Genomic DNA, 57,671 nt, shown 5'->3' on the forward strand with positions numbered 1-57,671 from the left:
GGTAGCGAGCCAGCTGCCAGTGGATAAATGGTACGCCATGATAGGTGAAGCAACTTTTGCCGAAGCCATCTTAGACAGGCTGATCCATCGTGCTGTGAGAGTGACGTTAACGGGTGAATCGATGCGAAAACAGGGCACAAACTTGACGCATGCCGATCAAGCAGAGTAAAACAAAGATGTTGTAAATGCGGGAAGAAAAATCGTGATCGGCATGATGTTATTGACTGATCGAAATGATGTTATTAGCCAACAGCAACAGCGCAAAACTAAAACTTATTTAAAAATAGATGGGATCACCTCTATAAAAACAGACTTAAATGGCATCCACAAAACGCCATAAAAAATGCCAGCAAGCTAAGCTTACTGGCACTTAAAACTAACTCAACTCGGCGTAATTAACGCAGTAGCCCCATCACTAAACCTGTATTTTGGTTAGCAGAAGACAGTACCGTTGTACCCGCTTGAACTAATAATTGATTGCGGGTCATATTGGCAGATTCAACCGCGAAATCGGCATCCATAATACGTCCAGCGGCAGCTTTGGTATTTTCAGTCACACTGGCAAGGTTAGCTGCAGTATGTCCAAGACGGTTAATGTTGGCGCCTAGTGTAGAACGTTCTGTACCGACTGCTGCGATGAAAGTATCAACAAGGGCAATTGCCGCATTCGCGCCAGTAGTTAAATCACCAGCCGCCAGCGCAGCATCATCTATGGCTGTTGTTGTAACAACCAATTTTTCACCCGTTCCGGCACCAATTTGGAAGGTAACACCAGCCTCCAACTTGGTGAATAAGTTATTACCGGCATAAGTTGTATTATCGAGAATACGGGTAATTTCGGTGTTTAATTGAGTAAACTCATCATTCAGAGCCGTTAAATCATCAGCAGAGTTAACACCGTTTGCCGCTTGAGTGGCGAGTTCTTTCTGGCGATTAGCAATGGTCGTTAATTCTTCTAACGCACCATCAGCAGTTTGTAGCATAGAGGTCGCATCAGAAATATTACGTGAAGCGGTTTCCATACCTTTAACGTTAGCGCTCATGCGGTTAGCAATTTGCAAACCAGCAGCATCATCAGATGCGCTATTGATACGTAAACCTGTCGATAAACGCTCCATTGCATTAGTCAATAGGTTATTGCTTTTGTTAACAGCACCTTGAGCAACAATTGAAGCGTAATTAGTGTGAACACCTAACATATGTAGTTCTCCATTAAATAACGAGCATTTGGGTTAGACCTGAGTTCAGGCATAACTAACTAAAGCGACTACACAAGCCCACAACTAAAATCGATATTTAAAAAATAGAGTGTATAGCACTGTAAAAACTAGACTGAAATGGCATGCACACCATAAAAAAATGCCAGCAAGCTAAGCTTACTGGCATTAAAACTAACACTGACTAACTGAATAACATTAGCGCAGTAAGCCCATCACTAAACCCGTATTTTGGTTAGCTGAAGACAGTACCGTTGTACCTGCTTGAACTAATAATTGATTGCGGGTCATATTGGCAGATTCAACCGCAAAGTCGGCATCCATAATACGGCCTGCAGCGGCTTTAGTGTTTTCGGTAACGCTCGCTAAGTTAGCGGCAGTATGGCCAAGACGGTTAATGTTGGCACCTAAGGTAGAACGCTCAGTACCCACAGCGGCTAAGAAGGTATCCACAAGGGCAATCGCAGCATTGGCGGTACCACCTGTTAAAGTACCTGCGACAGTTTTAGGAATTGCGCCTAATTTAACATCCATTGTTTCCGTTGTTCCGGCGCCAATTTGAAATTTCACGCCCGTACCAGAGGTCAATACACCAGTATCGAATAATTTATTACCGGCATAAGTGGTATTTTCTACAATACGCGTTATTTCGGCGTTCAATTGCGTGAACTCATCATTTAATGCCGTTAAATCAGCCGCAGAGTTAACGCCGTTAGAGGCTTGAGTAGCCAATTCTTTCTGGCGATTAGCAATGGTCGTTAATTCTTCTAACGCACCATCAGCGGTTTGCAGCATAGAGGTCGCATCAGAAATATTGCGTGAAGCCGTTTCCATACCTTTTACGTTAGCGCTCATGCGGTTAGCAATTTGCAGACCAGCAGCATCATCAGATGCACTATTAATACGTAAACCCGTCGACAAACGCTCCATAGCATTAGTTAAAAGGTTATTGCTTTTATTTACAGCACCCTGCGCAACGATTGAAGCGTAATTAGTATGAACACCTAACATAGTAGTTCTCCAGAAAATAACGATTGTTTTGGTTAGGCCTGAATCCAGGCATAACTAATTAAGGCGACATGAAAAGCTCATCACTGAAGCCAAATAGCTTATTTTCAAAAATTAAATAATCACACTTAGGGTTCGCTTCAAAAATTAGAGCAGCAGAGCGCTAACCTGTTCGCGGTTCGTATTTCCCTGCGCCATCAAAGATGTTACTTGATAGGCAAAAGGATAGGGTTGCATAAATTTATGCAAATGCTGGAGTTCAAATTTGGGCTGACTAGATGCGGTCAATTGCTTAACCTTCACCAGTAGTAAACGGTGGGATGCTTTAATATCATCAATTTGCACTGTGACTTTTTTATCTACCTTTGACACTTTAGCCAATGTCATTTTTAACTTTTCAGTATCCGTAAAATTCCATTCACGGGGATCCTGCCAACTAAATTTCTCTTCTAATGGTATATTCCTCGGCTCACCCGCGGGCAACCTTTGCCCTTCGCCGACCATTAAAATCCCCCCATTGAGCTTCATCCAAGTCTCATGCGGTGCTGTAAACACTGTGTCATTGGTCGATAAGCGGTCGATACTTATCCCAATCGAAGCTAAAACAGGCTCTATGATATCTTGTAGCTCTAAGCGATTTTTATTGGCAGGCAAAAGCAAATGCAATGTTTGCTTCTCTGTAAAAAGCGTAATCCGCTCATCGCGGTTCTTAGGTGATGTGAGATCGACTCGTCGGAACCTAAAAAAATGCAATGCCGCAGGCTGGGATGCTGAAATCAAATTCAAATGATGATCGAGTAAACGCTTTCCTTGGTAATAAGGCCTAATCTCGATTAATTGTCTTCGACACTCTTCCGCTTTATGTAATGCACCTTCAACAACTGTGTTTTTACTGAACAAGCAGGTTTGTAGCTGTTTGTTTAGTTGACCTAGGATACTTTTGGCTGAAATCAAGCTCTGTAACACCACTTGCGATGCACTAATATTATGTTGCTCTTGAGTCACCTTGGCCCAACGTCCATAGGCTTCCAATCTATGCTTAGGTATGGGCCTCGCTTTCGGTGCACTGCGGGGCGCACCTGATATCGGAGCAACATAATGAGACGTTACCGTCTGACTTTGACGTAACTGACTAAGTGACTCACCTATCCCTTTGATCATTTAACTCATTACCTACATATGATTGAAAAGGGACAGCTGGCTTATCTGTACAAAAGTTTGCTGGGTAATTTTTAATGCGGTTAATTTGACATTGAACTCGGCAGTGGCAGCGGCATAATCGAGCTCCTGCGTTTCACCTATCACTTGTTTACTAAACAACACCATTTCTTCATGGGAGCTTTTAACTAACGCGAGATTATTTTGCTTGCCACCGAAATCGGTAATAGCTGCACCTATGCTATCTAAGGTTTCACTTAACGCTGTTTGTATTCCACTCGCGGCCGCACTAAAAGCAGGATCGCTTGGTGATAAGCTTGGATCATTTAATACGTTAATATAGTCCATTGCTTGATTCAAAATATCTTGACCAGCATTGGAGAATAAAACTTTTTCGGCGGTGACATTAGCCGTAGTCCATGAAGAGCTAGACGTTTGTACCGTTCTCTCGCTAGTATCACCTTGATAGACGTATCGCCCAGCCGCATCCTTAACTACCGCAGCTTTCTCAATCGCGTTACCCGAAAACAGGTAATTACCCGACTCATCAGTGGCGTTAATATTATCCACTAACCCCTTTAAGAGTTCTTCCATTTCAGAAGCATAGGATGCTCTATCTTCTTTCGAGAGATTTGAGCTATTAGTGGCGATACTGATTTCCTTCATCCGCTGCTGCGTCTCAACCATACTCGATAAATAGGTTTCAGATCGGCTCATATTGGTACTTAAGGAATCGATATTTTTAATGTATTGCTGTACTAGTGCTAAATCGCGTTGGTTATCCATTACCCGAACAACACCAATAGGATCATCCGAAGGCGATAGTATTGAAACACCTTTAGAGAGCATTTGATTCAAACGTGCCACATCATAGGTCGTGTTCTGCAAACTGTTTAAATTGTTAGTGTATAAATTTTGCATTGTTACACGCATGAATAAAGTCCTTAAAAGCTACTAAGCATAGTTTGAAACAGTTGATCTGCGGTGGAAATCACCTTCGCATTTGCCATATATGACTGCTGATAGATGATCAAATTAATCCCTTCTTCATCGGGATTTACACCACTGGTACTCGCCCATTGGGACTGCGCATCTTTTTGCAAATCTACACTGGTTTTAGCAAATGAAATCGCTTGGCGAGAAGCAGAACCTAACTGGCCAACCTTGCTGGAAAAGGATTCAGCTAAGCTTGTATTACTGCCAAGGCTAGTAAAACTCAGCTCTTTATTCGCTAGCTGTACTAAAGCTTTTAAATTTGCGTTATCGCCTTGGGTGCCATCTTTACCAAAGGCAAGTTTATCAGGCGTAAAACCGGCCGTTAGAGATAAGCTTCCTCCTGGGTTATTAGCTTGATAAGTAAATAAATCCTGTGACGGTGTCGCACCATTTAAGTCAGTGCCAGAAGCAAGAATAGAATTAAACTCGGTCGCTAACATTACCGCTAATTCATCTATGTACTGTTGCGAATCCGCAAGCTGCATATCACGGTACGTAAGCAAGGCACCTAAACTGCCACCAGCGGTTTCATCAACATTAAACTGGCTAGCACCAAATTGGATAGTCACCAAATCGTTCTTAGGATTGGTGGGTTCGGGATTACTCGTTAACTTAGCGGCAGTATTTCCCGTCAATAGCGGCTCACCTCGTGCCAGCGAGATATTGACCATGCCTTGGCTATCTTCAACAACCCGAATATCTAAAATTGCAGCTAAGTCATCAATCGCAGCATCTCGACTATCTTGCAGTGCAGGGGGAATCGTTCCTGTCACACTCGCCGCCTGAATGTCGCGGTTGAAACTGGCAATAATATTTAGTTGTGAGTTGATCTCTTTTACGGATGAACCAAGCTGTCCATTGATCTGATTACGTTGCGAATCAATATTGTCGTTGATTGCATTCACTCTTTGGGCAACGGCCTTAGCCTCATTAAGTACACCTTGTCGATAGGCAATGAGATTAGGTTGTTCCATAGATGAATTAAGGGCGGCGAATAATTGATCTAGGCCTTTTGAGATATTATTCCCTTCGGCACCAAATACTTGTTCAGCCTGACGCAAATAACTACTTTGCACTTTAGAAAAACCAACAGCACTCGTTGTTTGCCATAACTGCGCGACTTCGTATTGATCAGAGATCCGTCTAACACCATCAACAAACACGCCCGCGCCGGAGCCATAAGCACCGCCACCAACCGAACTTAACATCACCTGCTGACGTGAATAGCCTGCAACCATAGCATTAGCAACGTTATTTGAGGTTGCATTCAATGCGGCCATGCTTGCCAATAAGCCAGACTTACCAATGTTCAACATGCTCATTTAAAATCCTTCACAACGGGCCGCATAATAAGTGCAGGCTGCATCGCTGTTGTTGTCATCTGTTGAGGATCAAAGGCGACCGGATCTTTCTCAGACTGAAATGAACGTGATAGCTGCTTAGTCATCACGTCAGCCAAGCCCATACCATTGACTTGGCTTAAACGACTTGCCAATTCCGCATCATGTAAATCTTGATAAAGGCCATTATTGCTTTTGGAGGTTAAAGGATTATCTTCATCGGCCATAGCGTCGGTGGCTGAGCGCATTTGCTTAAGTACCGTTTGCAGGAACTGCGCCTCAAATTGTTGACTGACTAATTTAAGTGCACCTTGCTCGCCATTCGCCTTAATCAAATCATCAGCATTCAGCTTATTTAAGTAACCGCCCGTATTTTCAACTTTCATTAAATCACCACCAAATCAGCTTCTAAAGAGCCCGCTTCCGCCAAAGCTTCTAGAATTGCCATCAAGTCCATTGGTGTCGCACCTAAGCTATTTACGGCACGCACGATTTCTTCAATTGCTGTGCCCTCGGGCCAAACAAACATACGTTTGTTACCTTGCTCGACCAATACTTGGCTATCATTAGTCACCACGGTTTCCCCTGCGGCATTACCAAGATAAGCGCCATTAGGCTGACTCACGTTTTCCCGTTCAACAATAGTCACGGTCAGATTGCCATGGCTCACAGCGGCTTTACGAACCACAACATCTCCCCCTAATACCACAGTGCCCGTACGACTATTAAACACGATTCGAGGTGAACGTCGGCCTTGGTCAATCTTGAGTTCTTCAAGCATTGACATAAAAGTCACACGCTCTCGATTCGACTTAGGCGCGTGTATCAGAACCTTGGCATGATCTTGCGCACGTGCAACATCGGGTCCAAATAGTTCATTCACAGCCCGTTCGATATTTCGGGCGGTTTTAAAGTTGGGATCCTTAAGGTTTAATATGATGTCTTCATTATCACTAAAGTTACTTTTGATTGGTGCCTCAAGTAAGGCACCATTGGGGATAGTGCCAACAGTTGGCACATTCACAGTCACAGATGATCCATTACGACCGGCGGCAGAAATACCGCCAACCACTAAGTTGCCCTGCGCTACCGCGTAAACCTCACCATCGACAGCCCTAAGAGGCGTCATTAATAAGGTTCCGCCCTGAAGACTTTTTGCATCACCAAGGGATGAAACCGTCACATCTAAGGATTGTCCTGGGCTCGCCAGAGAAGTAATAGTCGCATGCACAGCAACGGCGGCGACGTTCTTTAACTTAGGATCGGTTTTATCATCAATCTGTACACCAAACTGCTTAAGCATATTAACGACAGATTGACTGGTAAATTTAACTTGAGAGCGATCACCCGTCCCATTTAACCCGACGACTAAGCCATAACCCACGAGTTGGTTATCACGCAGACCTTGCACATCGACAATATCCATCAAGTAGCGGCTTTGCTCTTCCGCTTGCAGTGTACCAGTAGCCAAAAGTAACAATAATAAACAACGTAGCATCAAAATATCCTTTGCTAGAGCGGGAACCATGGACTATTGAAATAGCGAGAAGCCCATCCCATAGCATTACTGTCGGCAATGGCACCTTGACCACCATAGATAATTCGGGCATCGGCAATACGTTGCGACGATATCGTATTGTCATTACCTATATCATCAGCACGTATAATGCCAAGTAAGCGTAAATACTCATCGCCCTGATTCAATCGCAGCCATTTTTCACCACGTATCAACAAGGTACCATTAGGTAAAACCTTAGAAACAGTTACAGTGATTGAACCTGATAACTGGTTTTGCTGTGTACTTGAGCCTGCACCATTAAACCCTCTCGAAAAAGAGGTTTTACCGTCAGCATTGGCCGTTTTATCACCAATATTGCCCGCAAGTCCCATACCCATATCTTGTTCTTTGTTGGTCTTGGTATCCGCTTTCTTACTCGAATAGGTTTTTTCATCTAACGCGACGGTTAAAATATCGCCCTCACGGAAAGCACGTTTATCCTTAAAAAGTGTCAACATGAAACCGGGACGATAAAGACTGCCATCCTTTGCATCTGGCAGGCTGTAGTCAATCTCAGGCGGTGCCCACTCTTTAGTGCCAGGTTTAGTCTCCTTATCTGGAATATGCGACATACAACCCGATAACAGTGCAAACCATAAAAACCATAACCAACGCATGATTGCCTCTCTAAACCGATTGATTGAGGAACTTGAGCATATCGTCTGAGGCTGACACAACTTTGGCATTCATCTCATATGCTCTCTGCGTGGAAATCATTTCGACCATTTCCTCCACCACGTTGACGTTTGCGCCCTCTAGCGCACCCTGTCTTAAAGCACCTAAAGCTTGATCACCCGCCACACCTTCAACCGCCACACCCGATGCAGCAGTTTCACGGTAAAGGTTGTCACCTCGAGCTTCTAACCCTGCTGGATTAGTAAAGTTAACAAGCGTGATTTGACCTAAATCTTGAGGTTCAGCTTCACCCGCCATTTTCGCTGTGACAACACCATCGTTAGCAATGGTAACGGTTAGCGCATCTTCAGGGATCACGATATTAGGCACTAAAGGTAAACCTTGTGACGTGACCATCATGCCTTCACTACTGCGATAAAACTGACCGTCACGGGTATAAGCAAGATCGCCATTTGGCTCTTCTACTTGGAAAAAACCATGACCTTCGATCGCTAAATCCAACTGCTGACTGGTATTTTGCATATCCCCAGTAGTGAATATTTTTTGAGTACCAACGACTCTCGTTCCTGCACCTAATTGCAGACCCGATGGCAGATTATTCAGTGCATCAACCTGTCCACCTGGCTGACGTTGAACCTGATAAAACAGATCATTAAACGCAACACGGTCACGCTTAAAACCTGTGGTATTCACGTTTGCCAAGTTGTTGGCAATCGCAGTCATTTTCGTATCTTGTGCTGTTAGGCCGGTTTTACTTACCCATAACGCTGATTGCATACCAATAATCCTTAAACATTGCCCAGCAGACGATTACCAGCCTCGGCCAGCTTTTCTGCACTTTTCATTAACTTAACTTGAATCTCAAATTGACGACTCAAATCCATAGATGCAATAAGCTCTGACACGGCCTGCACGTTACTCGACTCAAGGAAGCCACTATCCACTAACACACCTTCATCTTGTGGCACTGCTTGGCCATCACGACGATAGAGCAACCCATCTTGCCCCTTTTGCATTAAGGCAAAGTCAGGATTCACTAGCTTTAATCGGCCCACTTCCTCAATGATCCCGCCTTCAGAGGGTAAAACACTGACTGTGCCGTCTTCACCCACAAAGACATCTTTATGCTCAGGCAACGCTATCGGCCCATCAACGCCTAATACAGGTCGGCCATCGATAGTCAGTTGCCCCTCGGCATTGGTCTCAATTGCACCTGAACGGGTGTATGCTTCAACACCGTCAACAGCCACACTGAACAAGCCACGATCGCGGATCGCTAAATCCAATGAACGGCCCGTAGGATTGATCACCCCACTTTGCTGGCTAAAACCACTACTCTCAGTCTGTGCCATAACCCTTGTGTTCAAACTATTACCTTGAACAGCTAAAGGCACGGCATTAACGCGCTCAAGGTCGGCTTTAAATCCTGCAGTTTCAGCGTTAGCCAAGTTATTCGCGCGAATACTTTGCGCCTCAAGAATACGAACTGCACCACTGGCGGCGGTATAAAGCATCTTCTCCATGTCAGTGTCTCTTCTTAAATGGCATTAAGTAATGCTTGTTGCATAGTCGAGTTCACATCAAGAACTTTGGCGTTGGACTGATAGTTACGCTGAGCCGACATGAGGTTAACCATTTCAGCAGTGGTATCCACATTCGAGCCCTCTAAATACCCCCCCGTTACAGTGCCCATAGTGCCTGTAGATGGCGCCCCCATAATCGCTTGCCCAGCGGTATTTGTAGCCACCCAAGCATTGTTACTCACGGCCGATAAACCGTTGGGATTACTAAAGTTTGCGAGGACGACCTGACCTTGTAATTGATCTTGGCCGTTAGTATAAGTGCCATACAACATGCCATTGTCATCCAGACGCACACCTTTCAATTCACCCGAGGTGTAACCGTCTTGAGATAAACTCGAGTTGTTGTATTTGGCGGCATACTGAGTGCTTTTATCGAAGTTGATATCAAATTTAAGCGGTGATGCCCCATTACCCAATGTAAGGTCGAAGGTATCCTTTGTTGTAGTTGGATCTAAAATGCCTTTTGAATCAAATTTTAATGTTGTTTGGTCTGGCAGAAGAGTCCCATCCAGAGTGTAATTAACAGTCCACTCATTCGGCGCTGTTTTTACATAATACTGAGTCACCACATGCTCAGTACCCAAAGAGTCGTAGACACTGGTGGTACCAATAGAGTGATAACTATCAATATTTTTAGGATCAAATGGCACGGCTGGGACAGCTGGGGGAATAACATCGACTCTCGCATCGAGATTTGAAACCATGCTGACATTCGTTGTGGCTTTAGCCGCTAAAGAAGCCGTTTGTACCTGTAAGTCACCCGCATTACCGGTTTGTAATCTTCCCGTCGCATTCACAGAATATCCCTGTAAACGATTACCGACTGGATCGGTTATAAAGCCTTGATTGTCCTTATGGAACATCCCTGCTCTAGCATACATGGCGCCGCCATCATTCCCCTTGAGAACAAAAAATCCTTCGCCTTGGATCCCCATATCAAGCTGACGACCGGTATAAGTTAAGCTGCCACCTTTAGAGAAGTTTTGGCTCGTTGACATCACGCCAACGCCACCCGCCTGACCACCATTATAAATTGATGCAAATTCACTACGGCCACCGCGAAACCCACTCGTCGATGCGTTAGCAATGTTATTACTGATAGTGTTGAGATCTTGAGTCGTCGCCTGTAAACCACTTAAAGCTATGTTAAATGACATCTTAATATCCTATAAAAATAATTTACGAAACTTCAGAAATATTGAGCACAGAAACAACCCCAACACCATGGCCCATTTCAGCCATCATCATGCCGGATGCACTGGAGAAATGGATTCTCTCGATCGGTGCCTTAATATACGTTGGCGCAACTAAACTATTTTCACCTAGTGTCGCCTTAGCTTTGATTTCATATTGGCCTGCAGACAACCCCAGCTCAGCAGGATCGATAGAGAACCGAACATCACCAACATCCTGAGCACCGAGTTGAATAGTGCTAACGACCTGACCTTGTGCATCGATAATTTCAAGATCTAAGCCTTCAGCTGCATTCTCTAAATACACTTTGCCTTCAACCGCTTCACCATCGAGCTGAAACTCAGACACAGGCACCATGGCATTCTTACCAATCAAAGATGCCGACTGTACTATGCCCAAATTTTCCATCATGACCATTTGGCTTGATTGATTCTTCCGCATTCCCTCTAAGCTTTCGACCTGCGAAAACTGCGCTAATTGAGAGATATACTCAGCACTGTTAAGCGGTTTAGTGGGATCTTGATTCTTGATTTGCGCGATCATTAAGGTCATAAATTCATTCTTTAATGACGCAGCATCATTCCCTGGTACCGCTAATGCACCTGCAGGATTCTGAATCGAGTTGTTACCAGAGCGAGCCAATTCCATTGCTATTTATTCCCTAGTTGCAATAAACCTTGCTGCATAGAACGCGCACGATTCATTATTTCAACACTGGTTTCAAATGAACGACTTGCCGCCATCATGTCAGCCATTTCTTCAATCGTGTTCACATTAGAGTAAGCAACATAGCCTTGTTCATTGGCAAAGGGATGATTCGGCTCATAACGCATATCCAATGGGGCATCCGCTTGGACTATGTCACTCACTTCAATCGAAGCACCAATCGCACCTTGTTGAGTCGCATCGTAAATAGTCGCAAATACGGGTTTTAATGCTCGATAAGCCGACTCAGGGTTTTCGGCGGCAGTTCCAGCGTTAGCTAAGTTACTCGCGACCGTATTTAAACGTATGGTCTGAGCATTCATGCCAGCACCCGCTATTTGATAAATATCGCCAAATGACATACAGGCTCCTAACGACCTTCAATAGCAGACTTTAGACCGGCTATTTTCATGTTTAAAAATGTCAAACTCGTTTGATAATCCATCGCATTCTGTGAATATCTTGCCTGTTCCTTACCGAGTTCCACGGTATTATCATCGGCAGAATTTTGATAAGGCATGCGATAAGCGAGGTTGTACTCTTGATTCATCTGCATGCCTGCTTCAACTTGCTTCATGGCCGCTTTGAAATCCAAATCCCTCGCTTTGTACCCCGGAGTTTCGGCATTGATTAAATTACTCGCTAATACCTTGCTTCTCTCCACTCTAAAATCGAGTGTCTGAGGATGTATTCCTAATGCTTTATCAAGGTTGATAGCCATCTCAACTCCTAGTACTGTATGCGTAATTAATTTAGATGGTCGAGCAGCTTACAATTAGCATGCCAATATACTTATTCATATAAAACAGTTGGTTAAATGAAATCGCTATTGATATACGGAAAGTTCTTTTCCCTCACTTTCTTACTGAGCATAGGGTTACTTCCGCTCAATGTGCACGCGAAAGGGAAGATCACGGCGACAGAACAAATATCTCAGCAAATGACAAACTCCGTAGCCGCAGAGATAGCTAAGTGGCAACAATCGCAAGGGATCAAAAAAGTCAGCAAAAAAATCACACTGCACATTCCTTCCAGCACAGCCAAGCTAAAAACGTGTAGCACGGCGCTCCAAGTCGAGGCTGCTAAAGGGCTCCCATTCGGTCGGATCCAACGAAAAATAAGCTGTGCCTCTGAAGGCTGGTCACTCTATGTTCGAGCTAAGGTTGCTCTCAGCGCCTACATTCCTGTTGCCAACAAAACGCTTAAGAGAGATGAAGTTGTCACATCAGAAAATCTACAATGGCAAATGTTGCCCTTAACTGCGTCAGATCAAGACATTATTACTGATGAAAAACACATTTTAGGGCAAGCGGTTGCCAGAAAAATAATCAAAAACAAACCCATAAGAGCAAGCAATTTAAGTGCACCAGAACTCGTGAGCATAGGGGATGAAGTGATTATCGAAGCAGTCAGTGCCACCTTTTATGCCAATATGATTGGGATTGCTATGGATGCGGGTAAACAAGGTGATGCCATTAGAGTGAGGAATAGTAGTTCAGGGAAAATCATTACCGCTTACCCCATAGCTAAGGGGAGAGTTGAAACCCGTTTTTAACATTTAAGCCACCTTAGGATAAATTTAAAAATTTATTTTAGATTTATCCTATTTAGGTCGCCTATATCTAATATCTAGCCATTTATGACGATGAACATCTATGGAAATTAATAAAATTAGCAGTGCCTTGAGCACTGAGTTCAGCACGAGTAAGAGCGCTAATACGCCCAGAAAGCCCGTTGAATCAGAAAATCTATCAACGCCAACACGACAAGATATTAGTCACGACTGGCAATTGTTAGAACAAACCCAGAAAGAGTTACATACCATCTCCGACGTTGACACAGATAAAGTTGCTGCTATACGTCAGGCTTTAAGTAATGGAAGCTTTGAGCTGAGCTTAGATAAAATTGCAGATAAGATATTGATACAGCATGGATAATAGTCAAGTAAATAAGCGCGAACTTGTTCAAAGTTTAATTCGCGATATTCGTCAAGATCTTGAGGGATATAGTCAATTAAAATCAATGCTTAAGCACCAACGTGAATTAATGCAACGCAGGGATAATGATGCGCTCTTAGCCCATAACGAGCGTCAAACTGCGCTGTGTAACAAGTTAGCTTTGAGAGCCAAACAGCGAAGCGAAAATCTCGCGACACTAGGTTTTAATAGTGACAATAGTGGCATGAGACGCTTAATCACGGCGCTACCTGATCATCTAAGACCGCAAATAAAAATGTCATGGGACAACTTGCAGCTGTTAGTTAAAGATAGCCAAACAGCCAATGAAACCAACGGCAGATTACTCGTAATACAGCAAGAAACGATTAACCGTATCCTGAATCAAGATGGCCAACACCATGAAATCGATTACGGTGCCAAACGCTAATTAAACTGAATTATTGAGAGTTACCAAAGCCCTCGCTAATGGGACATAGTTTAAAAGGTGGCTCTCAGCTGTAATGACACAGCGCCTATTGGCCTTTATTCTTGTAATAGAAACCCGCCATATCATCAACAATAGCCTGTTCACGGCGCGCCACTTGTGCTTGTTCTTGTATATGTGTTTGTTTTTCAAGCCACTTCAAACCCTGCTGACGCCCTAATTGCTTACGCCATAGGCGATCAATACGCAGCTGTTCCTGCTGTAGAAAGACCTCCTTTTGAGCTAACTTCACCCGCATAGGCTCTAACACTTGCGCCATACTTGCGGAATTTTGCCAGAGCAAAACATTTGAGCCCTCTTTCGCACCACGATAAGTCAATATCATTTGGGTTAAGGCTTGATGTTGTTGTTGATTTAGTTGGACGCTTAGGCTGGAATCATCGCGTTTTTGCCCTAGCTGCGCTAATTTCTTTTCAGCTTGAACACGTAACTTAGAGAGATGACGCTGGCTCATATCCCATAACTCCCATCAACTGTTCCAATTGCACTAAACTTTCAGCCAAATTGACTTTACTGTGTGTGGTCTGGCGTAAAAATCGCGCCATCTCCGGATACACTCGCACGGCAAGATCCATTTCAGGATCTTGGCCAGCTTGGTAACCACCTAATGGTAATAAGTCTCTGACCTCATTGTAACGGCTCAAAAGATGTCTAAAGATCTGACTCTGTTCAATGCTGCTAGAGGTCGCTATGTGCATGGCTAAGCGACTCACTGACGCATTAATATCAATCGCTGGAAAATGTCCTTGCTCGGCCAATTTACGACTTAACACTATATGGCCATCTAAAATGGCTCTAGCTGCGTCAGCAACTGGGTCCTGCTGATCATCACCCTCGGCCAATACGGTATAAAACGCGGTTAGCGTTCCCGTTGGGTGCTCACCATTACCTGCCATTTCAACCAGTCTAGGTAACTGTGCAAATGCCGATGGCGGATAGCCTTTGGTTGCAGGAGGCTCACCTAGACTAAGGGCGATTTCACGCTGTGCCTGAGCATAACGAGTCAATGAGTCGACTAATAGCAACACTTGCTTACCTTGATCTCTAAAAGCACAGGCAATGGAGTGGGATAACCGCATAGCACGTAATCGCATCAGCGGTGTGGTATCCGCAGGAGCTGCGATAATCACGGCCCGTTTACGCCCTTCTTCACCGAGTGTTTCTTCAATAAACTCTCTAACTTCACGACCACGCTCACCAATCAGGCCAACCACCACGACATCGGCCTCAGTAAAACGAGTCATCATGCCTAATAGCACACTCTTACCCACACCCGAGCCCGCAAAGAGCCCAAGTCGCTGACCTCTGCCAATGGGCAACAGACTATTAATGGCACGGATCCCCACATCAAGCGGCTGACGGATAGGCTGGCGCAGCAAAGGGTTGTAACTCGTATGGGATTGCGGAACTTGTGAAATGTCAGTGAGGTCGCCCAGTGAGTCTAGTGGCTGTCCAAGCCCATCAAGCACCCTACCAAGCAATCCATCACCGATAGCAATCGTTTGTTCATCCGTAATAGGTAGCACTCTGGCGCCTGGCATCAAGCCCTGTGTAGGCTCAATCGGCATAAGGCACAATACGTCACGGTGAAAACCAACAACTTCTGCCTCAATTAAACGCCCATTTCGCCCTTCAATCTGACAACGGTCACCCATGCCAAGCTGACAGCCAACGGCCTCAAGCAACAAACCATTGACTCGAATGAGACGTCCATAAACCCTTGCAACTGGAACCTGAGGCCAATCGTCATGAAATACATCAGACTCCAATCTCAGCCTCATTCAACTTGGTTTCAACCTGCTTCATGCAGGCATCGAGTCGCGTTTCGACTGAAGCATCTGCATCGGATTTATCACTTACAATACGACAACTGCCCGCAGAAATACTGCTATCTGCGATGAGGTTCCAGCCACGGATTTTATCTTCCGAGAGCTCTTTTAATTTCACAACCGCACTTGGTTCTAAATGGATTTTGACATCCGCTTGATCATCGGGCAACGCACTCAAGGTTTCTTCAACAAGCTTAAGGATTTGTTGCGGCTGCAGTGTTAATTCGCAGCGGATCACTTGTTGTGACACTCGGCGCACTAAATCCAAGATCAAATTCTGCTGCTCACGTACCTGCTTTGCATGGCCGTCTTCGAGTAGTTCTCTCAAGGCACCTAGCGGTACAAGTAAACTGTTGAGCTGCTCATCGATGGATGCTCTACCCGCTGACTGCCCATCTAACCGACCTTGATGAAAACCAGCTGCATGTCCAGCAATGCGTCCTTCTTCTATGCCAGCCTCATAACCCGCACTCTTACCTTGAATAACACCTTCATCATAACCCTCATCGAATGCTTGTTGATAACTTTGAAAATCACTGCCCGCATCGGAATTTGATTCAACCGCATCGTGTAATGCAGGAAAACGATAACGACGAGCGAGATTGGTATTTAGACGCCAACGAGAATGCTTGTTTTCCATTAAACAACGACCTGTTCTTCAAATAGCTGCAATTCAATTTCACCTTCTTGCATTAATTGCTTCGCCAGTTCCATTATCTCTTTACGCGCCCCACTCGCTCGGCTAACAGGTACACCACCTAACGCTTCTATTTGTGTTTCAATCGCTGACGACATACGTTTAGGCAAGGCATTGAGCAAGGCATCTTTTAATTCAAAATCAATGCCTTTTAATGCTAACGATAGGGTTTCAGAAGGTACCTGTCCTAATAAGGTCTGCAACGTTTCTTGCTTTTGTCGCCCAAGAATAATGAAGTCAAACATGTTATCGGTGACATCAATCGCCATCTGCTTATCATGGAGTTTGATCATTTCCATCAACTGTTCTCTGTCGCCTTCGAAGCGATTGAGGATATCGGCAACCTGTTTGACACCCGCCACTTGCGTGTGACTTTTCTCCATTGCCATCAACATGCAGCGCTCAACCAGCTCCCGCAGTTCCTCAACAACGTTGCGGTCTAATTCGCCAAGTTGCGCAATACGAACGAGCACCTCATCTTGGCTATCACTAGGCAACATTTTTAAGATTTTAGCGGCACTTTCTGGTGGTAATAATCCCAACAATACCGCTTGCAACTGGCAGTGCTCATGGGTGATTTCACGGGCAAGTAATTGGGGGTCAACCCATTCGAGACGCTTAACGAGCACTTTAATCTCATCACCATAAATACTATCGATAAGACTTTTAGAGACTCTGTCTCCCAAAGCGATATCGAGTGTCTTTTGTAAATAGGACCGTGAGGCTCTGGCGATACCCGATTGTTCTTTATAGCGTTGGAAAAAACGGCTGAGTACTGCCTCGGCTTCTTGCTGGGTAATACTCGATAACCGCGCCATTTTATGGCTTAAGTGTTGCACATCGTTACGATCCAAATGCGCCATGACCATGGCAGCACCTTCTTCTCCCATACTCAGTAATAACATGGCCGCTTGGGCGTAATTGTCCATCTTAATTTCGATTGAATTATTCACCGTCTTTATCGCCTATCCAATGAGCTATCACTTCTGCAACACGCGCGGGTTCTTTGTTTGCGAGCAAGGCTAAATGCTCCATTTTAACGGTCAAAGGTGAGCCGGGCTCGGGTAAACCTTGACTGCCTAGCCAGTCGGCACTCGGTAACTGATGTGCTTGATTTGGTAAAGTTTCGGCGGAATGCCCATCGAGTGCAGCAGCGGAAGCGGCACTTAATGCAACGGGCTCAATTCTAGGCGCAGTAATTTGAGCGGTTCAGGTCAAGTGCTTAACCAGCGGCCTTAATACGAACAAAATAAGTCCAAAGCCAAGGATGCCGCCTATGATGTAGCGTAAATAAGCTTGGTAATTTTCTGATTGCCACCAAGGTGACGGCGTAAATTCCGCTGTAACAGTTGGGGTAAACTCAAAGGCATTGATGGTAAAACTGTCACCTCTCGCCGCCGAAAAGCCGATGGCATCCTTGACCATATTGCCAAACTTAACCAGTTGAGCCTCTTCATTAAATGCTCCTTGACCCGTAGCACTATTAATAAGCACTGAAACTGAGAGGTTTTCGAGCTGCATTTGTTGATAACGAACATGACGCACAGAACGACCAACGTCATATTGACGACTTTCTTCCTGCTTCAAATTACGGGTCTTATCATTCGTCGCCTCTTTGCCTGCTTGGGGTGGCTTATTACTTAAAGCTCCGGGAATTCCCGCGGCAATACTATTACTTGAATCATCGACACTCGTACGCTCTTGAGTCACGACATTTTGCGGATCGAGTGACTCCTTAGTTTCTTCCACCTGATTGAAGTTTACTTTTGCAGTCACCCGCACTTGGAAATTATCTTGACCAAGCACAGGCTCGAGCATAGAGGCGGCATTAGCCACTAAGCTATTCTCAAGTTCACGCGTGTACTGTAACTGCTTGTTTCTAGACTGGCTAAGGTCTTGATTGCCTGAAATGTTCTCACTTAAATATCGACCATCTTGATCGACAACTTTGATATTACTGGCCGTTAGTCCAGTCACACTGCCAGCAACCAAATTAACAATAGCCTCAACTTGTGTTTCAGAGAGTCGAGTATTCGGATCTAGCTGCAGCATGACGGAAGCCGTCGGCAGTTCAGGCTCCTGACGGATAAACAAAGTTTGTTTAGGTATCGCCAAATGAACTCTTGCGGCACGGACCGACTTTAACGACATGATAGTGCGAGCTAATTCACCTTCTAAACTATGGCGATACTTAGCTTGTTCCATAAATTGACTCGTGCCGAGTGCGGTATTGTCGAGTGCCTCCATACCCGAAGGTACTTTCGCTTTTACCCCTTTTGCGGCCAAAAGCATACGCGCATTACCGACTTGCTCTTCTGCAACGAGGACTGCCCCAGTATTAGCCTCGAGGCGATAATCAATGCCTTCTGCATCCAAGACATTTAACACTTGAGAGGTATCGACATTTTCTTGGCTGCCATATAAAGGTCGATACCCTGCAGTAGCAGTCCATAACATCAACACTATGACACTGGCGACAACCACCGCAAGTAAAGCTAAGGCGATAACCTGACGATCACCACGGTTAAAACGATGCCATTTTTGGGTCATGCCAGCAATGAATCCTGACGAAGATTCAGTCCCGGTAATATCCTGACCTGATTGAACAAAAGTGGTAGACATTCACACAATTCCTTAAATAGGCATCTTCATTACATCGTCAAATGCTTGCACAAGACGATTACGAATTTGGAGCATAGTCGCAAATGACAAACTGGCTTTTTGCGAAGCCACCATAGCACCGACGAGATCATCGCTTTTTCCACTATCGACAGCCGCCATCGCCATAGAGGATTGGTTCTGATCTTGGTTAACGGCAGAAACTTTACTCTTAATCAAGTCAGTGAATGACCCATAAGCCATACCATTATCGGCAGGGTTTGAAGTGATGTTGATCGCCCCTTTAGCCACTTCACGATGAATGTTTAAGGTTTCCATTAACATATTTGAGCTAACAATCGCTCCATTAGACATAATCCATTCCTATTACTTTTTGATTGCTCTAAGCTGCTCGACCCGCTTGCTCTAATAACATTTCAATATCAATACCCGCTTCCCGCATTTGTACGAGGCGATATCTTAAGGCTCTAGTCGTCATCCCTAGCGCCTCTGCACTTAATGTGCGTTGCCCATTAAAACGTTTAAGTACATCAATAATATATTGAAACTCAGCCTGCTGTTTTGACGCTTTAAGTCCATCTGAGGCGCCTAAAGGCTCCAACTCAAGCATCTCTTCTTGAATGTTTAACCCGAGTTCCGCAACTTGAATCGCCTGACCTCTACGCATCACTAATGCGCGTTGAATACAATTTTCTAGCTCTCTTACATTTCCGGGCCAATCATAGTTAACGAGCACTTGTCTTGCGTGCTCACTGAAGTAACAGCGACTTGAGCAATCAGATTGGCCATATAAATTTAAGAAATGTTCAGCTAGAGGCAGGATGTCAGCCTTTCGTTCTCTTAAAGGCTTAATTTTCAGAGGTAAAACATCTAATCGATAGAACAAGTCCTCCCTAAAATGTCCAAACTCCACGGCTTGTCTTAAGTCGCGATTGGTAGAGGCAATGACTCTGATATCCAGTGGTATAACATGCTGGCCACCAAGTCTTTCGACTTCACGCTCCTGTAGCACCCGAAGTAACTTCGCCTGTAACGGCAAGGGCATTTCACCAATTTCATCGAGTAATAAAGTACCGCCATTGGCCTGCTCAAATTTTCCTGCCTTATCACAAATGGCACCAGTGAAGGCACCTTTGACATGCCCAAAGAGAACGGACTCAAGAATACTTTCAGGGATGGCAGCGCAGTTAATCGCAACGAAAGGCTTATGTGAACGGGAGGAGTGACGATGAATATAACGAGCAAGCGGTTCCTTACCAGTACCACTTTCACCCAATAATAAAACACTGGCCTCAGTAGTTGCGGCGCGATGGGCCAACATCAACAATTGTCGACTAACAGAAGCCGCGACAACCAAACTAGAATCAGGTAATTCTAAACGGTGTAATCGCTGAATGGAGGCAAGTAGCTGCTCAGTTTCTACGGGGATTAATAGATAATCCTGTACGCCAGCACGCATTGCTGCGGCTGCCAACTCACCTTGCTCTGGTGCGAGTAACGCGACGATATTACGGCCAGGAAAACGGGCAAGATAAGACTTCACATCACAAGGACTACAATCCGACAAGTTAACGATAGTGAGCCAAGGTAATTCCATTGCATCACTCCACAGGTAAAAATCCTCCTGTGTTATTTTGCATGCAAGTTCCGCAGATATGTTTAACCCTTCAATCCGTATACTTAGGCCACCCACTCACTAACTCCCTCTCGTTTACAGTACATGAAATAACACCTTAATTTAGACCTATAAGTATCTGTGCTTGAATGTATATAAAAGCTATTACTACTTACTTATCCATCTAGATGAATGAGCAATAAATAACTCAAGCCATTAAGAACAGTAAAAACAAATGCGGAAGCGAAATGCGGAAGATATATTTCCGCATGTAATATCAAAGCCAGCGATAGAGAACTACACACAATGAGTATCCACATTGACAATGGCTAAGGATATGCCCTCAACTAAATAAGGTTTAAACGTGTTCCAGTGCAATCATCGATAAGAAATGTGACCAGCAACAAAGTTTAAGGTATCACCGAATTATATGAATCAATTGCTACCAACCATGAAAGGTCTAAAAGAAAAACCGCAAAAAAGTGATGCATATAACTTAGGACTGACTTATACCAAATATATTTGTAAAATAATATATGACAATGATAAAAATGCACCATCGATACTTTTAAAATAGTGACAAAATTTAACCACCAATGTTTAATATTAAATAAACCACAAACTATAGCGCACAAAAAAACAATGAAAATCAAAGACAAAAAGATTTGCAACACAATGTCATCATTAATAATCAATATGTAAATGCTGACATAAATATTGCCCGCCAAAATATCGACAAATGTCAAAATAATATCTAACCGCCTTTTTATTGACGCTAAAATGCAAAACCTAAAGCATTAATATCTTCTTACACAATCTCAAAACAAACATTTTGTTCACAACCAACTTTACCCTACAATTCTATTCACATATATTTCAGCATTTCTTATAATTATTATTGAATACTTAAGCCTTATTAACTTATCATCCTCGTCGTTTAAAACAGAGTCGAACCTAAAGTTCAACGCTTAACTGTTTTAAGAAATTCATTAATCCTTAACGATAAAGAAATAAATATTTAGGCACTCTGTTTGTGTATGTTTTTTATGCGCCAACTGAATCACGGAGGTAGCCAAGCAGCATTCTAGTAGTAAAAACACGTTTAATAGGAAGAACAATGAAGACGACGGCGAAAGCTAGGCTTATAAAATCAAATTCCAATGAAATAATTAGACCTATTATGCTAGTTCAAGAAAAGCTAGCGAGAACGCGATTATTGCAACAGCTAGAAAAGCTACATCGTCCACTTATCGATGCCATAAATAATATCCTATCTCCGCTACTAAGACAGGGTCATCCCGCTGTTTCGGGGTCAACGTTAACAGAACCTAGAACACCTGTCGTTCCAGAACATTGCTATTCATGGTTTGTATTAAAACATCATCAAAATACCCTCGGTTATTGGAGAATTGATCGCTGCACGCTCGATCAATTGGCGAGTAATTATTACGGTAATACCTCAACACCATTAAGTTCTCCTTTGAGAAACCCCAGCCAATCTGAATTTAGGTTAGCCAAAAAGTTGCTACTTTCCGTAGTGGAGGAGCTACCTAATAGCACGATCGAAACCAATAATCTTGAAGTTGAGCTCATAAAAGGCCATATGCCACTCGCAGTATCGGCAGTATGGTCGTTCAATTTTACCAATGGCCCACTAACCCCTCCAATGCTCTTTTGCTTAACTGAGCATTTACTGGGGCATCTGGCCGAACAGCCTAAGAAATCTGAAGTATCTGCGGATTTACCCGCAAAACTAGCCGTCTGGCTAAAAAGTCTCCCCATAAAAATGCAGCTGACATTAGGGCAACATAGCATCCCTGTGCAATCACTCAGCCAATTAAAAACTGGGGATATTTTACCTATTAATCTCTATCCAAAAACCTTGTTATCAATCGGAAACACACCGCTATTTCATGCCTCAGTGCATAGTCATGAAGGACAGATGGTAGCGAAATTGACCCAAGATATTTATCAGCATGAGGAGCATGACATTGGCTGAACAATCTATTTTATCGGATGATGATTTTCTATTAGAGGACGATATTTTCTCTGAGAGAGCATTTTCAAAGCCGGACACCCATAACCATAAATTGAAAAATAATAATTTTTTTCAACAACTTCCTGTTCAAGTTACTCTCGAACTGGCCAGTGCTGAAATGTCTTTAGGCGAACTAAATCGTATGGGAGAAGGTGATGTTATCGCACTCGACCGTATGGTAGGTGAGCCGCTGGATATCAGAGTAAATGGTGCACTATTAGGAAGAGGCGAAGTCGTAGAAGTGGCAGGCAGATATGGCGTACGTTTGCTGGAAATAGAGAGCATTACTCTCGATGGGACAAGTAACGAATGATAGTTCGGGTATTGTTACTGGCGATTCTATTGTTTGCTCCCCAAGCCCTCGCATCGGAAGGACTGACCTTATTCACACTGGATAGCGCTCAAGACAGTCAAGCAGTTAACATTAAACTCGAAATTTTAGCGCTCATGACGGCCATTAGTTTCTTGCCCATCATGCTGATGATGCTAACCAGTTTTACTCGTATTATCATTGTATTAGCAATTCTCCGACAAGCTCTCGGACTACAACAAAGTCCCCCTAACCGAGTGCTTGTTGGGATAGCATTAGTACTCACTATCTTTATTATGCGCCCAGTGGGAGACAAAATTTATAAGGAAGCTTATTTGCCCTATGACCAAGGTAAGATCGAATTGATGGAGGCTGTCTCAATAGCCAAAGTCCCTTTAACTCGATTTATGCTGGCGCAGACAAGGGAAACTGATCTTGAGCAAATGCTGAAAATAGCTAACGAACCCACACACATGAAAGCAGCAGAGGAAGTCCCCTTTTTTGTCCTTATGCCCGCATTTGTACTGAGTGAACTCAAAACAGCTTTCCAAATTGGCTTCTTACTTTTCTTACCTTTCTTAGTTATCGACTTGGTTGTCGCAAGTGTCCTCATGTCTATGGGGATGATGATGTTGTCACCGTTAATTATTTCTCTCCCATTTAAACTGATGGTTTTTGTATTAGTCGATGGTTGGGCTATGACGGTAAGCACCTTAACCGCAAGTTTTGGGTAGCTAGATGGACATCAATGAACTGACCTCGCTCTTTGCTGACTCAATGTTTCTCGTCATCATCATGGTTTCTGTGTTGGTGACACCGGGACTCATTTTAGGCTTAATCGTTGCGATATTTCAGGCTGCGACACAGGTCAATGAACAAACCTTGAGTTTTCTGCCAAGGCTTATCATTACTCTACTTATGGTTCTGTTTTCAGGCCATTGGCTCATACAACAGCTAAGTGATTTATTTGACAGGCTGTTTATGAATATTCCTCATATTATCGGTTGATATGCTTTCCCTCACCTCAACCGAACTCAGCATGTTAATCGGCAGCCTTTGGTGGCCATTCTGCCGGATCATGGGGGCATTTATGATAATGCCCTTGTTAGGTAATTCTTATGTGCCTGCAACAGTAAGAATTTTTCTTGCCTTAAGTATTGCAGCGCTTATTGCACCTATGCTGCCACCCGTTCCCGCTGTCGATGCGCTCTCGCTTGGATCATTATTTTTAGCCATAGAGCAACTACTGACTGGATTTATGCTCGCGCTATTTTTAACCATTTTAATCCATGTGATGACCATGCTTGGCACTATTATGTCGATGCAGATGGGTCTAGCGATGGCGGTGATGAACGATCCTGCTAATGGCGACACCAACCCCATTCTCAGTGAATGGTTACAAATCTTTGGTACATTGATTTTTCTGGCTCTTGACGGTCATTTAGTCGGGCTCAACATCATTGTTGATAGCTTTCGTTTATGGCCAATTGGAAATGGGATTTTTGACTTACCGCTAATGGGATTGGTTAGTCGAATGGGCTGGCTATTTGCTGCATCGCTGATGCTCGCCATACCCGCAGTACTCGCTATGTTAATGGTTAACATCACTTTTGGTGTATTAAGCCGTGCTGCGCCGTCATTAAACATCTTCTCGCTCGGGTTTCCCATGACCTTGTTGATGGGCTTGATTTGCGTCTTCCTTTCGTTAAGCGGCATTCCAACTCGTTACAGTGATCTGTGCTTAGACGCATTAACTGCAATGTACCAATTTATCGGAGGGATCTCATGAGTAAAACGCCCCAACAAGATAAAACAGAAGAAGCTACACCGCAGAAAAAGCGTAAAGCGAGAGAAGAAGGCCAAGTTCCACGCTCTAAAGATCTTGCCTCCGCAGCACTGGTCGTTGGTTGCTCTGTGATGCTGACCAGTAATGCGGATTGGTTTGCGACGAGAGTCAGTGGATTAGCTAAATACAATATGCTGCTCACGCGGGCAGAGTTAGATCAACCAGACATCATGATGCGCCATCTTGGCGCCAGCCTAGTCGAAATGCTAAGCATCTTAGGCCCACTATTCATCATGGTTGCTCTGTTGGCCGCAGTTGCAGGAGCCTTACCTGGGGGGCCGATATTTAATTTTGGAAATGCTAATTTTAAGTACAGTCGAATCGATCCTCTTGCCGGTATCGGAAGAATATTTTCCGCTCAATCTCTTGTTGAGTTACTCAAGTCATGCCTAAAAATTGTGTTACTGATCGGAATTATGTTGGTTTTCTTGAATGGTCACTTACAAGAACTACTTAGCTACAATCAACGCCCTATTGATGAAGCGGTTCGTGATGGCATCAATCTACTGTCGCAAGGCATGTTTTATCTTGGTACTGGGCTGCTCGTGATCGCCTTTATTGATGTGCCTTACCAATATTGGCATAACAGCAAAGAATTACGTATGTCACGCCAAGAGGTCAAAGACGAGCATACCCAGCAAGAAGGTAAGCCAGAGATTAAAGCTAAAATCCGCCAAATACAGCAACGAATGGCTCGCTCTCGGGCAGATACCACCATTCCAAAAGCGGATGTTCTCTTGGTTAATCCTACTCACTATGCCGTGGCATTAAAATACAATCCTGACTTAGCGGATGCGCCTTACGTCATCACTAAAGGCACCGAAGAACTCGCCCTCTATATGCGAGAACTCGCTAAAAAACATGATATTGAAATTATTGATATCCCACCGCTCACGCGGGCTATTTATCATTCAACGCAAGTCGATCAACAAATACCCAGTGCCCTTTTTATCGCCATAGCGCACGTATTAAGTTATGTCATGCAAATAAAAGCATCTCGTAAGGGCTTACAGCAGAAACCTGAGCCTTTACCACATTTTTTTATTCCCCCTAATTTACGTCACGATTAAAGGATTGCTTAACCTATGAATTGGCTTTCTCGCACCTTTTCAGGAAATTACAGCTATATCGGCATTCCAGTCATGCTGCTCGCTATTCTGGCGATGGTGATTTTACCGCTGCCTGCATGGCTACTGGACATTTTGTTTACATTTAACATAGTCCTTGCCGTCATGGTGCTGCTGGTGAGCGTCTCGATCAGGCGACCGTTAGAGTTTTCTGTATTCCCAACCTTATTGCTCCTTGCGACCTTAATGCGTTTGACCTTAAACGTTGCATCGACGCGCGTAGTACTCATTGAAGGTCATGAAGGAGGCGATGCTGCGGGTAAAGTGATCCAAGCCTTTGGTGAAGTCGTCATTGGCGGAAACTATGTCGTCGGTGCTGTTATCTTCTTAATTCTAATGATTATTAACTTTGTTGTAATCACTAAGGGTGGCGAGCGGATCTCTGAGGTATCGGCGCGATTTACATTGGATGCTCTACCGGGTAAACAGATGGCGATCGATGCCGATCTCAATGCTGGCACACTCACACACGAACAAGCCAGCTTACGTCGCCAAGATGTCGCCAGAGAAGCAGACTTTTATGGTTCCATGGATGGAGCCTCAAAATTTGTGAGAGGAGATGCCATCGCAGGACTCTTGATCTTAGCAATCAACATTATTGGCGGGATCAGCATAGGCATCTTTATGCATGATCTGAGTACAACAGAAGCCTTTAAAACCTATGCGTTATTAACCATTGGTGATGGCCTAGTTGCACAAATTCCATCATTACTACTCGCCACTGCTGCCGCAATTATTGTGACTAGGGTATCCGACGCAGAAGAAATGCCGACCCAATTGAGTCGACAGTTACTGGCTAACCCGAGAACCTTAGCCACTGCAGCCATTGTGATGGCGATTCTCGGTATCACCCCGGGCATGCCAGCACTGGTATTTTTATCTTTTGCAATACTACTAGGCTTTGCGGCGTGGAAACAAAACCAGAATAAGGCCTCCTTTACTGAAGAGAAAACTGAAGAACTCATAGAAACCAGCCTGACAGAACCTTCAGCGCCAAGCTGGGAATCCCTGCCTTTTACCGACATCATCGAAGTACGATTAGGCTATAGATTGGTTCATCTCGTCGAAAAAACCAAAGGAGCAGAATTACAAAAACGCCTAACAGGGATCAGACGTACCCTTTCAGAACAAATCGGATTTCTGCTATCGGAAGTAAGAGTGCGCGACAATCTAGCCTTAACACCACATGCATACCAAATTAACTTTATGGGCACTCAAGTAGCTATCGCCGAATTAGAGCCTGATCTACTGTTAGCAATAAAAAGTGGTCCTGTTTACGGTAAAATTGATGGGATTTTAACCAAGGAACCCGCTTACCAAATGGATGCCATTTGGATTGCACCAGAGTTAAAGGCCAAAGCACTTAACTTAGGTTATTCGGTCGTTGATAATGCGACAATCATTGCCACTCATGTCAGTAAGTTATTGCGCGAATCACTGCCTGAATTATTGCAACATGATGATATTATGCAATTAACTGACAGGCTCAGTAAGCAAGCCCCCAAACTGGCGGAATCACTCAGTACCTGTTTAACCCCCATTCAGTTACTCAAAGTTTTCCGCTTGTTACTCAAAGAGCAAGTGCCGCTAAAAGACATACGCACCATAGCAACGACCTTGCTGGAATGCAGCGAGCAAACCAAAGATCCCGTCCTACTCGCCGCCGATGTGCGCTGCGCTTTACGCAATAGTATTTTGCATCAAATCGCAGGCAGCAGTCCGCAGTTGAATGTACTTACGCTGACCGCAGAATTAGAACAAACCTTAATGACAGCGTTAAATCAATCGCAGCAACAGGGCCGAGTTGCATTGGATAGTTTCCCTATCGAACCTAATCTATTGGCGCAGCTACAACAAAGAATGCCCCAATTACTCGCGGAGACAAAAGAGAAAGGCTATAACCCTATCCTACTTGTTTCTCCACAACTCAGGCCCTTCCTCGCGCGATACGCATTAGCCTTCGCCCGCGGACTTCATGTTTTATCCTATAATGAAGTCCCTGAAACAAAAGAACTTATGATTGCGGGACAACTAGGGTAATCATTACTCACAGTAGCTTAGCAAGACCCGCTGAGAGAGGTGCAACACACCTCTCTCTAACTTAACTGCATCGCTCATCACAACAAACTAAGCCTCTCAGCAAACCACAACTGCATACCTCCTATAGAATATTGATAACTCACAGCTCCAATCTCATTTCCAATCAAAGCAATACCCTTCTACTCCTTAAGAGATATTTCGCTCGTCTAACTGTGACATCATCGGCAAATCCTGAGTATTTTAGTCGGGTTTAGTTGCCACGACTAAAAGCTGCAAATAATATGAATGTAAATTTATTGCTGCTCTGGAGCTACTCATGTCTGCTACTTCTGTCTCAAAAGATGCACAACTCCCACCCCATGGGCTTAATTCTCAACACAATCATTGGCTAGAACGAAAAATTGGTGAGTTAGTGGCGGAAGACTTTCGCCGCGCACATGTGTTTAGTCAATTTGGTATCGATTTTTGTTGTGGCGGGGGTAAATCACTGGCGGTCGCCTGTGAGCGTGCAGATGTAGATCCCGCAAAAGTGGTTGCTGCGCTGAATGCCGCAACACTTACCGGTAGCAAAGAAGATGAATTAAATCAATTACCCTTAGATCAACTTATCGAATATATAGAATCAACGCACCATCAATACGTGCGCGAAAAAGCCCCTTTATTAGTCGAATATTCCGAAAAGATGATTCGCGCTCACGGTGAGCACTATGCCGAAATCGTTCCCTTTGCGGGTTGGGTACGAGCCTTAGTTGAAGACTTAATGCCACATTTAATGAAGGAAGAAAAAATACTGTTTCCGGCGATCCGCGCCATGAGTCATGGAGAGCAGGTTGAGGCTTGCTTTGGCCATATTGGCAACCCCATCAATGCGATGCAACATGAGCATGAAGAAGTCGGTTTGATTTTGCAAAAATTACACGAGCTCACTAACGACTTCACACCACCTGAATATGCGTGCACTACATGGCGTGTTTGTTATGCCACTCTGGCGGAATTTGAGGCGGACTTACATCAGCATATTCACTTAGAAAACAATATTCTTTTTCCTAAGGCATTGGGTCTGACTCAATAATTGATTAAATGTTTATCCCGTAGCGGCTCCAAATTACAGATTTTCCGCTTAACCTTGAGGCCAGACCTAAGTCTGGCCTTTCAATTGTTGACGTGCTACAACAAGTCATGTGTCGCTGACGGATAAGCTGCCATGACATTTCAATCATTTGCACTCGATGATATTGCCAATTTGCACGAATCGGCCCAAGTAGAATTTAAACTCGCAGGTGGCCGCGATGGCCAAGGTCAATTACCCGAAGACATTTGGGCGACTTATAGCTCTTTTGCCAACACTTTGGGTGGTGAAATCATCCTAGGTGTGCGGGAAGAGCGTGGCCATTTCAGTATTGAAGGCATTCCCAATCCGCTTCCTGTTTTACAAGAATTTTGGGAAATCCTCGATGACCCGAGTCGCACGAGTCACAATCTTTTAGCGATTTCAGATGTACAGATTATTGAAATTATGAACAAAAAACTCATTCGTATCCGCGTACCGCCGGCGCCTGAGCAGCTAAAACCTATCTACGTAGGCAGTGATCCTTACACTGGGAGTTATTTTAGGGTGGGAGATGCCGACATGCACGCGAGCCGTCGGCAAGTCAATCTACTGCTACGCCGCGCCCATCTTTGCATGAAGCAACTCAAGGCGCGTTAATCCAGTAAATCTAACATCCTGTTATTACGTTAAAAACCTGCTAATAGATAGCCGCCCATGGCCGCAATAGCTACACCAGTAACGCGCATTAAATTGCGTTGCCCTGTCATCCGCTGCATTCCAAGGCCTATCATTACGCCGCCTAAATGGATGACTGCTGTACCAAATAAAAATCCTAGGGCATACAGGACTGGGCTAGCCAATGCTGGCATTTCTGCGCCGTGGGCATGCCCGTGGAAAATCGCGAATACGCCCACAAAGGCCATGGCGAATAACAGCGGAATTTGACGATCGAAGGCGATAGCAAGACCGAGCAACAATACAGAAAGGGCGATACCAATTTCAACGAAGGGAACGGCAATGGCGTATAAGCCTAAAATCCCGCCCACTAACATAAAGGTGACAAATGCTAAGGGGACAGTCCAAATCGCGCGGCCACCGAGCTGGGTGCTCAACATGCCCACACTCAACATAGCCAGCAAGTGATCGAAGCCCAATACGGGATGATTAAAACCCGACATGAAACCGCCACCTGAATGGATCTCATGGGCCGATACCGGCGCTGTCCAACATAAAGTGAGCAGTAATAACAACCCGATACGCGCCATAAAATAGCCTTAGTCAGTGACTTTAGTGATATAAAACTTAACTTTAGTGCAAATTTGGCTGGCAAACCTTGATCTCAATCACCCAAAGATACAGATAAAAAATGCACGCTAAGCTAGTTTGCGTCGATAGCCAATACTTTTGTCAAAGCCTCGAGGGAGGCAATTTCTAAATGGGGCAACAAGGCAGCTATCGGTAAGGAATCGACTCGACCAAAACTGGGATTTAGCCACACAGACTGGCACCCCGCCAACCGCGCACCACGAACGTCGGCATTCATGCTATCACCAACATGCAGTAAGTGTTGCGGTGCAATCTTTAACCGCGAGCAAGCTAATACGAACATGTCTTTAGCGGGTTTCATATGCACGCCATTACCTGGATGCAACACAAACTCGAAGGCATCACCTAAACCAATCCGCTCGGCATCCACATTGCCATTGGTGATCCCGACTAATCTAAAATGCTGCGATAAGCGCTTGAGTAATAAGAGCACTTTGTCAGACACTTGGAAATGACTGCGGTAAAAATAAAAGCATGCTAATCCTTGCTCGGCGCCGCGTTCGGCTTCAGTCGCCGAATACCCTAGCTGTATTAGGCCTTGGCGAAGCGTAGCTAAACGGGCTGCGCTAGTGTCGTGGGCGAGCTCACGATTTTGCTGCAAAAGTTGCAGTTTTAGCCTGCGCCAATCATGGGGTTGCCACGCCTGCGATAATGGATAAGTCTGCAACAAAAACGTCGCCAGCTCAGCTTCGGCATTTAAAATATGCGGCAGATTGTCGTACAGGGTATCGTCGAGATCGAAACTGATCGCTTGAATATGTTGAGGTCTAAGATAGCAACGCATTATTTATCCTGTGTTTTTTTCGCTCTAGGATGGGCGTTATCATACACCTTAGCTAAGTGTTGGAAATCCAAACTGGTATAAATTTGTGTGGTCGCTAGGTTCGCATGACCCAATAATTCTTGCACCGCCCGCAAGTCGGCGCTCGCTTCTAACATGTGAGTGGCAAAGGAATGACGCAGCTTATGGGGATGTACTCGCACCGATAATGCCTGCTCTTGACCCCATTTAGCCATGCGCGCCTGAATACTGCGATGGGAAAGTCGTTTGCCTTTTTCAGTCACAAATAAGGCGTTATCTTCACAGGGGATCTGCTTTCGGCAATTGAGCCAATTCTGCAGCGCAGTAATCGCTAAACGACCGACTGGGACGATACGCTCCTTATTACCTTTACCTAAGACTCGCACTTCTTTCAAATCGTATTGCACACTGGATAAATTGAGCGCGGCAAGTTCCGCTAAACGTAACCCACTGGAATAAAACAATTCCATCATGGCTTTATCACGCAGACTCAGCGGATCTGTACCTTCAATGTCCAGCAAGTGACTGATAGCATCGACATCGATATTCTTCGGCAGAGGTTTGGTCTGTTTGGGGGCACTTAAGCCTTTGGCGGGATTAAGCTCAATCACGCCTTCGCGCAGCAAAAATTCACCCCATTGTTTTACCGCTGATAAACACAGAGAAAGCGATCGCGGGCTTAAACCTTTGCGGTGCAATTTGGCTAATACTTGCTGCCAATGCTCACGGCTCACATTGAGTAAATGCACGCCTTCGGGCAAGAGATCGCTACCGCGATTAAGCTCATAAAGGTAATTACGTACTGTATGGGCAGACAACTGTCGCTCGGTACTCAGATAACGTTCAAAGGTTTGTAACCATTGAGTATTTAATGCCGACACTTCGCCTGTTTGCGTACTCATATCGGTTTCCTCGTGGGTTTTGCTAAGCTTTGGGTGAGCACTATAGCTCAACGACCGTTACAGCTTTGCAAGCATATGCGCCAGTAAACGCCGCAACTGTTCCAGCAGCATGTTATCCATATCAGGATGAAAATGGGTGACATCTTGACTAGCAATGGCAAAAATCACTGGGTTGTCTTCCGACAATTTAGTCAGTGCCACCGAGCCCACTTCGCTACCAAATAACCGTTTGGCTTCTTGTTGTGTTAGCCGACCAAAATAGTGACCTTTATGCAGCCTTTGATCCCATATTGCCTTCATATCGGCATCGAGAACGCTGATCAAACGCACATGACTGAAATTAAACTGTAATTTTAAACTGTCGGCTAAGATTTCTTTGAGTGACACTAGATCGGCACAATTCAGTAGTTGGAAGGATAACTCAGTATTGAATTGGTAAATTTTCTCGTTGCGCGCCGCCATCGTTAACAGACTGGTGATCTCTTCTTCCAACTGGCTGACTCGCTGGCGTAGCATTTCTTGACGACGTTCCACCAAAGAGATGGCGCCGCGCTCCAGGTGGGGCAGACGCATTGCCAGCAATAGCTCGGGATAGCGATTGAAAAAATCAGGATTATCCAGCAGATACTCGCGAATAATCAACTCATCAAAGGGCACATTCGTCTGCGGCATCAAGGGCTCTGTCATAACTGAATTTGTCCATCGTAAACATGCTGCGCTGGACCCGTCATCCACAAAGGTTTCCCCTCGCCTTCCCAGTTGATGGTTAAAGTACCGCCGGGTAAATCCACCCGCACTTGCTGGCCGAGCTTCCCTTGCACTTGGCCTACAACCACGGCCGCACACGCGCCAGTGCCACAGGCCAAAGTTTCGGCCGCGCCACGTTCATACACCCGCAGCTTAATGTGGCCCGAATCCACTACTTGCATAAATCCCACATTCACACCACGGGGAAAGCGCTCATGCTTAGTGAGCATGGCACCAATTTCAGCAACAGCGGCGCTCGCCACATCTTCAACGTCGAGCACACAATGGGGATTGCCCATAGAAGCCGCGCCACATAAAAAGGTTTGCAGTGGTGTTTGCAGTAAATAGGTTTTTTCGGCTTTCTTGGCTTTAAAGGGGATTAGACTTGGTTCAAGAATAGGCACGCCCATATTCACGGTAACGGTGCCATCTCGCTCTAAACGCAGAGTCATCTTACCTGATGAAGTGCTAACACGGATTTTACTCTTATTGGTCAATCCTTTATTGCGTACAAAGCGGGCAAAACAGCGGGCGCCATTACCGCATTGTTCGACTTCAGTACCATCGGCATTGAAGATGCGATAATGAAAATCTAAATCGGGATCATAGGGCGGCTCAACCAACAGTAATTGATCGAAACCTATGCCAAAGTTACGGTCGGCTAAACGGCGGATCTGCTCAGGCGAAAAGAACACGTTCTGCGTGACCCCATCGACCACCATAAAATCGTTACCCAGTCCGTGCATCTTAGTGAATTGGATCAAGATACTTATCCTTTAAGCCGAGGCGCCGCTCATTAAGTATGAAACCAAGCGCCTGAATCAATATAATTTTTCTAGTTTACGGCAGGAGTTGCTCACCTTGCCAGAGCTGAGACAATTTTTCTCGCTCACGCACTAAGAAAGCGTGCTCACCATCGACCATGACTTCGGCCGCACGAGGACGCGTGTTGTAGTTAGAGGCCATCGCAAAACCATAGGCACCACTCGAACGCACAGCAAGTAAATCCCCAGCCACTAAAGCCAGCTTGCGATCTTTACCTAAAAAGTCACCGGTTTCGCACACTGGACCAACAATATCAAACTCATAGGCCTCAGAGTCCCTTGGCACGACTGGGATAATATTTTGCCATGCGCTGTAAAGTGCTGGGCGAATTAAGTCATTCATCGCGCCATCGACAATCGCAAAACGCTTGTCGCTGTTTTCTTTCAGATACAGCACCTGAGTAACAAAAATCCCCGCATTAGCGGCAATCGCACGGCCCGGTTCGAAGATCAGCTTCAGTTGACGGTCGCCCATACGCGCTAATATGGCGGCGGCATACACATCAGGATGCGGCGGAGTTTCAGCATCATAGGTCACACCTAAACCGCCACCCACATCAAAATGCTCAATGACAATACCTTGTTCAGCCAGACGATCGATCAACGCTAGCATACGATCCATTGCATCGAGGAAAGGTTGAATTTCGGTTAATTGCGAACCGATATGGCAATCGACACCTTTCACTTTTAAATGTGGCAAAGCATGGGCACGGGCAAAGACGGTTTCGGCCTCATCCATAGCGATACCGAATTTATTTTCTTTAAGGCCAGTCGAAATATAGGGATGAGTACCCGCATCCACATCGGGATTGACTCGCAAGGAAACTGGCGCCACTTTACCTAAACGACCTGCGACCAAATTTAACTGCTCAAGCTCGGCGCTCGACTCGACGTTAAAGCAATAAATGCCCAGATTAAGTGCCTGTTCCATTTCGGTCGCAGTTTTACCCACGCCAGAGAACACCACTTTAGCGGGATCGCCGCCCGCTTCAATCACTCTTGCTAACTCACCACCCGAAACGATATCAAAACCACTGCCTAAACGTGCCAGCACATTCAGTACGGCCAAGTTCGAATTAGCTTTAACCGCGTAACAAATCAAATGTGGATGATCTGCCACGGCGTTATTAAAGGCATGCCAATGGCGCTCTAGCGTGGCGCGTGAATAGATATACAGCGGCGTACCATAAGTTTGAGCTAAGTCGGCGACCTGGCAGCCTTCTGCATGCAGGGCATTTTGTTGGTAGAGAAAGTGATCCAATGTCTGATTCCTTACTGCGCTTTATCGCTGCGATAGTGATGATAGTTATAGCTGCTATTATTGTTGTGTTTTTTGTACTTCGATGGCTCGAATTTCGGTTTTAATCTCTTCTACTTCAGGCTCAGGTTTAGACGCCTCAACCTTTTTAGGCTGATTCACCTCTGTGGCCGGAGATCGATAGAGGGGGCCCTTCTGGCCGCATGCAGTAATGAATAGGCTACCAAGCAATAACAATAAAAACAGTCTCATTTTTCTCAACATCTGTGCATCTGGGGACTAATGGCCTTATAATCGCACCCATCTTGACGAAAGCAAAGGACAGAAATGCATGGCCATGACAGATACAGAATTTCACCAGCTCGCCGATGACATGTTCCAAGCCATAGAAAATGCGATTGAAACTGCGATTGATGAGCAAGATGCCGATCTTGATATCGATGCCAGTGGCAACGTATTGCAATTAGAATTTGTTGATGGCTCTAAGATAGTGATCAACAAGCAAGAACCTTTGCATGAGATTTGGGTCGCCACACGCTTTGGTGGATATCACTTTGGTTTTGTTGAAGGTAAATGGATGGACGGACGAAATGGCGGCGAGTTTATGCCATTCGTGCAAGAGTCTATCGAGCGCCAAGGCGGCATTAAGCTTAGCTTCTAATCTAAGCCTGTCGTAGTGCAAAACAATAATGGGAGCCTTGGCTCCCATTATTTATGTTAAAAACCAGCTAAAACTCAGTGTCTTGATCGCTAACATCGATACCGAAAGGCGCCACCGTTAACTCTCCGGCTACCCGCACTAAATGGAAAAATTGCGGAATATTAAACCGCGCCCGTGAAGCATAATGCTCATCGAACACATAGTGATGGCTCACTTTATTTACCAACTCGGCCATGTTTGATCCCGCCTGCACGTAATGGCTTAGTTGATTTTCCTCATCGAGGATAAATACATCCAAGTTATCGACCCGTTGGCGTAGAAAATACTGAATAGCGCCTTTAGCCGCATAGTTTTGCACCACTTTCGGCATACTCGAAAAGGGATCATCACCTAATTCAGGCCGCGGCAATAGTACAAGATGACTGCGGGATAACTGTTGATAAAATGACTTGGCATCGCTCAAGTCCTGATAAGCCATACCTAAAGGATTAAAAAAGATCCCATAGCGAGTACGACTTATCTGCAGTGGCTGCACTAAGGTGCTGGATTGCTGCACTTGTTGGCACAAACGCATGGTTTGTTTTAGTAGATTTTTCACTGCTAATTTAAGCTGTGGGCGTAACTTCTGTGAACAGCTGATCACATCCATATCCACAGGTAAACTGGCCCGTCTTAGCCCCGGCGTTACAAAGGCTAATGCTTGCAATACCGCGGTATCGCCTTCGAAGCGATGACACTGCCATTCACCCCAACTATTCAAGCAAATCGCATCTAACGCACCAAGCATATTGGCTTTTTTACGCCCGAGTGAGAACACGTTCGCATTCATCACATCGACCATCATTTCCTGTCCTTGCCATTCAATGGTGGGATCGCAATCCAGATTGAGCACGAAAATCAGCTTACGAAAATGCCATGGCTGGCATAAGTCACGTTTAAATACACGCCAATCGTGGTCGATAAAATTCAGTAACCGCTTTGAAGCTTCGGTAAGCCGTTTCGACTTTGCCTTACTCTGACCATATTCATGCCATTGAGTACTCGGCGTCGAGATCCCATTTAAACATGCCCAAATCATTAAGGCTGAAGGGGTTTTTCCCTTACATATTGCCGATTCGCCTAACAAATTTTGTGGCTGAGGCCCTTGTCGATACAGATAATATTGACGCTCGCGGGAGCTTGAGACCATAGTCACTTCGGACTCAGCGACTGAAGCACTCCACAGCAGATTCAGCTTAGCGATTTGGTCTTCATCTTGACTAAAATAGGTATGCAACTTGCGAGTCAGCATTCCCAAATCTTCGATCCGCAAACCTTCATTTAACTCATGTGTCGATGCGAAGCGTAATAAGGTTTGATAGCTCGCTAATAACAGTTCATTCAGTTGCTCGTTAAACCAATTGAGCTGGCCACTATGCCAATGTTCACAATTGTCTAAAGTGCTAATCAGACTATCTGGCCATTGCCAATCCTGCACCAGCTTTTGCAATTTAGGATAACGCCAATCTTTGCCCTCTTGGGTTCGACTCAAGTGCACGCCACATTTTAAATAGAAGCAGCGCCGCACTATCTCTAGTCGGCGAGTATCATTCTGCTTAAGTAAATAGGTTTCGATAATCTCATAGATAGAGTAATAGGCATCATTCGACGTCGAAAAATCACCGGCGAGCGTTTTCTGCCATAAGTGATCACAAAGCAGAGTTGAATGGGGATAATCACTGGCATAAGCCTCGAGTAGCAATACTTTAATCAGCGCCTTATGGGGCTTTTCTAAGCCCTTGTAGAGCTGCCATAACGAAGCACCAAAGTACTCACTCGCAGGTAATTCATGTACATCGCCTAGGGACAAGAGCGCAGGATTGAGTTTAGCGTCTGGCCACCATGCAATCGTTTTACCCGCCAAACGAATTTGGCTGCGATAAAACTCTTCAAGTAATAACCAATGTTGCATACTACCGCTATGCTCATGGGCCATTGCGGATTGACATCCACGAACGGCTTTACCGCCACAAAACTGCTGCGGATGAACTAAGTAAAAATTCACCTCAAACTGATACTCGGCAAACCAAGCAGTCAATCGAGTCGCTTTAATCTTGATTAGCGCCAAATCCTCAGCACTCAGATCAGCCCTATGTACTAACCAAACATCGACATCGCTCTTGGCATTTTGGCCAAAACTGCCAGTACTCCCCATCGCATAAACGCCTTCAAAGGCATTGATATCCGCTTCTTGAGTAGTAAAAGGCAGCGAGAACACATCGCAGGCCTGGGACTCAGTCTCACCAACCTGATACTCGTTGATTCCACAGGGCGTATTGGCGGCATGATAGCCAGGATACTGAACACCGTTCTGGTGAATTAAAAAAGGGATCAAATGGAATAAGTGTTTTTGTAGCGGCGATAGCAAAGCTAAGGCGCGTGCAATACGTACCTTATTAAGTCTTTCTGCTATATCAGGAAACTGTATTTGCCGATCCATTCAAAAACACAACACTTAAGCACTTATGGGAAATGTGCTCATGTTAACACTTTTACAAACTCGAGCAACTAAACGTGAAACCCGTCACACTTTCACGGTATCTAGAACATCGCCAACTTCAAAGAATCGATACGGCTTCCTTACATAAACGATTTGCCAATGTTAGCATTGGCGCAACTAAGATCTTTGATGGAAACTAGGCATGTCTGAGAACCGCATACGTATCGCAACCCGCAAGAGTCCGCTGGCCATGTGGCAAGCTGAATTTGTTAAAGCCGAATTAGAACGCATTCACCCCGGTATTGTGGTGGAATTGCTGCCAATGAGCACTAAGGGCGACGTTATCTTAGATACGCCGCTAGCCAAAGTGGGCGGTAAAGGTTTGTTCGTCAAAGAGCTTGAAGTCGCCATGTTAGACGATCTTGCCGATATCGCGGTGCACTCAATGAAAGACGTGCCAGTCGACTTCCCAGAAGGCTTGGGCCTTGAAGTCATTTGCGAGCGTGAAGATCCCCGCGATGCCTTTGTATCAAATTTATATAAATCGATCAGCGAATTACCATTAGGCGCAACTGTGGGCACCTCGAGCCTACGTCGTCAATGCCAACTGCGCGCATCACGCCCTGACCTTATTATCAAAGATTTACGCGGTAACGTAGGCACTCGTTTAGCCAAACTTGATAACGGCGAATACGATGCCATTATTCTTGCAGCTGCAGGCTTAATCCGCCTGAAACTGTCTGAGCGGATTGCTAGCTTTATCTCTGCCGAAGAATCCTTGCCCGCCAACGGCCAAGGCGCTGTGGGTATCGAATGTCGCACCAACGACGCACGCGTTAAGGCCCTACTGGCACCATTAGAACATTTAGAAACGCGCTACCGTGTGATTGCCGAGCGCGCGATGAACACGCGCCTAGAAGGTGGATGCCAAGTGCCGATTGGCGCATTTGCCGAAATCAATGGTGATGAGATGACATTACGCGGCCTAGTCGGTAACCCTGATGGTAGTGAAATCATCGAAGGCGTGATCACAGGTCCAAAAACCGACGCCACGCAATTAGGGGTTGCCCTTGCCGAAGAGCTATTGAGCAAAGGCGCAAAAAGCATACTCGACGCTGTTTACGCTAAAGCATAAGTCGATGAAAGTCTTACTGACGCGCCCTGAAGGGCGCAATCAGTCCATGATCGATGCCTTGAATCAGCAAGGCATTAGCCATTGGGTTACACCTCTACTGTGTGTCGAAGCAACGCCGCCCATCACAACGAATAACTCGCACCCACTGGCACACGCCGATATGATTATCTGTATCAGCGCTAATGCAGTCAGCTTTGCCGACTATGCCTTAACAACCGCTCATTCTCGAATAAAAGGCTGGCCTCAAGCTCAATATTTCGCAGTAGGTCATGCGACTTGGGAAGCATTAAATCAGCTCGGCATTGAAGCCCTCGAAGCCCCAGATGATTGTCAGCAGACCGAAGGTCTACTCACGCTCGCGCCTTTGCAAGATATTAAAGGTAAGCAGATTACGATCATACGTGGCGTTGGTGGCCGTGAAGCCTTAGCTGAACGACTGGCTGAGCGCGGGGCAACAGTGCGCTATTGGGAAGTATATCAACGGGCTTGTCCACCACTCAATGGACAACAGATCGCACAACAATGGCAAGAGTTTGGCATCGACACTATTGTCGTCACCAGCGGTGAAGTACTGGATAACCTGATTAATCTAGTGCCAAAAGAGTTATTTGCATGGCTGCGCTCATGTCATATCATAGTCCCAAGTAACCGAGTAGAAGCTCAAGCTCACGCCTTTGGTATAACCCAAGTCACCAATGCCAATGCCGCCAACAGCAAAGCCGTGCTAAACGCCCTTAAACTCTAAGCGCTATTTAGCCCGATTTAACTCGAATTTCGGCAGTAGCATGTTTTCAAGGACTGTTAAATGGATAACAACAAGCACGACGCAAAGAGCCCTGAATCACAGGCTACCTCTATTATTGAACCATCAATAACGACTGATGACACGCCCATAACTTCAGCGCCATCAACTGAATCCCAAACAGCCAAAGCCACACCTTCAAGCACGTCGAGTCAAACGCCAGCATCCAATAGAAGCTCGTGGGCGATTCGCTTTGGGGTGTTATTAGCGCTGGGTTTAACCGCTTGCACCCTTGGCGGCGGTTTTATGTTATACCAACAGATGCAACAGCAACTGCTGGCGCAGGATGCGAAAAATATCGCCCTGCAGGACCAATTACAGCAAGCCCTGCTACAACCCAATCAACGTATTGGCCAGCTTGAACAGCAACAACTGAATGATGCTAAGACCTATCAAGAATTAACAAAATTGGCAGAAGACCAAAATCAACTGCAGGACAGGATCAATAAACTTGCCCAGCGCAGTCCAACGCATTGGATGGCGTCAGAAGCCGAATATCTAGTAAACATGGCGGGCCGTAAACTTTGGTTAGAAAAAGATCCCCGCACCGCCACCGATCTATTAAAGTCGGCGGATGAAACCATCGCCGCCATGAACAATCCCGCTTTGCTACCTATTCGTAAGGCTCTGGCAAAAGATATCGCCGCGACTGCAAGTATTAAAACCACAGATATTGATGGTAGTGTATTAGCCCTCGATGCCTTAATTGAGCAACTCGATAAACTACCCCTTAATCGCACCGATGCAGAAACCGATGCCCCTGAAGATACAAACATTACTGGCGATTTAAATGACTGGCAGAGCAACTTAGGGAAGACGTGGAAAGCGTTAACCCAAGACTTTATCACCATACGCCATAGAACCGCCGATGCACCCGCTTTACTTGCTCCTGAGCAACAGTGGTATCTGGTTGAAAATATTCGTCATAAACTGCTGCAATCTCAACTTGCGTTATACCGCTACGACAGAGCCGCTTATCACCAATCATTAATGATGGTGCGTAAGTGGATTCAAACCTATTTTGATACTCAAGATCACAGCACTGCTGAAGCCATCGCCAAAATCGATACATTGGCGACATTAGAACTTGATCCTATTACTCTGAAATCCTTTGCTGCAAAACCTCTGCTATTACAGCTGACAAGCTATGGTGAGCTGACCTCATCAGAGGATGTGCCATTATGATCAAGATATTAATTTTCTTAGGAATAATACTAATAGGGCTCTGCATTAGCCCTTGGTTGGTGGGCAACACAGGTTATGTATACATTGCGGCAGGTGACTACCAGATTGAGACCAGTTTAGTTTTTGGGATCATTGCCTTAATTGTATTTTATGCCATGTTCCAAGTACTAGAATGGTTGGTGATTAGCGCCATTAATCTCATGCTGCGTAGCCGTTTTATTCCTCGCCACTGGCGCCGTCGCTCCGCGAAAAAGCATACCTTAATGGGTGCACTGGCTCTGGCAGAAGAAGATTGGCCAGCAGCAGAACGCGCTATGATAAAAGGCGCCGATAATGGCGAACTCCCTGCACTTAATTTACTTGCAGCGGCTCGTGCTGCCCAGTACCAACAGAAAATAGCAGAGCGTGATCAATATCTTGACCGTGCAGCAACACAACCGCTGGCCGCGAATGCCGTCGCAACCACGCGTACTCGATATCTGTTAAAACAAGGTGAGTTAGCTTTAGCCCGCACCGAGCTCGATAAATTAGCCCCCACAAGTAAGAGCAAAGCACCGGTACTCAAACTCGCCCTCGAGTTATATCGAGCGCAAGAGGATTGGGATGCGCTCAAGCTATTATTACCTATTTTGAAGAAACGCCAGATCCTAGATGACACCCAGCTAAATGAACTCAATGTAATCACTCACTGCGCTTTACTCAAAGCCGCAACCATTAAAGGCGAAGAAGCCTTAGAACAATGCTGGCAGTGGTTATCTCGCAGTGAGCGCAATCAGTCTGAGTTTTTGGCGATTTATGCTGTGGGTTTATGCCGCTTTAATCGCAAAGAGCAAGCGCTGAAGCTACTCTCGAAAAAATTACGCACTGCTCCTGAATCTGCACTTTTAGAAGTCATTCCAGAAATAACGACAGCCCAAGATACAGAAATCCGTAAGCAGTTACTCAAGCATGAAATCACCCATGAGAATAATGCCGACTACCAGATGTGCTTAGCTAAACTTTATCAGCAAACACGGGATATGAAAGAAGCCAGAACCTGCTGGCAAAATGTTTGCCGACTCGAACCCACAAAAGCCTCTTGGTTGGCGCTTGCACGGATTCAAGAACAGTTAGGTGAACAAGGTAACGCAAATCAAAGTTATCGTCAGGCGGTTAATCTGTAGTTCTACAATGCCTGCAACCTAGTCGCCGTGATTTGAGTAACGAAAGATCACGGCACTTGCCAATGCTGGCATATTAAAACCCACTTAACTTGCCAAAAATGTTAAAAACTAGATCGTGTCGCTTCTTTTCCGTAAAAACCACTCTCCCAATCCAGATTAATTTCTTATAACTATGCTTAATCTTAGAGTTAAAAAGTACTAAATACGGCCCTTTTTATAGATATAGCTACTACATCTAGTTATAGGTCTAAAAATTGTCACTTTTGCGCATTAAGATCCGTAAAACCGCATAAGAGCAGGCAACACAAGCGGGTCAAAAAATTGACTTAAGTCGTTTCGTTAGCTAAAATTCCACCACTTGTATCACAGTGCGACATATTTGTTGGACTTGTGCGTCTATGGATTAACACACTTTGGCTGTTGGGAGCTTACTATGGGATCGGTAATTACATCAAAGAAAGGTTTGCTTAAGTTAGTAAAAGGGCAAATCAATGTCGAAGTTGATGGTTCAAATCAACCCGCTAAGGATGGCGAACAACTCCCTAAAGGTGCTGTGCTCCATATTGGCGAAAACGCAACCTATGAAATTACCTTCGATGATGGCACTAAGCTATCAAATGAAGTCGCGCCCAGCGAAACTACTGCAGCAGCCTCTGGCACGGCTAACGAAGCAGCCCTAGATGAAATTCAAGCATTACAAGATCTTATTGCATCCGGTGAAGACCCAACTCAGAACCTACCAGAAACCGCAGCAGGCAACACACCAGGCAGTGATGGTAACTCGGGCTATGTCACTCTAGCCCGTAGCGGCACAGAAACCATTGCAGCTTCAGGCTACTCAACAAGCGGCCAAGCACTGACTGGAACGACGGTTAATATTCCACAATTCACCATTGCAGCAGACTCACCTTCAGCACTTGCTAATGACAGCAACACTTCCAATGAAGATACTGTAGCGACTGGCAATGTGCTCGATAACGACACTGATGTGGATTCCACTCTAAGTGTTGTGAGCTTCGAAATCAGCGGTACCACCTACGCAGCAGGCACAGAAGTGACTCTCGAAGGTGGTGTTTTAATTTTAAATATCGATGGTTCTTACACCTTCACGCCGAATGAAAACTGGAATGGCCAAGTACCAGTCATCACCTACACCACTAACACGGGTTCAACGGCCACATTAACCATTAATGTTACCCCTGTTGATGATGCCTCTGCGTTAGCCAACGATACTAATACCGTTGATGAAGATACCGTTGCCACTGGTAACGTGCTCACCAATGACAGCGATGTGGATAACACTTTATCAGTCGTTAGCTTCACCGTGAACGGCGATACAGTTACCGCCGGCACCACGGTCGCCTTAGAAGGCGGCAGCTTAGTCATTAATGCCGATGGTTCTTACACCTTCACGCCGAATGCAAACTGGAATGGCCAAGTACCAGTCATCACCTACACCACTAACACGGGCTCAACAGCCACATTAACCATTAATGTGACCCCGGTTGATGATGCTTCTGTGTTAGCCAACGACACCAATACCGTTGCTGAAGACTCGATTGCCACAGGCAACGTGCTCGCCAATGATAGCGATGTGGATAACACGCTCTCTGTAACCAGCTTTACGGTAAGTGGTCAAACGGTTGCGGCTGGCACCACCGTTGCCTTAGAAGGCGGCAGCTTAGTCATCAATGCCGATGGCTCTTACACCTTCACACCCAATGAAAACTGGAATGGCCAAGTACCAGTCATCACCTACACCACTAACACTGGCTCAACAGCAACGCTAACTATTAATGTTAACCCTGTCGACGATCCTTCCATCCTTGCAAATGACAGCGCCACAGTTGCAGAAGATACTGTAGCTACAGGCAATGTGCTTGATAATGATTCCGATATCGACAGCACCCTTTCCGTTGTCAGCTTCACTGTGAATGGCGATACCGTTACCGCAGGCACCACTGTTTCCTTAGAAGGTGGCAGCTTAGTCATCAATGCCGATGGTTCTTACACCTTCACACCCAATGCCAACTGGAATGGCCAAGTTCCTGTCATTACCTACACCACTAACACTGGTTCAACAGCCACATTAACCATTAATGTGACCCCTGTTGATGATCCTTCCATCCTTGCAAATGACAGCGCCACAGTTGCAGAAGATACCGTAGCTACAGGCAATGTGCTTGATAATGATTCCGATATCGACAGCACCCTGTCCGTAGTCAGCTTCACTGTGAATGGCGATACCGTTACCGCAGGCACCACGGTCGCCTTAGAAGGCGGCAGCTTAGTCATCAATGCCGATGGCTCTTATACTTTCACGCCGAATGAAAACTGGAATGGCACGGTGCCGGTTATCACTTACACCACAAATACCGGCTCAACCGCCACATTAACCATTAATGTCACCCCAGTTGATGACCCGGTCGATGCAAAGGATGACGAGTACACCGTCAACGAAGATGGCTCCGTCAGCATTAACCTGCTCAGCAACGATATCGCCCTCGATGGTGGCTTAGCGATTAAGTCTATCAATGGCGTGACCTTGACCGGTCTCGCACAGAACATCGCYGTGAGCAACGGCACCGTGGTGATTGCCGCCGACGGCAGCATGACCTTTGTGCCTAATGCCAACTTCAACGGYAACATCAGCTTTGACTATGTGGCGACCGATGCCGATGGCGATATCGACACGGCCACCGTTAGCATCAACGTGAACAGCGTTGATGACCCGGTCGATGCAAAGGATGACGAGTACACCGTCAACGAAGATGGCTCCGTCAGCATTAACCTGCTCAGCAACGATATCGCCCTCGATGGTGGCTTAGCGATTAAGTCTATCAATGGCGTGACCTTGACCGGTCTCGCACAGAACATCGCYGTGAGCAACGGCACCGTGGTGATTGCCGCCGACGGCAGCATGACCTTTGTGCCTAATGCCAACTTCAACGGCAACATCAGCTTTGACTATGTGGCGACCGATGCCGATGGCGATATCGACACGGCCACCGTTAGCATCAACGTGAACAGCGTTGATGACAACGTTACAATTGTAAATACAGTGGGCCCATTAAATGTCTACGAGTCAGCATTAATAAATGGCACCGGAAGCCCCAGCTCAGGGCAAGTGTCTGCGCAAGGTAATATGACTATTACTGCCAATGATGGACTTAACAGAATAGAAATAACCAATTCAGCTGGCGTAACTTCAACATTAACCCTCGCGGCGTTAATGGCTGCGACATTCTCAACACCAATAGTCATTGCAGGAGCTGATGGCACGCTTTACATCACGGGCTATAACAATGGTTCATTAGAATACACTTATGCATTAACAAGTGCACAGACACACTCCTCTCAAGGTAATGATACTCTCAATGACAACTTCTTAGTTAAAGTCATTGATACTGATGGTGATACTGCAACATCGACAATAACAACAGCTATCCACGACGATATCGGCACTGCAATCGATGATAGTAATAGTGTAGATATTACTGTTGACTCGTTCATTGTGTCCGGTATAGAGGCAAGTTGGAGTTCAAGTCGAGTCACTGGAGGTACTAACATAAAGACATTTGATGGAGACTGGAACACTGGTGGAGAAGATAATGACTCAGCGAGAGATCAGCTTCGCTGGGGAACAACTGATAATAGTAAACAATCGGGTTATGGTTTCATGGATAATGATGCCGCGCTTAACGGTCAACTAGCCCTAAACCAAGATATTATTCTGGGTACATTTACTCACTACAACTACCCTATTGATTCAGGTACAGCAATAACTGCTGCATCAATGCAAATTACATTTAGTGTTACTGATGCATACGGAGTGACTACACCAGTTACGTTAATGCTCAACTTCAGTCACAATGAAACACCTAACTCCAGTGACCCAATGGCATCACGTGACATAGTTACTGTGGGACAAACGAGTGTAACCTTTAACTATCAAGGACAAGTTTATACAGTTCAGGTTATTGGATTTAAAGATGTAAATGGTCAACTTGTCACCTCAATTTATACAAATGAAAATGCTGCAACTAGTTATGAGTTAGTTGTTCGCATGGTTGCTGGCACTGGTTATACACTTCCTCATTGTGATGGTAACGTACTCACCAATGATGTAACTGGGGCCGACTCAGGGCTAATCATTATAGGGGCCGCCGCTGGCGATCACACTAATACAGGTGTAGCAGGGAATATAGGAATTAGCATTGTTGGACTATATGGCACTTTAACTCTTGATGCTAACGGTAACTATCACTATCAAATAACAGCAAATGCTAGTGATGTACCTTCTGGTGCAGTTGAAACATTTACTTATACTATGCGCGATGCCGATGGTGATAAGTCTAGTGCCACGTTGACTATTAGTGTCAATCCTGTCGATGGCAATGGAGTTCCAGTAGCAGATTCTAATCACATAACAACTGAAGGGGCAACACTCAACGATACATTTATTGTCATTAACGGAGAAAATGGCACAAACCAAAATCAATTAAATGTTAACTTTGGCGGCAACAAAGCTGGTGTAATAACAAATCAAAGTGGTAATGATATTATCACCAGTGGAGCAAACTTAACGAGTTACAGTACAAGCAACAAACAAGTTGTTAGTAGTGGTGATGGTAATGACCATATTGAAACAGGTAAGGGCGATGATGTTATCTATGCAGGCAAAACAGGAGCAACTGGATTTGGTTCTGATGACTCTTTACAATTATCTATCAGTGATATTTTATCACACCATATTATGTCAGGTGGCTTATCGACCATAGTTGATAGCGATGGCTTGTTGCTCGCAAATGATGTCGCATCTAAACAAGCGGACATAGTCAATGGTGGTAGTGGTAACGACCGAATTTATGGACAATCTGGATCAGACATTCTTTATGGGCATACTGGCGACGATTATATTGATGGCGGTACCCATAACGATGGAATTCGTGGCGGAGAAGGAAATGATACATTAATTGGCGGACTAGGTGATGATGTGTTGAGAGGTGATTCAGGTAGCGATACCTTCGTTTGGAATAAAGGAGAATATGGAACAGACCATATCACTGACTTTAATATCCATGAAGATAAATTGGATTTAAGCGATTTACTCCAAGGTGAAAGTAACAACACACTACATAGTTATTTAAACTTTAGCTTAGTTAGTGGTTCAACTGTGATTGATATCGATGGCAATAAAGACGGTGTGTTTGAGCAGCATATCGTTCTTGACGGTGTTGATTTGTATAGTGCGTATAACACTACAACAGAGACTGGCATTATTAATGGCCTACTAGGTACTAATGGCAGCGGTCCGTTAATTGTTGATACTCAGCCAGTCACACCAGAACTAAGTCCAGGTCTTGCACCATTGAATAGCAATGAGCAGCATAATATCCCTTAGATAAAATCGTTTGGATGGCCTATAGAAATATAGGCCATCATGACCGATACTTGCATAACCATATAAAAATCCAAAGGATAAGTAATTAGGTGTCAGCTGCAGCTTCTGAAAAAATTGATCAATGGACCATTTCAGCCTCACAAAGAGTGTTAGTGGATCCTTTGCTGGATTGTTTAGTGTTACTCACTGAGCATTTTGGCAATCCGTGCTCGAGCGATTCGCTTGCGGCAGGTTTACCCTTGTCAGGTACCGTGTTATCACCCGACTTATTGCCTCAGGCAGCTTCAAGAGCGGGTCTAGCGGCTAAGCTGTCTCGAAAAGGCTTAAACGAAGTATCACCTATATTGCTCCCCTGTATTTTATTATTAAAAGACAAAAAAGCCTGTATATTGCGAGAACTTGATGTTGCATCAGATAAAGCAATTATTCAATTACCCGAGACGGGCGGTGAAGAGACACTGACAATTGAGTCACTCGAAGCCTTATATGTGGGATATTTATTCTTAGTCAAACAAGAATACCGTGGCGACATGGGCTTCGATGTTTATCTACACGATAATAAAACCCACTGGTTAGTACAAACCCTCAAAGATTCAGCACCCATTTATCGTGATGCATTAATCGCTTCTGTATTGGTGAATTTATTCGCCTTAGTTTCACCGTTATTTATTATGAATGTGTATGACAAAGTCGTCCCAAACCTCGCCTTTGAATCCCTTTGGGTTTTAGCGATTGGTGCGGCGATTGCTTATATGTTCGATCTTATAATGCGGCAACTTAGAAGTTACCTCATCGATGTTGCAGGAAAAAAAGTAGATATTATTGTGTCTTCGCAACTTTTTGCTAAAGCGATAGGTATTCCCCTAGAAAAACGTTCTCCTAGTATCGGCGGCATGGCGAAACAGTTAGGTGAATTCGATAATATTCGTGAAATTTTAACTTCGGCAACGATCACAACTTTAGTCGATCTCCCCTTCGCGATATTTTTCTTAATCATTATTTTTATTGTCGCTGGTGATCTCGCTATAGTTCCAGTCATTGGCGGCATCATCATTATTGGCTTCACGCTTTATATTCAACCTAAACTCAAAGCGGCAATCGAAGAAGGCAATAAATTTTCAAGCTTAAAACATGGGCATTTAATCGAGAGCTTATCAGCGCTAGAGTCAATTAAAGCTAATGGTGCTGAAGGAATTGTGCAAAAAAGCTGGCAACAGATGATAGGCCACAGTGCAAACTGGCAATTAAGGTCAAAAAAGCTCTCCAACTCTGTATCGAACGTGGCGAACTTTACGGTGCAATTTACCGTTGTCTGCGTGGTGATTTTGGGCGTTTATCGAGTGGCTGATAATGCGATATCTATGGGCGGAATTATTGCTGCGGTCATGCTATCGAGCCGCGCCATTTCACCTATGGCACAACTTGCAGGCCTGATGACTAGAGCAAACCACACAGCCAGTGCACTACGCCAACTGAATGAAATCATGACTCAAGAAGATGAGTTTGAAAATAAAGGACATTTAGTTAGCAAACAAAGACTCATAGGCAAGATCAATGCTGACCATGTTGGTTTTAGTTATCCAGGTTCTGAAAAGCCTGTACTGCATCCGATGTCGCTAACGATTAATCCTGGCGAACGCATTGCCATTATCGGTCGAAATGGTTCAGGTAAAAGTACGCTAGCTAAGCTACTGGTCGGGCTATTTCAACCCACGGCAGGAAGCTTGCGCTACGACGGTTTAGACTCAGCACAGATTCATCCGAGTGATTTACGTCGTAATTTTGGCTACTTACCCCAAGATGTCACCCTATTCCATGGTTCTATTCGCGACAATATTTTATTTGGTACACGTCAAGTCACTGAACATCAACTCATCCGCGCGGTACAGCTTTCTGGTGTGAGTCAATTCACCAACCTAGAAGCAGAAGGCCTAGACCAACAGGTCGGCGAAGGCGGCATGTCACTCAGTCGCGGACAAAGACAAACTGTCGCTCTTGCTCGCGCCACACTTAATGATCCCCCAGTGTTACTGATGGATGAGCCTACGGCGAGTTTAGATGCTCGCGCTGAACAACAATTTATTCGTTCAATGCAAAATGTCAGCAAAGATAGAACGTTAATTCTTATTACCCACAAGATGCATTTATTGCAACTCGTCGACCGCATTATTGTACTTGAACGCGGCCATGTGGTTGCCGATGGACCTAAAGCAGAAGTGCTAGAAAAACTCAATTTTGGCCTAGTGAACGGAGAGGCTAAAAGATGAGTAAACATTTAACAACAAACGACTTAGACATGGTTGATGATGTCTATGGCGCCATGATGACAGACGCTCCCAGCGGACACAGATTAATCATATGGGCACTTGCTGCTATGGTAGCGTGTTTTTTACTGTGGGCGGGGTTTGCTCAATTAGATAAGGTTACTACTGGAACGGGAAAAGTGATTCCTTCATCACAAGTTCAAGTTATCCAAAGTCTAGATGGCGGCATAATGCAAGAACTCTACGTTCAAGAAGGTGAGATAGTCACAAAAGGGCAGCCTTTAGTGCGTATTGATGATACCCGCTTTCGCTCCGACTTTGCTCAACAAGAGCAAGAGGTTTATGGCTTAAAAACCAATGCTATCCGCATGCGTGCCGAACTCGACAGCATTCTCATATCAGACATGACATCAGACTGGCGCGAGCAAGTGCTCGTTACTAAAAAAGCCTTGGTATTTCCTGAGAGCATCATTACCGCGGAACCCGCCTTAGTGAAAAGACAACAAGAGGAATACAACGGACGCTTAGATAACTTAAGTAACCAACTTGAGATCCTCGTACGTCAAATTCAACAAAGACAGCAAGAAATTGATGATCTCGCCTCTAAAACAACGACATTAACGACGAGCATGCAGCTAATATCCCGCGAGCTTGAACTCACTCGACCTTTAGCCAAAAAAGGTATTGTTCCTGAAGTTGAGTTACTCAAACTCGAACGCACGGTAAACGACTTGCAAGGTGAATTGAATTCAATGCGTTTACTCCGCCCTAAAGTAAAAGCGGCATTAGATGAGGCTATCTTAAAACGCCGTGAAGCCGTATTTGTTTACGCTGCAGAGCTGCGCGCGCAGCTCAATGAAACTCAAACCCGCCTCTCTCGCATGAATGAAGCACAAGTTGGCGCGCAGGATAAAGTCAGTAAGGCGATTATCACCTCCCCTGTTAATGGCACCATTAAAACCACACATATCAATACACTGGGTGGTGTAGTGCAACCTGGGATCGATATTATCGAGATAGTACCGTCGGAAGATCAACTGCTGATAGAAACTAAAATCTTGCCTAAAGATATCGCTTTCTTACATCCAGGATTACCCGCCGTAGTAAAAATTACCGCCTATGATTTTACCCGCTATGGCGGCCTTAAAGGAACTGTCGAACATATTAGTGCCGACACTTCTCAAGATGAAGAAGGCAATAGCTACTATCTCATCAGAGTTAGAACTGCAGAATCTAGTTTAACCAAAAACGATGGCACACAGATGCCAATTATTCCGGGAATGTTAACTTCAGTTGACGTTATCACGGGGCAAAGATCCATACTTGAGTACATTTTAAATCCAATTTTAAGGGCTAAGGACACAGCGCTCAGAGAGCACTAAGCCTTTTTTTTATAAACCGGGAGGTTGGTCATGAAGACTTCAGCAATACGACAATTTCAATGTTCAAAGATAGCCATAGTGCTGTCATTAATCCTGTTACCTTTATCGGCTCAAAGTCAGACGTTAGAACAAGCCGTTGCACATACGCTAGATACAAACCCAGATTTACGAGTGGCCTTCAACCGCTTTAAAGCGCGAGAAGAACAAGTTAATCAAGCGATAGCAGGCTATATGCCAACTATTGATGTCAATGGTGGCTACGGTTATGAACAAACCGACAGCGTATCGACACGTAGACGACCCAATATCGGCGAAGTCGATAGCAAAGGGGTGGCTGAATTAAATCCCGGAGAGTTTGGTGTTAGCATAAAACAAATGCTTTTCGATGGTTTCTACACCAGCAGTGAAGTTGATCGTTATAGCTTTGAAGCTAGCGCAGACCAATGGGCACTGCTTGCTGCAGCTGAAGATATGGCACTCGATGTCAGTAAAGTCTATCTCAACTATTTACGCACCGATGAAGTGTTAAAATTAGCCGAGAAAAACCTTAACAGCCATAAAGAAATTTATGACCAGATTAAACAACGTACTGACTCAGGTTTAGGCTCAATCGCAGATCTATCCCAAATCTCGGGACGTTTGGCGCGTGCTAATGCTAACGTTATTTCTGCTCGCAACAATTTACTTGATGCAAAAGCACAGTACGTCAAAATTGTAGCAGCGGCACCAGCAGACTTAATATTACCAGTGCCAGATGCAGACATGCTGCCAAAGGATCTTAGCTCTGGCATTATTGTTGCGCAAGAGAATCACCCCATACTCAAATCTGCAGCAAACGATATTAGTGCCGCTGAAAATGAACGCTCTTCAGTACAATCCAATTACTATCCTCAGGTTTCTTTAGAACTTAATGGTAACTGGAATAACGATATCAGCGGCGAAGATGGAATATCAGGTGCTGGTGCTTTCCGCAGTGATGTGGGTGGCCATAGTAACGATCTCGTCGCCATGGTGAGGGTGAGATACAACTTATTTGCGGGGGGTAAAGATCTTGCCCGTGAAAAAGAAACTGCTTACAAGTTAGGTGAAGCGAAAGAAATCCGCCAACGTGCCCAACGTGAAGTTGTTGAAGGGGTAAACCTAGCTTGGAACGCATTTGAAATGCTAGCGCCGCAAAAACAATATATTCGCGATCATGTCGTGGCCGCAAAGGATACTCAAACAGCCTATGCACAACAGTTCAACTTAGGCCAACGCAGTTTACTCGACTTATTAGATACCGAAAATGAACTCTTCGAGGCGCGTAAAGACTACTTACAAGCTGAATATGATGAAGTTATTGCTAAGTATCGCGTGCTCAATTCTACAGGGCGATTATTAGACTCACTTAAAGTGACTAGACCTGATGCGTGGCGCGGAGAGCGCAATTATGAAGGAGGAGCTAACAAATGAAAACTCTCACATTTTTTCTAAGTGTCACTCTTTTAGCTGGTTGTTCGATGCGCGATACGGTTAATATTGACGAAATGGTCACAACTCAAACCTATGATCTATCTGATAAAGATAGCGATGGTGTCATTGAAGCCCGTGAACGCTGCAACGACACCGCCCAAGGGGCAGGTATTGATAACTATGGCTGTGGCAAAATAAAAGCGATTAACGAGCGAAAGGAAATAAATATTTTATTCCCGAATGACTCTGCTTATATTGCGCCTGAGTACTATCCTCAAATTGAAGAGGTGGCTATTTTTCTACGTCAGTATCCAACGACCAAAGTGACTATCGAAGGTCACACGAGTCGCACAGGAACCGATGAACGAAATACAGTATTATCTCAAGAACGTGCAAATGCTGTCACCGCAGTACTGGCTGAACGCTTTAGTATTGATAGAAGTCGATTAACTGCTATTGGATATGGTTCTAGCCGCCCAATTGTTTTAGAACAGACGCCAGAAGCAGAAATTCGTAACCGTCGCGTTGTTGCAGAAGTCACTGGTGATGATACGGCAGCAGACATGAAATGGACAATTTACTCGGTCGATGACAACTCAAAATAAAGGACTAACACATTAGGTTATGAACGGCAGACTTGATTATAAAGATTCATTATTGCGAGTCTGCCGCTTTAGCCTAATAGCGTCAGCCTTAGGCATATGTTGCCTATATGCGGCCCCCACACAAAACCTTGATGAAGTGAAGATAACTTCAACCCTAGAAAAACATTACGGCGAACGTGCTGGAATGCGAGCAAGGGCTTGGTTCAAAGTGTTATCGGAAGCGAGTACGCTAGATGAAAAAGAAAAGTTATTGAAGGTGAATAACTTTTTTAATTTATTCCGTTTTGTGGATGACAGTAAATTATGGGGAGACTCGAATTATTGGGCAACGCCGATGGAGTTTATTGGTGTGAATGGCGGTGATTGCGAAGACTTTTCGATCGCAAAGTACTTCACTCTACTCCAACTTGGTGTTCAAGAGGACAAGATGCGGATCACTATGGTTAAAGCCACAACGGTTAATCAATACCACATGGTATTGGCTTACTATGAAACACCATCATCAATTCCTTTAGTGCTCGATAATCTTGACCATGAAATAAAACCCGCCACAAAAAGAAAAGATCTACTGCCTGTTTATAGCTTTAACGGTAAACAGTTATGGCTCAATAAAGAGCAAGGTCGAGGCGTACTGGCAGGGTCCTCAAAACGATTAGAAAAATGGAACGATCTTAACCATAGATTAGGTGTTGACCGTCTTAGGCAACCAAAATTAAAACTGGAGTAGCACCAAAAATGACACTGTTTAGACAGATTTATTCGCTGCTTTTTAGCCTATTCTTGCTTGTAGTTGCAAGCCTTGGCTATGTGCAATTCACTGAGACTCAAAGCTTTTTAACAAAGCAAATGGAGTCCGATCTAAACAATGCCAGCACTTCACTCGGTCTAATGCTTACCCCAGCACTCGAAGCCGGCGATACCGCAGCGGCAGAAACCTTAGTGAATGTTATTTTTGAAGGTGGTTACTATCAAAATGTAAAATTGACTTGGATGGTTGATGGTAAGCAACAAGAGTGGAATAATCCTTTAAAAATTGAAGATGTCCCTCAATGGTTTATCAATCTAGATCTGTTTAAAACCATAAAAAAACAAAGCACTATCACCTCGGGTTGGCTGCAGCTAGCACAGCTTGAAATCACTGCTCATCCTGGTTTTGGTTATCATGAACTATGGCGAATCATGTCCAATACCATCATCGCCTTCTCACTACTTTTTCTCGTTGCTATTTTTACAGCAAGAGTAGGCTTAACATGGATATTGAAACCTCTCCACACCCTGTCTGAACACGCGAAAAGTATCGCAGCACGCCAATTTGGTCCAGACATGGCACTACCCAAAACAACCGAATTAAAAGACTTAGTGACTGCATTTAACAGCATGTCAGCTCAATTGAAACAAGTGTTCCATTCTCTTGACGAAGAGGTTGGCGCGTTACGTAAGAAGAATCTTGTCGATCCCGCGTCAGGCCTGCCTAACCGCCAATATGTAGTAAGTCGTTTAAATGGTTGGTTAAGTGAACCTAGCAGCGGTGCTTTATTCCTCGCCAAACTCGACTGGCTCGAAGAAGTGCACAGTAAATATGGCTATCAAGTCCGAGATGAAACCATACGGATCCTCGCAGAAAAGTTTCAACAGCAATTAAACGAAATAACGCCTTCGGTCATAGGACGTATTGCCGCCTATGAATTTGCATTTTTAGTGACCGATGTTGAACACGATCAGATCAGCAAATATTTACAAACACTTATCCGTACCATCAATCAAGAAATGTCAAAAGCAGGCTGTAAGCCCAACGAAGACTTTGCTATCGGTATTGCGGAACGTATTGGGCAAATGAATGTGTCGGATATTTTGGCCCAAGCCGACAATGCCCTTCAAAAAGCATTACAAGAAAATAAAACCTTCCACTGGTTTGAAACCACAGAGCAGCAATTATTCACCCGCGAGCAATGGCGCGATAACCTCAGCCATGCCATCAGCAATAAGAAGTTTAAGTTTAGATGGCAACCCATCCAATTTTGCGATGGTGATGGCATAGCGCAACGGGAATTGTATTGCCAATTAGAGCTTGGCGATCAACTCACCCATGCAGGGCAATTTATGCCGTATATCGAGTTATTATCACTTGGTGCCTTACTCGATAAATGCTTAATTGAAACTGTGTACGAGCAAAAACTGCTCGAGCGGAGCTATGAACCGCTCGCAATTAACTTAACCCACCAAAGTATTAACGATCCTCAGTTCCATGAGTGGCTAAATCAATTTTTGCGAAGTGCCACATTTATTGAGCGTATCTGCTTCGAAATCCCTGAGGCTGGTGTTTATAGTGATCTTAAGTCATGCCAGCACTTATGTAACATCATTCGCGATAACGGTGCTAAGTTTGGTATTGACCACTTTGGTCGTCAGTTTGGCTCTATGTCTTATCTACAGGAATTAAGACCTAGCTATGTCAAGCTGGATCAATCCTTCGCCTACTATGATGAGACACACCACAACAGCGAATTGTGCCGCGCCCTAATCAACGTAGCAAAAGGATTGAACATTCAAGTCATAGTGACGGGTATTCAAGAAAAAGCTCAGCTAGAACGTTTTAACGAGCTTAGAACAGATGCCTATCAAGGCTTTATCGCCCCGCCAGTGAATCTTGACTAAGCCGTATTATTAAGAAGTGATGTTTGCAAACAAAAAGCTCCGTAAGGAGCTTTTTGTTTTTCTACGGTTGAGTGACTATGCCGATACAGTTCTGCTCTGCCAGGTGTAAATAAGAACTGTGGCCAACTTCTATACTCATTGAGAATACGCTATCAAGCGACAACAAACATGATAATGCCAGTGAGTAAGTTCCATTTCGCCAATGCAAAAAAGCCTCAGTATATTCATTAATGAATGCTGAGGCTTTTCTACTTATTTGGTCGGTGATAGAGGATTCGAACCTCTGACCCTCTGGTCCCAAACCAGATGCGCTACCGGACTGCGCTAATCACCGTAAATTTTGCACTATTGTTTACATACGCTTAGAGGGTTCACCCTCTTGTCCACTTTCATCCAAAACATCTTGATGCGTTATCGGACTGCGCTAATCACTGTAAACATTAACTATTTACTTAACTTACATTAAGCTCGCTAGTCACGCGAAGAATTTGGTCGGTGATAGAGGATTCGAACCTCTGACCCTCTGGTCCCAAACCAGATGCGCTACCGGACTGCGCTAATCACCGAGAATGAAAATCTTTATATCAAAGTAAATGAATGGGGTGACTGATGGGGCTCGAACCCACGACAACCGGAATCACAATCCGGGACTCTACCAACTGAGCTACAATCACCACTGATTTTCACTTACTTTGCTAACCTTAAAGCTCACAACTCTGTTCGGAAGTGGTGCGCCCAAAAGGATTCGAACCTTCGGCCTCACCCTCCGGAGGGGTGCGCTCTATCCAGCTGAGCTATGGGCGCTCGCCTTGGTTAGCGCCGCATATACTAGGGTCAAATCCCCTTTGAGTCTATAGCTGTTTTGCACTTTTTTTACTGACTGCTCAAGTTTTATCACATTAGCTGACTTTTAAAGCGGAATGCAGCCAAAATATGACTTGGATGTTACAGTATTTCATGCTAATTATAGACTTTGGTAAAAGCAAACATATATTTAACTAGTGAGTATCATGTTTAAGGATGAAGATGAAACTGGCCAGCCGCGTGTGAGTGAAATGGAACGCTTACGCAAAAAAATTATTCGCTTAAAACAATTAGCGCATAAATATAAGCATGCTGAGATCATTCAAAACGCATTACTCGAAATATCCAATATTGCGACTCATGCTTCTTCACTCGAAGAATTCTATGTTGGCGTACATAGCCATCTAAAACAGCTCATTCCCGCTGATAATTTTTTTATTTCAACCCTGGATACTCACACAGGTGAACTCGCCATCCCCTTTTTCGCTGATGAGAAAGATGCCCATCCAGCGGAGCTTTATCCTGAACAATCACTATCTACATTATTACAGCAAGGATTAACAGGCTACGTACTCAGAACTGGGAAAGCTTTGTTGTGTAACAATGACACAGTCAATGAACTGATTGCCGCTGGAGAAATTGTTAATTTAGGTTCTCCCTGTCATCTGTGGCTGGGCGTGCCCATCAAACAAGATGACATAGTAACGGGTGTGTTAGTGGTGCAAACCTATGACACAAACATCAGTTATGGTGAAATCGAACTCGAGTTAATGACGTTCATTTGTCACCATATTGCTGGGGTCATGGAACGG

General features: G+C 44.8%; 54 protein-coding genes, 4 tRNA genes and 1 pseudogene (1 of these 59 running past the window's edge). 26 read left to right on the forward strand and 33 right to left on the reverse strand.

Annotation, left to right across the window (positions count from 1 at the left end):
- Positions 1-169, forward strand: a 169-nt coding sequence (locus L5M18_RS11815) for an ATP-binding protein (RefSeq protein WP_263197103.1), incomplete at its 5' end; no start/stop codon positions are given.
- A 226-nt stretch (positions 170-395) separates the two neighbouring features.
- Here L5M18_RS11815 and L5M18_RS11820 read toward each other — a convergent pair.
- From L5M18_RS11820 to flgB, 14 genes are all read right to left on the reverse strand, one after another.
- A complete protein-coding gene (locus L5M18_RS11820; protein WP_113940815.1) occupies positions 396-1,199 on the reverse strand; it encodes a flagellin in 804 nt (267 codons plus the stop codon).
- Positions 1,200-1,415: 216 nt separating this feature from the next.
- On the reverse strand, positions 1,416-2,228 hold the full coding sequence (locus tag L5M18_RS11825) for a flagellin (RefSeq protein ID WP_006083386.1): 813 nt from the start codon (positions 2,226-2,228) through the stop codon (positions 1,416-1,418).
- Positions 2,229-2,372: 144 nt separating this feature from the next.
- A complete protein-coding gene (locus L5M18_RS11830; RefSeq protein WP_263197063.1) occupies positions 2,373-3,386 on the reverse strand; it encodes a hypothetical protein in 1,014 nt (337 codons plus the stop codon).
- A gap of 12 nt (positions 3,387-3,398) precedes the next feature.
- Entirely contained in the window at positions 3,399-4,316 is a 918-nt protein-coding gene (gene flgL, locus L5M18_RS11835; RefSeq protein WP_263197064.1) for a flagellar hook-associated protein FlgL, read from the reverse strand.
- Positions 4,317-4,327: 11 nt separating this feature from the next.
- Positions 4,328-5,701 (reverse strand): flagellar hook-associated protein FlgK, encoded by a 1,374-nt coding sequence (gene flgK, locus L5M18_RS11840; protein WP_263197065.1) that lies wholly within the window; start codon positions 5,699-5,701, stop codon positions 4,328-4,330.
- Positions 5,698-6,105, reverse strand: a complete 408-nt coding sequence (locus L5M18_RS11845; RefSeq protein WP_113940819.1) for a rod-binding protein — start codon at positions 6,103-6,105, stop codon at positions 5,698-5,700. Before L5M18_RS11845 ends, flgK begins: the two co-directional genes overlap by 4 nt.
- A complete protein-coding gene (locus tag L5M18_RS11850; RefSeq protein ID WP_113940820.1) occupies positions 6,105-7,217 on the reverse strand; it encodes a flagellar basal body P-ring protein FlgI in 1,113 nt (370 codons plus the stop codon). Before L5M18_RS11850 ends, L5M18_RS11845 begins: the two co-directional genes overlap by 1 nt.
- A gap of 14 nt (positions 7,218-7,231) precedes the next feature.
- Positions 7,232-7,894, reverse strand: a complete 663-nt coding sequence (flgH, locus tag L5M18_RS11855; protein WP_113940821.1) for a flagellar basal body L-ring protein FlgH — start codon at positions 7,892-7,894, stop codon at positions 7,232-7,234.
- Between the two features lie 10 nt (positions 7,895-7,904).
- Complete coding sequence (gene flgG / locus L5M18_RS11860) at positions 7,905-8,690, reverse strand: flagellar basal-body rod protein FlgG (RefSeq protein WP_006083393.1); 786 nt, start codon at positions 8,688-8,690, stop codon at positions 7,905-7,907.
- Between the two features lie 11 nt (positions 8,691-8,701).
- A complete protein-coding gene (locus tag L5M18_RS11865; RefSeq protein WP_131523393.1) occupies positions 8,702-9,436 on the reverse strand; it encodes a flagellar basal body rod protein FlgF in 735 nt (244 codons plus the stop codon).
- A 14-nt stretch (positions 9,437-9,450) separates the two neighbouring features.
- Positions 9,451-10,653: a flagellar hook protein FlgE gene (gene flgE / locus L5M18_RS11870; RefSeq protein ID WP_113940823.1), complete on the reverse strand. Its 1,203-nt coding sequence runs from the start codon at positions 10,651-10,653 to the stop codon at positions 9,451-9,453.
- A 22-nt stretch (positions 10,654-10,675) separates the two neighbouring features.
- Complete coding sequence (locus tag L5M18_RS11875) at positions 10,676-11,338, reverse strand: flagellar hook assembly protein FlgD (RefSeq protein ID WP_263197067.1); 663 nt, start codon at positions 11,336-11,338, stop codon at positions 10,676-10,678.
- Positions 11,339-11,340: 2 nt separating this feature from the next.
- On the reverse strand, positions 11,341-11,757 hold the full coding sequence (gene flgC, locus L5M18_RS11880; protein ID WP_113940825.1) for a flagellar basal body rod protein FlgC: 417 nt from the start codon (positions 11,755-11,757) through the stop codon (positions 11,341-11,343).
- Positions 11,758-11,765: 8 nt separating this feature from the next.
- Positions 11,766-12,116, reverse strand: coding sequence for a flagellar basal body rod protein FlgB (gene flgB / locus L5M18_RS11885; protein ID WP_168825885.1), 351 nt, complete (start codon positions 12,114-12,116; stop codon positions 11,766-11,768).
- A 96-nt stretch (positions 12,117-12,212) separates the two neighbouring features.
- On the opposite strand from flgB, the gene flgA reads away from it, so the two are divergent.
- From flgA to L5M18_RS11900, 3 genes are all read left to right on the forward strand, one after another.
- Positions 12,213-12,950, forward strand: coding sequence for a flagellar basal body P-ring formation chaperone FlgA (gene flgA / locus L5M18_RS11890; RefSeq protein ID WP_173496197.1), 738 nt, complete (start codon positions 12,213-12,215; stop codon positions 12,948-12,950).
- Between the two features lie 100 nt (positions 12,951-13,050).
- The gene (gene flgM, locus L5M18_RS11895; protein WP_113940828.1) at positions 13,051-13,332 is read left to right on the forward strand and encodes a flagellar biosynthesis anti-sigma factor FlgM; all 282 of its coding nucleotides are present in this window, start codon (positions 13,051-13,053) and stop codon (positions 13,330-13,332) included.
- Positions 13,325-13,780 carry a flagellar protein FlgN gene (locus L5M18_RS11900; protein WP_028761850.1) on the forward strand — a complete coding sequence of 152 codons (456 nt, stop codon included), beginning with the start codon at positions 13,325-13,327 and terminating at the stop codon, positions 13,778-13,780. Before flgM ends, L5M18_RS11900 begins: the two co-directional genes overlap by 8 nt.
- Before the next feature lie 85 nt (positions 13,781-13,865).
- Here L5M18_RS11900 and L5M18_RS11905 read toward each other — a convergent pair whose 3' ends face one another.
- From L5M18_RS11905 to L5M18_RS11935, 7 genes and pseudogenes are all read right to left on the reverse strand, one after another.
- On the reverse strand, positions 13,866-14,291 hold the full coding sequence (locus L5M18_RS11905; RefSeq protein ID WP_263197069.1) for a hypothetical protein: 426 nt from the start codon (positions 14,289-14,291) through the stop codon (positions 13,866-13,868).
- Positions 14,269-15,618 carry a FliI/YscN family ATPase gene (locus L5M18_RS11910; RefSeq protein WP_263197070.1) on the reverse strand — a complete coding sequence of 450 codons (1,350 nt, stop codon included), beginning with the start codon at positions 15,616-15,618 and terminating at the stop codon, positions 14,269-14,271. The genes L5M18_RS11905 and L5M18_RS11910 overlap by 23 nt, the downstream gene beginning before the upstream one ends.
- Positions 15,596-16,306 carry a flagellar assembly protein FliH gene (gene fliH / locus L5M18_RS11915; protein ID WP_263197071.1) on the reverse strand — a complete coding sequence of 237 codons (711 nt, stop codon included), beginning with the start codon at positions 16,304-16,306 and terminating at the stop codon, positions 15,596-15,598. The genes L5M18_RS11910 and fliH overlap by 23 nt, the downstream gene beginning before the upstream one ends.
- Positions 16,306-17,292, reverse strand: coding sequence for a flagellar motor switch protein FliG (locus tag L5M18_RS11920; protein WP_049821660.1), 987 nt, complete (start codon positions 17,290-17,292; stop codon positions 16,306-16,308). The genes fliH and L5M18_RS11920 overlap by 1 nt, the downstream gene beginning before the upstream one ends.
- 16 nt (positions 17,293-17,308) lie before the next feature.
- Positions 17,309-18,985 (reverse strand): annotated as a pseudogene (gene fliF / locus L5M18_RS11925) (flagellar basal-body MS-ring/collar protein FliF).
- 12 nt (positions 18,986-18,997) lie between these two features.
- A complete protein-coding gene (fliE, locus tag L5M18_RS11930; RefSeq protein WP_113940834.1) occupies positions 18,998-19,336 on the reverse strand; it encodes a flagellar hook-basal body complex protein FliE in 339 nt (112 codons plus the stop codon).
- Positions 19,337-19,364: 28 nt separating this feature from the next.
- Complete coding sequence (locus tag L5M18_RS11935) at positions 19,365-20,675, reverse strand: sigma-54 dependent transcriptional regulator (protein WP_263197073.1); 1,311 nt, start codon at positions 20,673-20,675, stop codon at positions 19,365-19,367.
- Between the two features lie 1,102 nt (positions 20,676-21,777).
- Between L5M18_RS11935 and L5M18_RS11940 the strand changes: the two genes are divergently transcribed.
- From L5M18_RS11940 to L5M18_RS11980, 9 genes are all read left to right on the forward strand, one after another.
- Positions 21,778-22,596, forward strand: coding sequence for a FliM/FliN family flagellar motor switch protein (locus L5M18_RS11940; protein ID WP_263197074.1), 819 nt, complete (start codon positions 21,778-21,780; stop codon positions 22,594-22,596).
- On the forward strand, positions 22,589-22,948 hold the full coding sequence (locus L5M18_RS11945) for a FliM/FliN family flagellar motor switch protein (protein ID WP_263197076.1): 360 nt from the start codon (positions 22,589-22,591) through the stop codon (positions 22,946-22,948). Before L5M18_RS11940 ends, L5M18_RS11945 begins: the two co-directional genes overlap by 8 nt.
- Positions 22,945-23,679 (forward strand): flagellar type III secretion system pore protein FliP, encoded by a 735-nt coding sequence (gene fliP / locus L5M18_RS11950; protein ID WP_219235566.1) that lies wholly within the window; start codon positions 22,945-22,947, stop codon positions 23,677-23,679. The genes L5M18_RS11945 and fliP overlap by 4 nt, the downstream gene beginning before the upstream one ends.
- A 4-nt stretch (positions 23,680-23,683) precedes the next feature.
- A complete protein-coding gene (locus L5M18_RS11955; protein ID WP_263197078.1) occupies positions 23,684-23,953 on the forward strand; it encodes a flagellar biosynthetic protein FliQ in 270 nt (89 codons plus the stop codon).
- A gap of 1 nt (position 23,954) precedes the next feature.
- Complete coding sequence (gene fliR / locus L5M18_RS11960; RefSeq protein WP_113940838.1) at positions 23,955-24,734, forward strand: flagellar biosynthetic protein FliR; 780 nt, start codon at positions 23,955-23,957, stop codon at positions 24,732-24,734.
- The gene (flhB, locus tag L5M18_RS11965) at positions 24,731-25,861 is read left to right on the forward strand and encodes a flagellar biosynthesis protein FlhB (RefSeq protein WP_263197079.1); all 1,131 of its coding nucleotides are present in this window, start codon (positions 24,731-24,733) and stop codon (positions 25,859-25,861) included. Before fliR ends, flhB begins: the two co-directional genes overlap by 4 nt.
- Positions 25,862-25,876: 15 nt before the next feature.
- Positions 25,877-27,958: a flagellar biosynthesis protein FlhA gene (flhA, locus tag L5M18_RS11970; protein WP_263197080.1), complete on the forward strand. Its 2,082-nt coding sequence runs from the start codon at positions 25,877-25,879 to the stop codon at positions 27,956-27,958.
- Positions 27,959-28,274: 316 nt separating this feature from the next.
- Positions 28,275-29,030 carry an iron-sulfur cluster repair di-iron protein gene (ric, locus tag L5M18_RS11975; protein WP_263197081.1) on the forward strand — a complete coding sequence of 252 codons (756 nt, stop codon included), beginning with the start codon at positions 28,275-28,277 and terminating at the stop codon, positions 29,028-29,030.
- 132 nt (positions 29,031-29,162) lie between these two features.
- Positions 29,163-29,666 carry a helix-turn-helix domain-containing protein gene (locus tag L5M18_RS11980; RefSeq protein ID WP_263197083.1) on the forward strand — a complete coding sequence of 168 codons (504 nt, stop codon included), beginning with the start codon at positions 29,163-29,165 and terminating at the stop codon, positions 29,664-29,666.
- 29 nt (positions 29,667-29,695) lie between these two features.
- Here the strand turns inward: L5M18_RS11980 and L5M18_RS11985 are convergent, their stop codons facing one another.
- From L5M18_RS11985 to lptM, 7 genes are all read right to left on the reverse strand, one after another.
- Positions 29,696-30,274, reverse strand: coding sequence for a HupE/UreJ family protein (locus L5M18_RS11985; protein WP_263164626.1), 579 nt, complete (start codon positions 30,272-30,274; stop codon positions 29,696-29,698).
- Between the two features lie 113 nt (positions 30,275-30,387).
- Positions 30,388-31,119, reverse strand: a complete 732-nt coding sequence (locus L5M18_RS11990) for an HAD-IA family hydrolase (RefSeq protein ID WP_263164627.1) — start codon at positions 31,117-31,119, stop codon at positions 30,388-30,390.
- On the reverse strand, positions 31,119-32,039 hold the full coding sequence (gene xerC, locus L5M18_RS11995) for a tyrosine recombinase XerC (RefSeq protein ID WP_131523372.1): 921 nt from the start codon (positions 32,037-32,039) through the stop codon (positions 31,119-31,121). The genes L5M18_RS11990 and xerC overlap by 1 nt, the downstream gene beginning before the upstream one ends.
- Positions 32,040-32,096: 57 nt before the next feature.
- The gene (locus L5M18_RS12000; RefSeq protein WP_173496192.1) at positions 32,097-32,726 is read right to left on the reverse strand and encodes a DUF484 family protein; all 630 of its coding nucleotides are present in this window, start codon (positions 32,724-32,726) and stop codon (positions 32,097-32,099) included.
- Positions 32,723-33,550: a diaminopimelate epimerase gene (gene dapF, locus L5M18_RS12005; RefSeq protein ID WP_105250436.1), complete on the reverse strand. Its 828-nt coding sequence runs from the start codon at positions 33,548-33,550 to the stop codon at positions 32,723-32,725. Before dapF ends, L5M18_RS12000 begins: the two co-directional genes overlap by 4 nt.
- 76 nt (positions 33,551-33,626) lie before the next feature.
- Positions 33,627-34,871 (reverse strand): diaminopimelate decarboxylase, encoded by a 1,245-nt coding sequence (gene lysA, locus L5M18_RS12010; RefSeq protein ID WP_173496191.1) that lies wholly within the window; start codon positions 34,869-34,871, stop codon positions 33,627-33,629.
- 57 nt (positions 34,872-34,928) lie between these two features.
- The gene (gene lptM, locus L5M18_RS12015) at positions 34,929-35,120 is read right to left on the reverse strand and encodes an LPS translocon maturation chaperone LptM (protein WP_168825920.1); all 192 of its coding nucleotides are present in this window, start codon (positions 35,118-35,120) and stop codon (positions 34,929-34,931) included.
- 79 nt (positions 35,121-35,199) lie between these two features.
- Between lptM and cyaY the strand changes: the two genes are divergently transcribed.
- Positions 35,200-35,529 carry an iron donor protein CyaY gene (gene cyaY, locus L5M18_RS12020; RefSeq protein ID WP_105250439.1) on the forward strand — a complete coding sequence of 110 codons (330 nt, stop codon included), beginning with the start codon at positions 35,200-35,202 and terminating at the stop codon, positions 35,527-35,529.
- A 67-nt stretch (positions 35,530-35,596) separates the two neighbouring features.
- Here the strand turns inward: cyaY and L5M18_RS12025 are convergent, their stop codons facing one another.
- Positions 35,597-38,008, reverse strand: coding sequence for a class I adenylate cyclase (locus L5M18_RS12025; protein WP_263197084.1), 2,412 nt, complete (start codon positions 38,006-38,008; stop codon positions 35,597-35,599).
- A gap of 202 nt (positions 38,009-38,210) precedes the next feature.
- On the opposite strand from L5M18_RS12025, the gene hemC reads away from it, so the two are divergent.
- From hemC to L5M18_RS12080, 11 genes are all read left to right on the forward strand, one after another.
- Entirely contained in the window at positions 38,211-39,143 is a 933-nt protein-coding gene (hemC, locus tag L5M18_RS12030; RefSeq protein WP_131523367.1) for a hydroxymethylbilane synthase, read from the forward strand.
- A gap of 4 nt (positions 39,144-39,147) precedes the next feature.
- Positions 39,148-39,888, forward strand: coding sequence for a uroporphyrinogen-III synthase (locus L5M18_RS12035; protein WP_263142975.1), 741 nt, complete (start codon positions 39,148-39,150; stop codon positions 39,886-39,888).
- A gap of 60 nt (positions 39,889-39,948) precedes the next feature.
- Positions 39,949-41,130, forward strand: a complete 1,182-nt coding sequence (locus L5M18_RS12040) for a uroporphyrinogen-III C-methyltransferase (protein ID WP_263197086.1) — start codon at positions 39,949-39,951, stop codon at positions 41,128-41,130.
- Positions 41,127-42,293 carry a heme biosynthesis HemY N-terminal domain-containing protein gene (locus tag L5M18_RS12045; protein ID WP_168825925.1) on the forward strand — a complete coding sequence of 389 codons (1,167 nt, stop codon included), beginning with the start codon at positions 41,127-41,129 and terminating at the stop codon, positions 42,291-42,293. Before L5M18_RS12040 ends, L5M18_RS12045 begins: the two co-directional genes overlap by 4 nt.
- Positions 42,294-42,726: 433 nt before the next feature.
- On the forward strand, positions 42,727-47,697 hold the full coding sequence (locus tag L5M18_RS12050; protein WP_263197087.1) for a retention module-containing protein: 4,971 nt from the start codon (positions 42,727-42,729) through the stop codon (positions 47,695-47,697).
- A gap of 89 nt (positions 47,698-47,786) precedes the next feature.
- Positions 47,787-49,964, forward strand: a complete 2,178-nt coding sequence (locus tag L5M18_RS12055) for a type I secretion system permease/ATPase (protein WP_173496184.1) — start codon at positions 47,787-47,789, stop codon at positions 49,962-49,964.
- Positions 49,961-51,343: an HlyD family type I secretion periplasmic adaptor subunit gene (locus L5M18_RS12060; protein WP_198573137.1), complete on the forward strand. Its 1,383-nt coding sequence runs from the start codon at positions 49,961-49,963 to the stop codon at positions 51,341-51,343. The genes L5M18_RS12055 and L5M18_RS12060 overlap by 4 nt, the downstream gene beginning before the upstream one ends.
- Positions 51,344-51,373: 30 nt before the next feature.
- Positions 51,374-52,795, forward strand: coding sequence for a TolC family outer membrane protein (locus L5M18_RS12065; RefSeq protein ID WP_105250448.1), 1,422 nt, complete (start codon positions 51,374-51,376; stop codon positions 52,793-52,795).
- Positions 52,792-53,400 (forward strand): OmpA family protein, encoded by a 609-nt coding sequence (locus L5M18_RS12070; protein ID WP_105250449.1) that lies wholly within the window; start codon positions 52,792-52,794, stop codon positions 53,398-53,400. Before L5M18_RS12065 ends, L5M18_RS12070 begins: the two co-directional genes overlap by 4 nt.
- Positions 53,401-53,419: 19 nt before the next feature.
- Positions 53,420-54,127 carry a transglutaminase-like cysteine peptidase gene (locus tag L5M18_RS12075; RefSeq protein WP_105250450.1) on the forward strand — a complete coding sequence of 236 codons (708 nt, stop codon included), beginning with the start codon at positions 53,420-53,422 and terminating at the stop codon, positions 54,125-54,127.
- An 8-nt stretch (positions 54,128-54,135) separates the two neighbouring features.
- Positions 54,136-56,055 (forward strand): EAL domain-containing protein, encoded by a 1,920-nt coding sequence (locus L5M18_RS12080; protein ID WP_263197090.1) that lies wholly within the window; start codon positions 54,136-54,138, stop codon positions 56,053-56,055.
- 257 nt (positions 56,056-56,312) lie between these two features.
- Here L5M18_RS12080 and L5M18_RS12085 read toward each other — a convergent pair.
- The 4 genes from L5M18_RS12085 to L5M18_RS12100 all read right to left on the reverse strand — a co-directional run bounded on the left by L5M18_RS12085 (position 56,313) and on the right by L5M18_RS12100 (position 56,859).
- A tRNA-Pro gene (locus tag L5M18_RS12085) sits at positions 56,313-56,389 on the reverse strand.
- Between the two features lie 155 nt (positions 56,390-56,544).
- A tRNA-Pro gene (locus L5M18_RS12090) sits at positions 56,545-56,621 on the reverse strand.
- Between the two features lie 32 nt (positions 56,622-56,653).
- Positions 56,654-56,729, reverse strand: a tRNA-His gene (locus L5M18_RS12095).
- A 53-nt stretch (positions 56,730-56,782) separates the two neighbouring features.
- Positions 56,783-56,859, reverse strand: a tRNA-Arg gene (locus L5M18_RS12100).
- A gap of 206 nt (positions 56,860-57,065) precedes the next feature.
- Between L5M18_RS12100 and L5M18_RS12105 the strand changes: the two genes are divergently transcribed.
- Positions 57,066-57,671, forward strand: partial view of a diguanylate cyclase domain-containing protein gene (locus L5M18_RS12105; protein ID WP_263197092.1) — the beginning only. It continues 2,043 nt past the right edge of the window; 606 of the gene's 2,649 nt are visible here — the first part of the coding sequence; it begins with the start codon at positions 57,066-57,068; its stop codon lies beyond the right edge, outside the window.

This window comes from Shewanella sp. SM20 (assembly GCF_025654545.1).
Lineage (GTDB): Bacteria > Pseudomonadota > Gammaproteobacteria > Enterobacterales > Shewanellaceae > Shewanella > Shewanella oncorhynchi.

Excerpts from the sequence above, each read along its gene's own strand:
- L5M18_RS11820 (WP_113940815.1), bottom strand. The coding sequence starts at position 1,199 with ATGTTAGGTGTTCACACTAATTACGCTTCAATTGTTGCTCAAGGTGCT.
- L5M18_RS11825 (WP_006083386.1), bottom strand. The coding sequence starts at position 2,228 with ATGTTAGGTGTTCATACTAATTACGCTTCAATCGTTGCGCAGGGTGCT.
- L5M18_RS11830 (WP_263197063.1), bottom strand. The coding sequence starts at position 3,386 with ATGATCAAAGGGATAGGTGAGTCACTTAGTCAGTTACGTCAAAGTCAG.
- flgL (WP_263197064.1), bottom strand. The coding sequence starts at position 4,316 with ATGCGTGTAACAATGCAAAATTTATACACTAACAATTTAAACAGTTTG.
- flgK (WP_263197065.1), bottom strand. The coding sequence starts at position 5,701 with ATGAGCATGTTGAACATTGGTAAGTCTGGCTTATTGGCAAGCATGGCC.
- L5M18_RS11845 (WP_113940819.1), bottom strand. The coding sequence starts at position 6,105 with ATGAAAGTTGAAAATACGGGCGGTTACTTAAATAAGCTGAATGCTGAT.
- L5M18_RS11850 (WP_113940820.1), bottom strand. The coding sequence starts at position 7,217 with ATGCTACGTTGTTTATTATTGTTACTTTTGGCTACTGGTACACTGCAA.
- flgH (WP_113940821.1), bottom strand. The coding sequence starts at position 7,894 with ATGCGTTGGTTATGGTTTTTATGGTTTGCACTGTTATCGGGTTGTATG.
- flgG (WP_006083393.1), bottom strand. The coding sequence starts at position 8,690 with ATGCAATCAGCGTTATGGGTAAGTAAAACCGGCCTAACAGCACAAGAT.
- L5M18_RS11865 (WP_131523393.1), bottom strand. The coding sequence starts at position 9,436 with ATGGAGAAGATGCTTTATACCGCCGCCAGTGGTGCAGTTCGTATTCTT.
- flgE (WP_113940823.1), bottom strand. The coding sequence starts at position 10,653 with ATGTCATTTAACATAGCTTTAAGTGGTTTACAGGCGACGACTCAAGAT.
- L5M18_RS11875 (WP_263197067.1), bottom strand. The coding sequence starts at position 11,338 with ATGGAATTGGCTCGCTCTGGTAACAACTCGATTCAGAATCCTGCAGGT.
- flgC (WP_113940825.1), bottom strand. The coding sequence starts at position 11,757 with ATGTCATTTGGCGATATTTATCAAATAGCGGGTGCTGGCATGAATGCT.
- flgB (WP_168825885.1), bottom strand. The coding sequence starts at position 12,116 with ATGGCTATCAACCTTGATAAAGCATTAGGAATACATCCTCAGACACTC.
- flgA (WP_173496197.1), top strand. The coding sequence starts at position 12,213 with ATGAAATCGCTATTGATATACGGAAAGTTCTTTTCCCTCACTTTCTTA.
- flgM (WP_113940828.1), top strand. The coding sequence starts at position 13,051 with ATGGAAATTAATAAAATTAGCAGTGCCTTGAGCACTGAGTTCAGCACG.
- L5M18_RS11900 (WP_028761850.1), top strand. The coding sequence starts at position 13,325 with ATGGATAATAGTCAAGTAAATAAGCGCGAACTTGTTCAAAGTTTAATT.
- L5M18_RS11905 (WP_263197069.1), bottom strand. The coding sequence starts at position 14,291 with ATGAGCCAGCGTCATCTCTCTAAGTTACGTGTTCAAGCTGAAAAGAAA.
- L5M18_RS11910 (WP_263197070.1), bottom strand. The coding sequence starts at position 15,618 with ATGAGGCTGAGATTGGAGTCTGATGTATTTCATGACGATTGGCCTCAG.
- fliH (WP_263197071.1), bottom strand. The coding sequence starts at position 16,306 with ATGGAAAACAAGCATTCTCGTTGGCGTCTAAATACCAATCTCGCTCGT.
- L5M18_RS11920 (WP_049821660.1), bottom strand. The coding sequence starts at position 17,292 with ATGGACAATTACGCCCAAGCGGCCATGTTATTACTGAGTATGGGAGAA.
- fliE (WP_113940834.1), bottom strand. The coding sequence starts at position 19,336 with ATGTCTAATGGAGCGATTGTTAGCTCAAATATGTTAATGGAAACCTTA.
- L5M18_RS11940 (WP_263197074.1), top strand. The coding sequence starts at position 21,778 with ATGCTAGTTCAAGAAAAGCTAGCGAGAACGCGATTATTGCAACAGCTA.
- fliP (WP_219235566.1), top strand. The coding sequence starts at position 22,945 with ATGATAGTTCGGGTATTGTTACTGGCGATTCTATTGTTTGCTCCCCAA.
- L5M18_RS11955 (WP_263197078.1), top strand. The coding sequence starts at position 23,684 with ATGGACATCAATGAACTGACCTCGCTCTTTGCTGACTCAATGTTTCTC.
- fliR (WP_113940838.1), top strand. The coding sequence starts at position 23,955 with ATGCTTTCCCTCACCTCAACCGAACTCAGCATGTTAATCGGCAGCCTT.
- flhB (WP_263197079.1), top strand. The coding sequence starts at position 24,731 with ATGAGTAAAACGCCCCAACAAGATAAAACAGAAGAAGCTACACCGCAG.
- flhA (WP_263197080.1), top strand. The coding sequence starts at position 25,877 with ATGAATTGGCTTTCTCGCACCTTTTCAGGAAATTACAGCTATATCGGC.
- ric (WP_263197081.1), top strand. The coding sequence starts at position 28,275 with ATGTCTGCTACTTCTGTCTCAAAAGATGCACAACTCCCACCCCATGGG.
- L5M18_RS11980 (WP_263197083.1), top strand. The coding sequence starts at position 29,163 with ATGACATTTCAATCATTTGCACTCGATGATATTGCCAATTTGCACGAA.
- L5M18_RS11985 (WP_263164626.1), bottom strand. The coding sequence starts at position 30,274 with ATGGCGCGTATCGGGTTGTTATTACTGCTCACTTTATGTTGGACAGCG.
- L5M18_RS11990 (WP_263164627.1), bottom strand. The coding sequence starts at position 31,119 with ATGCGTTGCTATCTTAGACCTCAACATATTCAAGCGATCAGTTTCGAT.
- xerC (WP_131523372.1), bottom strand. The coding sequence starts at position 32,039 with ATGAGTACGCAAACAGGCGAAGTGTCGGCATTAAATACTCAATGGTTA.
- L5M18_RS12000 (WP_173496192.1), bottom strand. The coding sequence starts at position 32,726 with ATGACAGAGCCCTTGATGCCGCAGACGAATGTGCCCTTTGATGAGTTG.
- lptM (WP_168825920.1), bottom strand. The coding sequence starts at position 35,120 with ATGAGACTGTTTTTATTGTTATTGCTTGGTAGCCTATTCATTACTGCA.
- cyaY (WP_105250439.1), top strand. The coding sequence starts at position 35,200 with ATGGCCATGACAGATACAGAATTTCACCAGCTCGCCGATGACATGTTC.
- L5M18_RS12025 (WP_263197084.1), bottom strand. The coding sequence starts at position 38,008 with ATGGATCGGCAAATACAGTTTCCTGATATAGCAGAAAGACTTAATAAG.
- hemC (WP_131523367.1), top strand. The coding sequence starts at position 38,211 with ATGTCTGAGAACCGCATACGTATCGCAACCCGCAAGAGTCCGCTGGCC.
- L5M18_RS12035 (WP_263142975.1), top strand. The coding sequence starts at position 39,148 with ATGAAAGTCTTACTGACGCGCCCTGAAGGGCGCAATCAGTCCATGATC.
- L5M18_RS12040 (WP_263197086.1), top strand. The coding sequence starts at position 39,949 with ATGGATAACAACAAGCACGACGCAAAGAGCCCTGAATCACAGGCTACC.
- L5M18_RS12045 (WP_168825925.1), top strand. The coding sequence starts at position 41,127 with ATGATCAAGATATTAATTTTCTTAGGAATAATACTAATAGGGCTCTGC.
- L5M18_RS12060 (WP_198573137.1), top strand. The coding sequence starts at position 49,961 with ATGAGTAAACATTTAACAACAAACGACTTAGACATGGTTGATGATGTC.
- L5M18_RS12065 (WP_105250448.1), top strand. The coding sequence starts at position 51,374 with ATGAAGACTTCAGCAATACGACAATTTCAATGTTCAAAGATAGCCATA.
- L5M18_RS12070 (WP_105250449.1), top strand. The coding sequence starts at position 52,792 with ATGAAAACTCTCACATTTTTTCTAAGTGTCACTCTTTTAGCTGGTTGT.
- L5M18_RS12075 (WP_105250450.1), top strand. The coding sequence starts at position 53,420 with ATGAACGGCAGACTTGATTATAAAGATTCATTATTGCGAGTCTGCCGC.
- L5M18_RS12080 (WP_263197090.1), top strand. The coding sequence starts at position 54,136 with ATGACACTGTTTAGACAGATTTATTCGCTGCTTTTTAGCCTATTCTTG.